This is a genomic window from Streptosporangium sp. NPDC048047, assembly GCF_040653115.1.
GTDB lineage: Bacteria > Actinomycetota > Actinomycetes > Streptosporangiales > Streptosporangiaceae > Streptosporangium.
Map to the genome: position 1 here is coordinate 128,131 of NZ_JBEZNH010000001.1, position 50,198 is coordinate 178,328.

General features: G+C 73.1%; 46 protein-coding genes (1 of these 46 running past the window's edge). 26 read left to right on the top strand and 20 right to left on the bottom strand.

What is annotated here, in order from left to right; all coding sequences use genetic code 11:
- The 6 genes from miaA to AB0D67_RS00615 all read left to right on the top strand — a co-directional run.
- A protein-coding gene (gene miaA / locus AB0D67_RS00590) for a tRNA (adenosine(37)-N6)-dimethylallyltransferase MiaA (protein ID WP_362928283.1) crosses the window boundary here: on the top strand, positions 1-306 show its 3' end. 615 nt of this gene lie to the left of the window's left edge; 306 of the gene's 921 nt are visible here — the last part of the coding sequence; its start codon lies off the left edge, out of view; the stop codon is at positions 304-306.
- 213 nt (positions 307-519) lie between these two features.
- Positions 520-1,329, top strand: coding sequence for a diaminopimelate epimerase (gene dapF, locus AB0D67_RS00595; RefSeq protein WP_362928285.1), 810 nt, complete (start codon positions 520-522; stop codon positions 1,327-1,329).
- 194 nt (positions 1,330-1,523) lie between these two features.
- Positions 1,524-3,803, top strand: coding sequence for a tetratricopeptide repeat protein (locus AB0D67_RS00600; protein WP_362928287.1), 2,280 nt, complete (start codon positions 1,524-1,526; stop codon positions 3,801-3,803).
- Positions 3,804-3,952: 149 nt separating this feature from the next.
- Entirely contained in the window at positions 3,953-4,711 is a 759-nt protein-coding gene (locus tag AB0D67_RS00605; protein WP_362928288.1) for an SDR family oxidoreductase, read from the top strand.
- 198 nt (positions 4,712-4,909) lie between these two features.
- Positions 4,910-5,272 (top strand): phosphomannose isomerase type II C-terminal cupin domain, encoded by a 363-nt coding sequence (locus tag AB0D67_RS00610; protein WP_362928290.1) that lies wholly within the window; start codon positions 4,910-4,912, stop codon positions 5,270-5,272.
- A 171-nt stretch (positions 5,273-5,443) separates the two neighbouring features.
- Complete coding sequence (locus AB0D67_RS00615; protein ID WP_362928292.1) at positions 5,444-6,118, top strand: HNH endonuclease family protein; 675 nt, start codon at positions 5,444-5,446, stop codon at positions 6,116-6,118.
- Here the strand turns inward: AB0D67_RS00615 and AB0D67_RS00620 are convergent, their stop codons facing one another.
- The 3 genes from AB0D67_RS00620 to AB0D67_RS00630 form a co-directional block, all read right to left on the bottom strand.
- On the bottom strand, positions 6,119-6,490 hold the full coding sequence (locus tag AB0D67_RS00620) for a PepSY domain-containing protein (protein ID WP_362928294.1): 372 nt from the start codon (positions 6,488-6,490) through the stop codon (positions 6,119-6,121).
- Positions 6,491-6,708: 218 nt separating this feature from the next.
- Positions 6,709-7,968 carry a HAMP domain-containing sensor histidine kinase gene (locus AB0D67_RS00625; protein WP_362928296.1) on the bottom strand — a complete coding sequence of 420 codons (1,260 nt, stop codon included), beginning with the start codon at positions 7,966-7,968 and terminating at the stop codon, positions 6,709-6,711.
- Positions 7,965-8,645, bottom strand: coding sequence for a response regulator transcription factor (locus tag AB0D67_RS00630; RefSeq protein ID WP_362928298.1), 681 nt, complete (start codon positions 8,643-8,645; stop codon positions 7,965-7,967). Before AB0D67_RS00630 ends, AB0D67_RS00625 begins: the two co-directional genes overlap by 4 nt.
- 93 nt (positions 8,646-8,738) lie before the next feature.
- Here AB0D67_RS00630 and AB0D67_RS00635 point away from each other — a divergent pair, with 93 nt between their 5' ends.
- A complete protein-coding gene (locus AB0D67_RS00635) occupies positions 8,739-9,326 on the top strand; it encodes a hypothetical protein (protein WP_362928300.1) in 588 nt (195 codons plus the stop codon).
- Positions 9,327-9,494: 168 nt separating this feature from the next.
- On the opposite strand, the gene AB0D67_RS00640 is transcribed toward AB0D67_RS00635, so the two are convergent.
- From AB0D67_RS00640 to aceB, 5 genes are read right to left on the bottom strand one after another with little or no spacing between them, the layout of a single operon-like run.
- A complete protein-coding gene (locus AB0D67_RS00640; protein ID WP_362928302.1) occupies positions 9,495-10,235 on the bottom strand; it encodes an IclR family transcriptional regulator in 741 nt (246 codons plus the stop codon).
- A gap of 29 nt (positions 10,236-10,264) precedes the next feature.
- The gene (locus AB0D67_RS00645) at positions 10,265-11,503 is read right to left on the bottom strand and encodes a heterodisulfide reductase-related iron-sulfur binding cluster (RefSeq protein WP_362928304.1); all 1,239 of its coding nucleotides are present in this window, start codon (positions 11,501-11,503) and stop codon (positions 10,265-10,267) included.
- A 1-nt stretch (position 11,504) separates the two neighbouring features.
- Positions 11,505-12,884, bottom strand: coding sequence for an FAD-binding oxidoreductase (locus AB0D67_RS00650; protein WP_362928306.1), 1,380 nt, complete (start codon positions 12,882-12,884; stop codon positions 11,505-11,507).
- Entirely contained in the window at positions 12,884-14,341 is a 1,458-nt protein-coding gene (locus AB0D67_RS00655) for an FAD-linked oxidase C-terminal domain-containing protein (protein WP_362928308.1), read from the bottom strand. Before AB0D67_RS00655 ends, AB0D67_RS00650 begins: the two co-directional genes overlap by 1 nt.
- A 39-nt stretch (positions 14,342-14,380) precedes the next feature.
- Positions 14,381-15,967, bottom strand: coding sequence for a malate synthase A (aceB, locus tag AB0D67_RS00660; RefSeq protein WP_362928310.1), 1,587 nt, complete (start codon positions 15,965-15,967; stop codon positions 14,381-14,383).
- 240 nt (positions 15,968-16,207) lie between these two features.
- Here aceB and AB0D67_RS00665 point away from each other — a divergent pair, with 240 nt between their 5' ends.
- Together AB0D67_RS00665 and hflX are read left to right on the top strand one after the other, a co-directional pair.
- A complete protein-coding gene (locus tag AB0D67_RS00665) occupies positions 16,208-17,011 on the top strand; it encodes a DUF4097 family beta strand repeat-containing protein (protein WP_362928312.1) in 804 nt (267 codons plus the stop codon).
- Between the two features lie 264 nt (positions 17,012-17,275).
- A complete protein-coding gene (hflX, locus tag AB0D67_RS00670; RefSeq protein ID WP_362928314.1) occupies positions 17,276-18,733 on the top strand; it encodes a GTPase HflX in 1,458 nt (485 codons plus the stop codon).
- Positions 18,734-18,935: 202 nt separating this feature from the next.
- Here the strand turns inward: hflX and AB0D67_RS00675 are convergent, their stop codons facing one another.
- Genes AB0D67_RS00675 through AB0D67_RS00700 form a run of 6 tightly spaced genes read right to left on the bottom strand, consistent with a single transcriptional unit; the run spans position 18,936 to position 24,857 of the window.
- Entirely contained in the window at positions 18,936-20,516 is a 1,581-nt protein-coding gene (locus AB0D67_RS00675) for a fused response regulator/phosphatase (protein WP_362928737.1), read from the bottom strand.
- Entirely contained in the window at positions 20,509-22,200 is a 1,692-nt protein-coding gene (locus AB0D67_RS00680) for an ATP-binding protein (protein WP_362928316.1), read from the bottom strand. Before AB0D67_RS00680 ends, AB0D67_RS00675 begins: the two co-directional genes overlap by 8 nt.
- Complete coding sequence (locus AB0D67_RS00685; RefSeq protein ID WP_362928318.1) at positions 22,197-23,207, bottom strand: ATP-binding protein; 1,011 nt, start codon at positions 23,205-23,207, stop codon at positions 22,197-22,199. Before AB0D67_RS00685 ends, AB0D67_RS00680 begins: the two co-directional genes overlap by 4 nt.
- Complete coding sequence (locus AB0D67_RS00690; RefSeq protein WP_362928320.1) at positions 23,195-23,596, bottom strand: anti-sigma regulatory factor; 402 nt, start codon at positions 23,594-23,596, stop codon at positions 23,195-23,197. Before AB0D67_RS00690 ends, AB0D67_RS00685 begins: the two co-directional genes overlap by 13 nt.
- Positions 23,593-23,976, bottom strand: coding sequence for an STAS domain-containing protein (locus AB0D67_RS00695; protein ID WP_362928322.1), 384 nt, complete (start codon positions 23,974-23,976; stop codon positions 23,593-23,595). The genes AB0D67_RS00690 and AB0D67_RS00695 overlap by 4 nt, the downstream gene beginning before the upstream one ends.
- A complete protein-coding gene (locus AB0D67_RS00700) occupies positions 23,973-24,857 on the bottom strand; it encodes an STAS domain-containing protein (RefSeq protein ID WP_362928324.1) in 885 nt (294 codons plus the stop codon). Before AB0D67_RS00700 ends, AB0D67_RS00695 begins: the two co-directional genes overlap by 4 nt.
- An 879-nt stretch (positions 24,858-25,736) precedes the next feature.
- Between AB0D67_RS00700 and hutI the strand changes: the two genes are divergently transcribed.
- From hutI to holA, 5 genes are all read left to right on the top strand, one after another.
- Entirely contained in the window at positions 25,737-26,945 is a 1,209-nt protein-coding gene (gene hutI / locus AB0D67_RS00705; protein WP_362928326.1) for an imidazolonepropionase, read from the top strand.
- 226 nt (positions 26,946-27,171) lie between these two features.
- Positions 27,172-28,020: a DegV family protein gene (locus AB0D67_RS00710; RefSeq protein WP_362928328.1), complete on the top strand. Its 849-nt coding sequence runs from the start codon at positions 27,172-27,174 to the stop codon at positions 28,018-28,020.
- A 210-nt stretch (positions 28,021-28,230) separates the two neighbouring features.
- Positions 28,231-29,331: a ComEA family DNA-binding protein gene (locus AB0D67_RS00715; protein ID WP_362928330.1), complete on the top strand. Its 1,101-nt coding sequence runs from the start codon at positions 28,231-28,233 to the stop codon at positions 29,329-29,331.
- A gap of 35 nt (positions 29,332-29,366) precedes the next feature.
- Complete coding sequence (locus AB0D67_RS00720) at positions 29,367-31,823, top strand: ComEC/Rec2 family competence protein (protein WP_362928332.1); 2,457 nt, start codon at positions 29,367-29,369, stop codon at positions 31,821-31,823.
- Positions 31,824-32,248: 425 nt separating this feature from the next.
- Positions 32,249-33,220, top strand: a complete 972-nt coding sequence (gene holA, locus AB0D67_RS00725) for a DNA polymerase III subunit delta (protein ID WP_362928334.1) — start codon at positions 32,249-32,251, stop codon at positions 33,218-33,220.
- Between the two features lie 220 nt (positions 33,221-33,440).
- On the opposite strand, the gene rpsT is transcribed toward holA, so the two are convergent.
- Both rpsT and AB0D67_RS00735 read right to left on the bottom strand, forming a co-directional pair.
- Complete coding sequence (rpsT, locus tag AB0D67_RS00730) at positions 33,441-33,713, bottom strand: 30S ribosomal protein S20 (RefSeq protein WP_362928336.1); 273 nt, start codon at positions 33,711-33,713, stop codon at positions 33,441-33,443.
- Positions 33,714-33,861: 148 nt separating this feature from the next.
- Positions 33,862-34,860, bottom strand: coding sequence for a hypothetical protein (locus tag AB0D67_RS00735; protein ID WP_362928338.1), 999 nt, complete (start codon positions 34,858-34,860; stop codon positions 33,862-33,864).
- A gap of 30 nt (positions 34,861-34,890) precedes the next feature.
- Between AB0D67_RS00735 and lepA the strand changes: the two genes are divergently transcribed.
- Together lepA and hemW are read left to right on the top strand one after the other, a co-directional pair.
- Positions 34,891-36,771 carry a translation elongation factor 4 gene (gene lepA / locus AB0D67_RS00740; RefSeq protein ID WP_362928340.1) on the top strand — a complete coding sequence of 627 codons (1,881 nt, stop codon included), beginning with the start codon at positions 34,891-34,893 and terminating at the stop codon, positions 36,769-36,771.
- A gap of 184 nt (positions 36,772-36,955) precedes the next feature.
- Positions 36,956-38,167, top strand: coding sequence for a radical SAM family heme chaperone HemW (hemW, locus tag AB0D67_RS00745; RefSeq protein ID WP_362928343.1), 1,212 nt, complete (start codon positions 36,956-36,958; stop codon positions 38,165-38,167).
- A 153-nt stretch (positions 38,168-38,320) separates the two neighbouring features.
- Here hemW and AB0D67_RS00750 read toward each other — a convergent pair whose 3' ends face one another.
- Positions 38,321-39,136: a DUF3097 domain-containing protein gene (locus tag AB0D67_RS00750; protein WP_362928345.1), complete on the bottom strand. Its 816-nt coding sequence runs from the start codon at positions 39,134-39,136 to the stop codon at positions 38,321-38,323.
- Positions 39,137-39,296: 160 nt separating this feature from the next.
- Here AB0D67_RS00750 and hrcA point away from each other — a divergent pair, with 160 nt between their 5' ends.
- The 3 genes from hrcA to AB0D67_RS00765 all read left to right on the top strand — a co-directional run bounded on the left by hrcA (position 39,297) and on the right by AB0D67_RS00765 (position 42,362).
- Complete coding sequence (gene hrcA / locus AB0D67_RS00755; protein ID WP_362928739.1) at positions 39,297-40,310, top strand: heat-inducible transcriptional repressor HrcA; 1,014 nt, start codon at positions 39,297-39,299, stop codon at positions 40,308-40,310.
- Between the two features lie 12 nt (positions 40,311-40,322).
- Positions 40,323-41,465 (top strand): molecular chaperone DnaJ, encoded by a 1,143-nt coding sequence (gene dnaJ / locus AB0D67_RS00760; RefSeq protein ID WP_362928347.1) that lies wholly within the window; start codon positions 40,323-40,325, stop codon positions 41,463-41,465.
- 165 nt (positions 41,466-41,630) lie between these two features.
- The gene (locus tag AB0D67_RS00765) at positions 41,631-42,362 is read left to right on the top strand and encodes a 16S rRNA (uracil(1498)-N(3))-methyltransferase (RefSeq protein ID WP_362928349.1); all 732 of its coding nucleotides are present in this window, start codon (positions 41,631-41,633) and stop codon (positions 42,360-42,362) included.
- Between the two features lie 129 nt (positions 42,363-42,491).
- Here the strand turns inward: AB0D67_RS00765 and AB0D67_RS00770 are convergent, their stop codons facing one another.
- Complete coding sequence (locus AB0D67_RS00770; RefSeq protein WP_362928351.1) at positions 42,492-43,133, bottom strand: hypothetical protein; 642 nt, start codon at positions 43,131-43,133, stop codon at positions 42,492-42,494.
- Positions 43,130-43,735 carry a SigE family RNA polymerase sigma factor gene (locus tag AB0D67_RS00775; RefSeq protein WP_362928353.1) on the bottom strand — a complete coding sequence of 202 codons (606 nt, stop codon included), beginning with the start codon at positions 43,733-43,735 and terminating at the stop codon, positions 43,130-43,132. Before AB0D67_RS00775 ends, AB0D67_RS00770 begins: the two co-directional genes overlap by 4 nt.
- 160 nt (positions 43,736-43,895) lie before the next feature.
- On the opposite strand from AB0D67_RS00775, the gene AB0D67_RS00780 reads away from it, so the two are divergent.
- From AB0D67_RS00780 to era, 7 genes are all read left to right on the top strand, one after another.
- Positions 43,896-44,246, top strand: a complete 351-nt coding sequence (locus AB0D67_RS00780; RefSeq protein ID WP_362928741.1) for a histidine triad nucleotide-binding protein — start codon at positions 43,896-43,898, stop codon at positions 44,244-44,246.
- Between the two features lie 92 nt (positions 44,247-44,338).
- Positions 44,339-45,400: a PhoH family protein gene (locus AB0D67_RS00785; RefSeq protein WP_362928355.1), complete on the top strand. Its 1,062-nt coding sequence runs from the start codon at positions 44,339-44,341 to the stop codon at positions 45,398-45,400.
- Positions 45,401-45,419: 19 nt separating this feature from the next.
- Positions 45,420-45,902 carry an rRNA maturation RNase YbeY gene (gene ybeY, locus AB0D67_RS00790; protein ID WP_362928357.1) on the top strand — a complete coding sequence of 161 codons (483 nt, stop codon included), beginning with the start codon at positions 45,420-45,422 and terminating at the stop codon, positions 45,900-45,902.
- Positions 45,899-47,215, top strand: coding sequence for a hemolysin family protein (locus tag AB0D67_RS00795; protein WP_362928359.1), 1,317 nt, complete (start codon positions 45,899-45,901; stop codon positions 47,213-47,215). The genes ybeY and AB0D67_RS00795 overlap by 4 nt, the downstream gene beginning before the upstream one ends.
- Positions 47,216-47,331: 116 nt before the next feature.
- Complete coding sequence (locus AB0D67_RS00800) at positions 47,332-48,003, top strand: hypothetical protein (protein WP_362928361.1); 672 nt, start codon at positions 47,332-47,334, stop codon at positions 48,001-48,003.
- A gap of 25 nt (positions 48,004-48,028) precedes the next feature.
- A complete protein-coding gene (locus AB0D67_RS00805; protein ID WP_362928363.1) occupies positions 48,029-48,361 on the top strand; it encodes a cytidine deaminase in 333 nt (110 codons plus the stop codon).
- 17 nt (positions 48,362-48,378) lie between these two features.
- On the top strand, positions 48,379-49,299 hold the full coding sequence (gene era, locus AB0D67_RS00810) for a GTPase Era (protein WP_362928365.1): 921 nt from the start codon (positions 48,379-48,381) through the stop codon (positions 49,297-49,299).
- 109 nt (positions 49,300-49,408) lie between these two features.
- Here the strand turns inward: era and AB0D67_RS00815 are convergent.
- The coding region (locus AB0D67_RS00815; RefSeq protein WP_362928367.1) for an urease accessory protein UreD at positions 49,409-50,198 on the bottom strand (790 nt) is incomplete at its 5' end.

A 50,198-nucleotide genomic window follows, 5' to 3' on the forward strand; every position in this document is an offset into this window, starting at 1 on the left:
CTGCGCGTGGAGCGCATGTGGGAGGCCGGGCTGGTGGACGAGGTGCGGTCGCTGCTGCGACGCGGCCTGGCCGAGGGCCGTACGGCGAGCCGCGCGCTGGGCTACGCCCAGGTGCTGCGCCTCCTCGCCGGCGAGTGGACCGAGGAGGAGGCGAAGGCCGAGACGGTCCGGGCGACCCGCAGGTTCGTCCGCCGCCAGGAGTCGTGGTTCCGCCGCGACCCGCGGGTGGTGTGGCTCCCGCAGGAGGATCCCGGCCTGCTCGACCGCGCGCTGGCCGTGGTGGAGGGCGCTCCGCCCACGAGGTGACCGGCCGCCGTGGAGGTGCCGCGGAGGCGGCGCGCGACGGCCACCGGAGGGCGCCGCGTCCGCGAGATGACCCCGGGCACGCCCGCGGCCGGCCGGGCCCGGCCCGGGGCGCACCCGTGAGGCGACCTCCGGGCGTGTCCGCGACGGACCGGGCCCGTTGCGGGGCGCGCCCGCGATTCTCTCCCCGATCCGCGGCGTGCCTACAGTTGGGGCATGCGATTCGTGAAGGGCCACGGCACCGAGAACGACTTTGTGATCCTCCCCGATCCAGACGGCGAGCTTGAGCTGTCGGCGGCGAGGGTGGCGGCGCTGTGCGACCGGCGCGCCGGGATCGGCGCCGACGGCGTGCTGCGCGTGACGCGGACGAAGCTCGTCCCCGAGGTGGCCGGCCAGGCCGGCGAGGCCGAGTGGTTCATGGACTACCGCAACGCCGACGGCGGCATCGCGGAGATGTGCGGCAACGGGACACGCGTCTTCGCCCGCTACCTGGTCGAGTCGGGCCTGATGGACGAGGGCGAGTTCGGCGTGGCGACCCGTGGCGGGGTCAGGCGGGTACGGCTGGCCCGCGGCGGCGGCGACGTGAGCGTGGACATGGGGGCGCCCCGGGTGCTGGGCGAGAGCCGGGCGGTCGTGGGGGGCCGCGAGTACGAGGGCGTCCGCGTCGACATGGGCAACCCGCACCTGGCCTGCGTGATCGGCGACCCGGTGGCCGGGCTCGACCTGACCCGGCAGCCCGCGTTCGACCCGGAGGCGTTCCCGCACGGGGTGAACGTCGAGCTGCTCAACGCGGTGGGTCCGCACCGGATCGTGATGCGGGTCCACGAGAGGGGGGTGGGCGAGACACGGTCGTGCGGGACAGGCACCGTGGCCTCGGCGGTGGCGGCCGCGCGGCTGGCGGGGGAGAGCACCGGCACCTGGGAGGTGGAGGTCCCCGGCGGCACCCTCACCGTCACCCTCGACGAGCACACCAGCCACCTCGCGGGACCCGCGGTGCTGGTCGCCTCGGGCGAGATCCTCATCTGACGGCGGACCGGGCGGCGGATCAGGCGATGGACCGGCTGGCGGACCGGGCGATGGACCGGGCGGCGGGCCGGGCGATGGACCGGCTGGCGGACCGGCCGGCGAAAGGGACACGAGCGGACCGGCCGGGGCATCGGACCTGGCGAGATGGTCAAGTCGTTTGGGGCACGGTCGCCGACCTGGCAGACTGACGTCCCATGGACGTGGACATCTGGTCCTGGGTCGGCGACACCCAGCGGCAACTGCACGAAGCCGGGAACACCGGTCTGGCAATGGCGATCGGCGACGTGCCCGCCCAGGCACTGGAGGGCCGGTACGCGCAGCTCGACGTGCTCGCGCCGGCCATCGCCCAGCAGGCGGGAACGATGGGGCTGCCCTGGCTCGAGTTCTACGCCCGTTACTGGCACCTGATCGGCAGGGTCGGCGACCGCGCCCAGGGCGCGGTCGCCCTCGCCGACGCCGAGGCGCTGGCCGAGTTCGCCCGGCGCGAGGACGTCCGCGACTGCCCGTCGGCCCCCGGGGCCGTCCTCGCGCTGGCCATCGCGCAGGCGAACACCGACGGCCCCGGCTACGCCGCCGAGCGGCTCTCCTCCCTGGGCGCCCTCGACGTCGCGCCCGCCTCCCCGGCCTTCGCCGCCGTGGCCGAGCAGCACGTCGCCGCCCTGATCGACGCCGGCCGTCCGGTGGAGGCCGTCGCCCACGCCGAGGCCGCCGTGGCGGCGCTGCGCGAGGCCGGCCGCGAGGCGAGCTGGGAGCTGGGGGCCGCCTCGGCCCGCGCGCTGCTGGCCGCGGGGCGCCCGGAGGACGCGCTGACCGCGCTGGACGCCGCGGCCGACTTCAAGCCCGACGACCCGGTGGCCAAGGCGCACCGCGAGGGCGTGCTGCGGGCGTTCACGCTCGCCACCCTCGGCAGGACGCCGGAGGCCGTCGAGGCGCTGCCCGACCTCGACGTCGTGGCCGACCACCCGCGGGTGTGGGTGGAGTGGGCGCGGGCCATCCGCCTCCTCTCCGGCTCGGAGCAGATCACCAACAGCTGGCAGCTCGGCCGGGTCCTCAAGCAGTGGATCGACTACTTCGCCATGATGGGCGGCCACCGCGCCCGGGTCGAGCTCGCGATCATCGCCGGTCACCTGGCCGTCGCCCGGCAGGGCGTCTGGCAGACCCGGCTGCTGGCCGACCTCGCCGAGTCCGCGGCCGGCGAGCTGCGCGAGTCCGGTGACGTCGCCGGACGGGTCGCCGAGCTGCGTGCCGCGGGCGACGCGGCCACCGCGCTCCCGGCCCCCGGCCCCGAGGCCGAGCTGGTCGCCTACTTCGACGCGGCCGACGGCTTCAACGCCGACCCCGAGCGCTGGGTGGGCTGGCTGGCCCCGCTGGCCGGGCGCGACCTGGAGGCCACCCGGCGGCAGACCACCACGATGGGCTTCCTCGGTTATCCCGGCCAGGGCGCCGACACCTACTGGACCCTGCTGGTCGACTCCGGTGACGCCGCGACGGCCGACCCGGAGGACATCGGCTACATCACCGGCCTGCTGGTCGAGGCCCGCCAGGACGAGCGGCTGGAGCAGCTGGCCGAGCTGCTGCCCGCCGCGCAGCGCCACCTGGCCCTGGGCCGCCTGCACCGGGCGCGGGAGCGCTGGGAGCAGGCCGCCGCGGAGGCCGAGGCGGCGGTGACCGCCGGTGGCGCGGGCATGGAGGCGAGGCGGCTGTGGGCCGGCGCCGTACAGCAGGCCGGTGACAACGCCAAGGGCGCCGCGATCCTGAAGGAGGTCATCGACTCCGAGGAGACCGAGGCCGAGGACGTCTGGCGGATGATCACCATGGCGACGGCCGCCGAGGACTGGGAGACGGTACGGCTGGGCGCAGCCAAGGTCGGCATGCCGCTGCAGTCGGCCGAAGGGCCGATCGAGGAGGAGCTGGGCCTGGTGCGGGTCATCCTCCCCGCGCCCGACGGCAGCCAGCGGGCGGTCATCAGCCTGCGCACCGGCCCGGCCACGGCCCGCCTGGCCATCCCGCAGCCTCCCGGCATGGACTACAACGCCGGTGACCTCGTCGTCTTCGACCCGCAGCTGCTGGAGCCGATCCCGGAGAAGCCGGAGGAGCAGGAGAGCTTCATCCCGCCGTTCGCCGCGGTCAGCATGCTCCGTCCCGGCGGCTACACGAGCTGGTTCTTCGACGGCGCGGCGCCGAGCGAGGCCGACTGGGCCGAGTTCAACGAGGTCCTGGCCGAGCGCGGCTGGCCGATGTGGGTCTACAGCGACGAGAACTACACCGTGACCAACCCGGCCGACGGCGAGCGGATCCCCGGGGTCTTCGGCTGGATCGCGGTCCCGCCGAACGTGACCCCGACCGAGGTGGACGCCCTCCTCGACGACGCCACCGAGCGCTGGGTCCACCCGCTGGCCTGGCTGGACCTGGCCAGGTCGATCGACGTCGAGGTGGAGCGGCACGAGCGCATCGTCAAGGAGTACGGCCTGTAGAAGCCCGAGGCGCGGGATCCGAGGCCCGGAGCCGCGGACCCGGTGCGCCGGGCGCACATCGACCGCCCGTGAGGGAAGCCCCCTCACGGGCGGTCGGCGTTCACCTCTAGAATCTCGTTCGGTAATTACCGCGAGTGAGGGGGAACCGGATGCTGGACCGATTCCGGCTGGACGGCAAGGTCGCCATCGTCACCGGAGCCTCCTCGGGGCTCGGTGTGGCGTTCGCCCGTGGCCTGGCCGAGGCGGGCGCGGACATCGTGATCGGCGCGCGGCGCACGGAGCGCCTGGACGGCACCCGCGCGCTGGTCGAGGAGACCGGCAGGCGGTGCGTCGCCGTACAGACCGACGTGACCAGCCCTGACGACTGCCGCAGGCTGGTGGAGACCGCCGTCGCCGAGCTGGGTGCGGTGGACGTCCTGATCAACAACGCGGGCGTCGCCACGGCCGTGCCGGCGCTCAGGGAGACCCCCGAGCAGTTCCGTCAGGTCGTGGACGTCAACCTGCACGGCACCTACTGGATGGCTCAGGCGTGTGCCCAGGTCATGCGCCCCGGCTCCTCGATCGTCAACATCGGCAGCATCCTGGGGGAGACGACGGCCGGGCTGCCGCAGGCGGCCTACAGCGCGTCCAAGGCGGGTGTCATCGGCCTCACCCGGGACCTGGCCCAGCAGTGGACGGGCCGCCGGGGCATCCGGGTGAACTGCCTGGAGCCGGGGTTCTTCGCCTCGGAGATGACCGAGCAGTACGCCCCGGAGTACATGGCCCGGCAGTTGGAGACGCGGGTGCTGATGGGCCGCGCGGGCGACCCGGCCGAGCTCGTCGCCGCCGCGCTCTTCCTCGCCTCCGACGCCGGCTCCTACGTGACGGGCGCCGTGATCCCGGTGGATGGCGGGATCCTCGTCACCTGACCGGCGCGGGGGGAGAGAGGCGGCCGTGCGCGCCGGGGCGGGCGCCTGTCCGGCCGCGGCGGCCCGGTACGGGGGCGGCCGTGCACGCCGGGGCCGCCCGCCGTACCCGTGGCGCATGTGCGCTCGTCACGAAGGCATGCGAGAGTGCCTCTTACCCGAGTCACCCGACACGCTTGGGTGGGAGTGGATGGAGGAGAGTTGCAGCAGATCGATCGGCTCGGTGCGGTTGTACGGGATGAGCGCCCCTGGGGTGGTTTCGAGCGGTACACGCTCAACGAGCAGTCCACGGTGAAGATCATCGAAGTGGCGCCCGGCCAGCGGCTCAGCCTGCAGCGGCACGAACACCGCGACGAGCTCTGGGTCGCCCTCGACCCCGGCGCGGTGTTCGAGATCGACGGCGAGCGGATCGAGCCGGCGGTCGGCGACCGCGTGCTGATCAGGGCGGGCCAGACCCACCGCCTCGGCTCCTCGGGGCCGGCCGTCCGGATCCTGGAGATTGCCTTCGGCCACTTCGACGAGGCCGACATCGAGCGGCTGGAGGACTCCTACGGCCGCGCCTGAGCCGCCGGGAAGGCCGGGGAGACCCGGGGAGATCAAGGGACGAAGTATGACGAAGCGGGAGATGTCCTCCCGCTTCGGGCTCACCACCGGGTTGAGGTTTTGATCACCACCTGTCGGTGGTGGGGTACTTTGCCAGTTCATGGGTAACGAAGCGGTGTGAGAGGTGGCATAGTGCGATCGGCGACGGTGCGGGGTGCGGTCGCCGCGATGACGGCGTTCACGCTGGCCGGCTGCGGCGGCCTGACAGGGGCGGCCCCCGGCGGCGCACAGGACGCGGCCGTAGGGAAGTCCGCGGCCCAGGCGCTCAAGGATCTCGACAGGCTGCAGGTCAAGGGCCGGGCCCCGATGACCGGCTTCGACCGCGACGAGTTCGGCCCCGCCTGGGCGGACGTCGACCACAACGGCTGCGACACCCGCAACGACATCCTCAAGCGCGACCTGAAGGACGAGAGGTTCAAGGCGGGCACCCACGACTGCATCGTGGTGAGCGGCGTCCTGGACGACCCCTACAGCGGTAAGACGATCAAGTTCGAGCGGGGCCAGAGGACCAGCTCGGCGGTGCAGATCGACCACGTGGTCGCCCTCGCCGACGCCTGGCAGAAGGGCGCTCAGCAGTGGCCGGAGAGCAAGCGCAAGGAACTGGCCAACGACCCGCTGAACCTGCTGGCCGTGGACGGCCCGCTGAACGGCCAGAAGGGCGCGGGCGACGCGGCGACCTGGTTGCCGCCGCGCCGCGCCTACCGGTGCGCCTACGTCTCCCGTCAGGTCCAGGTGAAGGTCAAGTACGACCTGTGGGTGACGTCCGGGGAGAAGGACGCCATGCGGACCGTCCTGAAGTCCTGCTGATCAGTCGTCGAGCTTCCGCTTGACCCGGGTGACCTTCCCGGAGGCGGCCGACACGTGGACCTCGTACTCCCAGTGGCCCTTGCGCAGCTCGACCTTCCAGACCCGGCGTCCGTGCTCCCACTCCCGCTCGACCTCGGTCACCCGGGCGCCGGGCACCCGCTTCCGGGCGATCCGGATCGCCTCGCGGTAGGAGATGCCCGCGGTGGCGGCGGTCGCCGTGACGGCCGTCGAGGCGGTCGTCGAGGCGGCGGAGAGGGGGGCGCCGGCCGCGGGCCGGGCGGCGGCGAGGACGGTGCCGCCCTCGCCGAACAGGAGGGCTGCGGTGGTCGCGGTGGCGGCGGTCGCGAGGGCGACCTTGATGATCTGTCTCATGTGTCCAGATTCGCCGCGATCACGATAGCGCCGCGCTAAGCCCGCCCTAAAACAAGCCGAGCCCCGGGGCGCTCCGTGAAGCGAGCCGCGCCCTGGAGGACCACACGAAACGAGCCGCGTTTCCGGGACGCTCCGCGGAACGAGCCGTGCCCCGGAGGACCACACGAAACGAGCCGCGTTTCCGGGCCGCTCCGAAAAGTGGGCCGCGCCCTGGGGCACTACGCCCCGCCCAGCAGGAGGACGACGCTCGCGCCGCCCGTCGCGGAGGCGCCCAGGGACAGCGAGCCGCCCGACGACTCGGCCGTGCGGCGGGCGATGTCGAGGCCGAGACCGGTCGATCCGGCGCCGCTCCTGCCGCGTTCCGCGGGCGCGGCGGTCCCGGTCCCGAAGCCGGGCCCGTCGTCGGACACGGTCAGCAGCGCCCCGCCGTCCGCCGTCGCCAGCCGTACGGCGAGAGCCGCCCCCTCGGGCGTGTGCGCGAACACGTTGCCCAGCAGCGCGTCCACGCAGGCGGCCAGCTCGTCGGCGGGGACCGCGACGGGGAGCGGCCCCGGGGCCAGGTCGAGGTCGAGCCGACGGGCCTGGTCCTCGGCCAGCACCGACCAGAACGCGACCCGGGCCGAGACGACCGCCGTCGCGTCGCAGCCGGCCCGGTCCCGCGTCCGCCGTCTGGCCTCGACGATCACCGAGGTGACGGCCCGCTCCAGGGCGTCCACCCGGGCCTCGATCCGCCTCGCCTCACCGGGGTCGGCCAGCGACTCCGCCTCCAGCCGCAGCCCGGTCAGCGGGGTGCGCAGCCGGTGGGACAGGTCGGCCGCGTTCTCCCGCTCCTCGGCGAGCAGGCCGGTGATGCGCTCGGCGAGGTGGTTCAGCGCCAGTCCGACCGCCCGCACCTCCGGCGGGCCGCCGGGCACGGTCCTGGCCGCCAGGTCGCCGCGGGCCAGCCGGTGCGACACCCCGGCCAGGGCCGAGACCGGCCCGGTCACCGCGCGGGCCAGCCGGTCGGCGACCAGCACGCCGAGCCCGGCCAGGGCCACGCCGAGAGCCGCCAGCCCGGCCCACACCCGCGCCACCCCCTCGGTCAGGTCGGCGTCGCTCAGGTGGACCCGCACCACGGCCGTGCCGCCCGGCACGCCCTGGACCGCCACCAGGACCTCCCTACCGCCCGGCACCGCCGCCGTGACGCTGCGGCCCCGGGCGGCCAGCTCGACGGCGGGGGAGCGCCGGGCGGGGGCGCCGACCACCCGTCCGTCCGGGAGGAAGACCGTCACCGGGTGCGCCGCCCGCTCGGTGCCGAGCCGCAGGGTCTCGGCGTCCGCCGAGCCGACCGTCACGGCCACCGAGTCGGCCTCGCTCCCGGCGGCGCTCATCGCCCGGCCCTCGGCCGCCGTGCGGACCAGCAGCGCCAGCGGGACGAGCAGGGCGATCAGGACGAGGGAGGTGGTCGCCGCGACCAGCAGGGCCAGCCAGCGCCTCATGCCGGGGCGGCCAGCCGTACGCCGACGCCGCGCACGGTGTGCAGGTATCGGGGGGCCGCGGAGGTCTCGCCCAGCTTGCGGCGGAGCCAGGAGAGGTGGACGTCCACCGTCTTGTCGGCCCCGCCGTAGGGGATCTGCCAGACGTGGGTGAGCAGCTCCCGCTTGGTGACCACCTCGCCGGGCCGGGAGGCCAGGTAGTGCAGCAGCTCGAACTCCTTGGGGCTGAGGTCCAGCGGCGCGCCGTCCAGGCTCGCCTCTCTGGTGCGGGCGTCCACCCGCAGACCGCCGACGGTCACCGCGCCGTCGGCGCGGTCCGCTCCGGCGCGCCTGAGCACCGCGCGGATCCGGGCGTCGAGCTGGGCGGCGGTGAACGGCTTCACCACGTAGTCGTCGGCTCCGGCGTCCAGCAGCCGGACCATCTCCGCCTCGCCGTCCCTGGCGGTCGCCACGATCACCGGGATCCGGCTGACCGCCCGGAGCATGCGCAGCAGGTCGAGGCCGTCGAGGTCGGGCAGGCCCAGGTCGAGCACGACCAGGTCGGGGCGCTCCTCGACGGCCAGGCGGAGGCCGTCGAGGGCCGCGGCGGCCGACGCCACCGCGTGGCCCCGGTCGTGCAGGGCGCGGGTGAGCGAGACGCGGATCACGGCGTCGTCTTCGATGAGCAGCACATTGGACATTTGCCGCAACGGTAGCCCGGTTGCGACCCTCGGCATAAGCACGTTATCGACCCCTTAACCACGCCTTAGCGATCGTGCTGGGAGAGTGGACCCGTGAGCAGGCGCATTCCCCTCGCCGCCGCCGCGGGCTGGCTGATCACCGCCGTCATCGCGACCGGGGCGGGTGTCACGGTGATCGGTGTCCTCGGCGAGCCGCTGGCCGACTCCGCCGGACGTCCGCTGTCCGCGCGGGAGGTCCGCGAGGCCCTCGCCCGCGCGACCCCGGCCGCCGTGCCCTCGGACGCCATGCCCCCGGCCGCGGATCCCGCCCCCTCGGGCGGCCCGACCGCCGCCGGGCCCGGGTCCGCCGCCCCGGCCGCGTCTCCGACCGCCGGGCCGACGACCCTCAGACCGACGACCGCCGGGCCCGCGGACGCGGGGACGCCACCCACCCCCGCCGCCGGGGCGTCGCCCGGCCGCAGCCGACTGATCGCCACGGCCGGCGGGAACGTGATCGCCCGCTGCGACGGAGGGCTGGTGACCCTGCGGTCGTGGAGCCCGGCGCAGGGCTTCCACGTCGACAAGGCGGACCGGGGGCCGGACCGCCGGGCCCGCGTCGAGTTCGAGTCGGAGGCCGGCGAGGTGAAGGTCGAGGTCCGCTGCTCGGCCTCGGACACCCCGGTCCACACCCTCGACGACTGATCCCGCGCCCTCCAGTGGTGCCGCGTTCGTCACCGCGCCCGGCCCTCCTCGCAGCCCGGCGCGCGGGCGCCGCCGCCCGCTTTCTCCGCGAGCCGGGTACGGGGCCGATCCGGGCCGGCCGCGGACCCGCCGGCCGCGGACCCGCCGGCCGGAAGCCGAGCCGGGCGGTCAGAAGCCGAGTTCGGCGCGGAACGCCTCGGCGATCTCCCGCATGCCCCCGGCCAGTTCCTCCCGGTCCAGGGCGTCGATCCGTTCGGCCGGGCCGGACACCGACATCGCGGCCACGACCCGTGAGCCGTCGCGCACCCCGACGGCCAGGCAGTGGACGCCGAGCTCCTCCTCGCCCAGGTCCGTCGCGTAGCCGCGCTCACGCACCCGCCCCAGCTCGGCGAGCATGCCGGGAAGGTCGGTGATCGTGTTGGCGGTCCGCCGCGGCATGCCGGTCCGTTCCACGATGGAGGCCACCTCGGTGTCCGGCCGCGCGGCCATCAGGACCTTGCCCACGGCGGTGCTGTGCGGCAGCACCCGCCTGCCGACCTCGGCGAACATCCGCAGCCGCCGCGGCGAGGGCACCTGGGCGACGTAGACCACGAAGTCGCCCTCCAGCACCGCGAGGTTGGCCGTCTCGCCGGACAGCTCGACCATCTTCGCCAGGTACGGCTGCGCCCAGGCGCCGACCATGCGCTCGGCCACCCCGCTGAGCCGCAGCAGCGCGCCACCCAGCGCGTACCGGCGGCCCTCGTCCTGGCGCACGTACCCGCGGTCGACCAGCGCGCGCAGCAGCCGGTGGATCGTCCCGTACGGCAGGCCCGTCCCGGCGGCGATCTCCGACAGCGTGGCCTCGCCGCCCCGCTCGGCCAGCGCCTCCAGCACGTCCAGAGCCCGGTCGACCGACTGCACGCCGCTCATGCGCTTCTCCTGTCCGATCCGTCCTGCGCTCAGGGCACCTTCGCCAGGCCCCGCAGGGAGGCGTCCAGGACCTGCGCGGTGTGCGCGACCGGCAGCTCCGGGCCGCCCCGGCGACGCAGGGCCGCGGTGACCTGCATGGTGCAGCCCGGGTTGGCCGAGACCAGCAGGTCGGCGCCGGTGTCCAGCACCCGCGCCGCCTTGCGGTCGCCCAGCTCGCGCGCGGCCTCGGGCTGCAGCAGGTTGTAGGTGCCCGCCGAGCCGCAGCACACGGCGGACTCGGCGACCTCCCGCACCGTGAGACCCGGGATGGCCGCCAGCAGCGCGCGCGGCTGCGACCGTATCCCCTGGGCGTGCGCCAGGTGGCAGGCGTCATGGTAGGCCACCGAGAGCCGCAGCGGGTGCCGCGGGGCCACCGGGCCGAGGGCGGCGAGATACTCGGCCAGGTCGACGGTCCGGATGGCGGCCGCCCGTTCGGCCCACTCGCCGCCGAGGATCTCGGCGTACTGCTTCATCGTCGAGCCGCAGCCCGCCGCGTTGACCACCACCGTGTCCACGCCGGCCCGTTCGAAGGCGGCGATCGTCCGGCGGGCGAGCCGTACGGCCTGCTCCTCGCGTCCCGCGTGCAGCGACAGCGCCCCGCAGCAGCCCTGCGACGGCGGGATGACCACGTCGCAGCCCTCCATCGCGAGCACCCGGGCGGTGGCCGCGTTGACCTGCGGGAAGAACTCGCCCTGCACGCACCCGGTGAGCATCCCGACCGTGGCCCTGCGCCGGCCGACGGCCCGGACCCGGCGCGGCAGCCGTACCCGGTCCGGCACGTCGGGGGCGAGGCCGGCCATGGCCGCCAGGGACGGGTTGATCCGCTCCAGACGCGGCGCGATCCGGCGGCGCGCCCCCGCGGACAGGCGCAGCGGCAGCCGCAGCGCCCGCAGCCGCCGGGGGTAGGGGAAGAGCCGGAAGACGATCTCCCGGAGCGCCCGGTCGGCGGGCTCCCTGACGTGCTCGCGCTCCACCACGGCGCGGGTCTGTTCGATGAGGCGGTCGTAGCGCACCCCGGAGGGGCAGGCGGTCACGCAGGCCATGCAGCCCAGGCACGCGTCGAAGTGCCCGGCCATCTCCGGGGTCATCGGGGTGCCCTCGACGTGCTGGCCCATCAGGTGGATCCGGCCGCGGGGGGAGTCCATCTCCTCGCCCCACAGCACGTACGTCGGGCAGGTCGGCAGGCAGAACCCGCAGTGCACGCAGTCGGCGATCAGCTCGGGGTCCATGTCAGATCCCTCCTGGGAGGCGGCCGGGGGACATCCTGCGGTCGGGGTCGAGGCGCTCCCTGACGCGCCGCATCAGCGGCAGCGCGCTCACCGGCCCCCAGGGGTCGACGGCGGTCATCAGCGCGGGCGGCGCGGCGACGACGGTCAGCCTGCCGCCGAGTCCGGCCATGCCGTCCCTGACCGACGTCACGAACCCCGCGAACTCCGGCGCGGTGACGCCGGAGGGCAGGCCGGCCCGCAGGACGCCCGACGCGACCGATCCGCGCACCCGGGCGGGCACGCCGCCCGCCGCCGCGGCCCGCAGCGCGCCGGCGGCCCGGCCGGGCGGGAACCGCAGCTCCAGCAGCGTCTCCTCGCCGGGCGGCGCACCCCACCACCCCGGGGCCTCACCGGCGATCCGCGCCGGGCCGTGACCGTCCAGCAGGTCCCGTACGGCGCGTGCCCGCTCCTCGGCGGCGCTCCCCTCGACCAGGACGGCGAGGGAGGGCTCCCGGCCGGGGCCGGGCAGGTCGGCCTCGATCGCGCTCGGCTCGGCGGGGGAGGCGGCCAGCAGCCCGACCAGCGCGTCCAGCCTGGCCGTCGCGTCCGGACCGGCGGCCGACGAGCCGGAGACGGGCGGTTCCGCGACGACCCAGCGGCGGGCGGGCGGCACGGGGCCGAGGCGGAAGACGGCCTCGGTGATGACGCCGAGCGTGCCGTGGGAGCCGGTGAACAGCTTGCCCAGGTCGTATCCGGCGACGTTCTTGACGACCTTGCCGCCCGACTTGGCGACCGTGCCGTCGGCCAGCACGACGGTGACGCCGATCAGCAGGTCGCGGGCGGTGCCGTAGCGGAACCGCAGCGGGCCCGCCTCGGCGGTGGCGAGCGTGCCGCCGACCGTGGCGCCGCCGTCGGGGACGTCGAGGCAGAGCCGCTGGCCCCGTTCGGCGAGGACGGCGGCCAGCGTCTCCATGGTCGTGCCGGCCGTGACCCGGACGATCAGGTCGCCCGCGGCGTGTTCCGGTGTCCCGCCGAGGCGGCGGGTGCCGATCGCGAGGTCGCAGCGTTCGGGTGGCAGGCCCCGGTTCGGCTTGGTGCCCCCGCCGGCCGGGACCACGGCGAGGTCGTGCACGGCCGCGTGGCGCAGCAGGGCGGCGACCTGCTCGGTGCTCTCCGGCAGCGCCGTCCAGCGGGGACGGACGCCGGACACGGCGTCGCCGGGCCCGGCCTCCCGGACCGCCGCCCCCGTCCCGTACGGCGCCGCCCGGTCCGGGGCCGCCTGCCGGGACGCTGTCTGTTGTGGCGCCGCCTGCTGGGACGCCGCCTGCTGGGACGCCGTCTGCCGAGACGCCGCCTGCTGGGGCGTGGTCCGCTGTGGCGCGTCCTCGCGCCGGTCGTCCATCAGAACTGCTCCGCCCGTCCTGACTCGACCAGCGGGTGCGCGCCCCTGCGGACCCCGGGGACCTCGCCGCACAGGCGGGGGGTGGGGAAGACCTTGCCCGGGTTCGACAGGCTCCGGGGGTCGAAGGCGCAGCGCACCCGCTGCATGGTGTCGAGATCATCTTCTGAGAACATCTTCGGCATATATCGGGATTTGTCCACACCCACGCCGTGTTCACCGGTGATGGACCCGCCGTGCTCAACGCACAGGTCCAGGATCCGCCCCGACACCAGCTCGGCCCGCTCGGCCTCCCCGGGCCGGGCGTCGTCGAACAGCACCAGCGGGTGCAGATTGCCGTCCCCGGCGTGGAAGACGTTGGCCACCCGGATGCCGTGCTCCCGCGACAGCCGGTCGATGCTCGCCAGCACCCCGGGCAGCGCGGTCCGCGGCACCACCCCGTCCTGCACGATGTAGGCGGGGCTGATCCGGCCCACCGCGGCGAAGGCCGACCTGCGGCCCTTCCAGATCGCCTCGCGCTCCTCCGGGCCTTCGGCGGTCCGCAGCTCGAACGCGCCGGTCTCCCGGCAGATCCGGGTCACCTCCTCGTACTGGCGGGCCACCTCCGCGGCGGGCCCGTCGAGCTCGACGATGAGCACCGCCCCGGCGCCCTCGGGGTAGGCGCAGGCCACCGCGGCCTCGGCCGCCTCGATCGCCAGGGCGTCCATCATCTCGATGGCGGCGGGCACGATGCCGCCGCCGATGATCGCCGACACCGCCCGGCCGCCCCGCTCGATGCCGTCGAAGGCGGCCAGCAACGTCGTCACGGCCTCCGGCGCCCGCGTCAGCCGTACGGTGACCTTGGTGGCGATGCCGAGCGTGCCCTCCGAGCCGACGAACACCCCCAGCAGGTCGTAGCCGGGGTCGTCGTCCGACAGCTCGACGATCTCGCCGTCGGGGGTGACGACCTCCAGGCCGAGCACGTGGTTGACCGTGAAGCCGTACTTCAGGCAGTGCGCGCCGCCGGAGTTCTCCGCCACGTTGCCGCCGATCGAGCAGACCTGCCGGCTGGAGGGGTCGGGCGCGTAGTAGTAGCCCAGGTCGCGCACGGCCTCGGTGATCGCGAGGTTGGTGACCCCCGGCTCCACCACGGCCCGCCGCGCGGCCACGTCGACCGACAGGACGCGCCGCATCCTGGAGGTGACGATCAGCACCCCGTCGGTGCGGGGCAGCGCCCCGCCCGACAGGCCCGTGCCGGCGCCCCTGGCCACGAACGGCACGCCGTGGTCGCCGCAGAGCCGTACCACGGCCGCGACCTGCTCGGCCGTCTCCGGCAGCACGACGACGCCGGGGACGGCCCGGTGGTGGGTCAGCCCGTCGCACTCGTAGGTGCGCAGCCGTACCGGATCGGTGATCACCGACCCGCGGCCGAGGACCTCCTCCAGCCGCCGGGTCAGCTCCGCGAGCGGTTCCGCCGCCATCGCTCCTCCCTCCCGGATCTCCCGTGCGGTCACGCCGCCTCAGGGCATCCGCGCGTAGGCGGGCAGGGTCAGGAACTCGGCGAAGTCGTCGTCCAGGGCGACCTCCTTGAACAGGGCGGTGGCCTGGGCGTAGCCGGCCTCGTCGTAGCCCGGCTCGGCCTTGATCCGGCCGAGCTCCTCGTCGATGATCCGCTCGACGAGCTCCCTGGTGACCACGGCCCCGGTGTCGGCCAGCTCGATGTCGTTGTGGATCCACTGCCAGATCTGCGACCGGGAGATCTCCGCCGTGGCGGCGTCCTCCATCAGGTTGTGGATCGCCACCGCGCCCTGCCCGCCCATCCAGGCCGCCAGGTAGCGCAGCGCCACGTCCACGTTGTTGCGCAGCCCGGCCTCGGTGATCTCGCCCGGCGTCTTGGAGACCGACAGCAGGTCCTCGGCCGTCACCCGGACGTCCTCGCGCAGCCGGTCGAGCTGGTTGGGCCGGTCGCCGAGCACGCCGTCGAACACCTCGCGGCAGATCGGCACCAGGTCGGGGTGAGCCACCCAGGACCCGTCGAAGCCGTCGCCCGACTCGCGGGTCTTGTCGGCCCTGACCTTCTCCAGCGCGACCCGGTTCACCTCGGGGTCCCGGCGGGAGGGGATGAAGGCCGCCATGCCGCCGATCGCGTGCGCGCCCCGCTTGTGGCAGGTGCGGACCAGCAGCTCGGTGTAGGCGCGCATGAACGGCGCGGTCATGGTCACCGCGTTCCGCTCGGGCAGCAAGAACTCCCGGCCCCGGGTGCGGAACTTCTTGATCACGCTGAACAGGTAGTCCCAGCGGCCCGCGTTGAGACCGGCGGAGTGCTCGCGCAGCTCGTAGAGGATCTCCTCCATCTCGAACGCCGCGGGGTAGGTCTCGATGAGGACGGTCGCCCGGATCGTGCCGCGCGCGATGTCCAGCAGCTCCTGGGCCCGGACGAACACGTCGTTCCAGAGGCGGGCCTCCAGGTGCGACTCCATCTTCGGCAGGTAGAAGTAGGGGCCCCTGCCCTTGGCGAGCTGCCGCCGGGCGCAGTGGAAGAAGTAGAGGCCGAAGTCGACGAGCGAGCCGGAGGCCGGGGAGCCGTCGACGACGACGTGCTTCTCGTCCAGGTGCCAGCCGCGCGGGCGGACCACGACGGTGGCCAGCTCCTCGTCCGGACCGAGGGCGTAGCTCTTGCCGCCGGAGGAGAAGTCGATGGCCCGGTCAAGCGCGTCGCGCAGGTTGAGCTGACCGTTGACGGTGTTCTCCCAGGTGGGGGCGTTGGCGTCCTCGAAGTCGGCCAGCCACACCTTCGCCCCGGAGTTCAGCGCGTTGATCGTCATCTTCCGGTCCACCGGACCGGTGATCTCCACGCGGCGGTCCACCAGGCCGGGCGCGGGCGGGGCGACCGTCCACTCCGACTCGCGCACGTGCGCGGTCTCGGGCAGGAAGTCCAGGGTGCCGCCCGCCGACAGCTCCGCCTGCCGCTCCTGGCGGGCACGCAGCAGGTCGAGGCGGCGGGGGCCGAACTCGCGCTGGAGGGCGGCCACGAAGGCCAGCGCCTCCGGTGTGAGGATCTCGTCGAACCTGTCCGCCATGGGGCCGGTGATCTCAACGCCGTCCATGCGCTTCCTTTCCGTATTATTTTCCGTATCGTGGAAAATCTATTCTGAGATGTGGAATAGACGCTACTGGGCGGGTCCCGACCGGTCAATGGTGGGGTTTTCCTCAGGGTGGGCTCGGGGGAGTCCCGGATGCCCCGGCTCGCCGGGCCGTGTGAGAGTTGAGCTCGGCTCCCCCACCACGGGGAGCGGCCGGGCGGGCGAAGCGCTTCCGCGAGCCGAGGTGTGCCGAGAAAGGGACTCATGAAGAAGAACCTGGTCGTCGCCGGGGCGGCCCTGGGCGCCGTCGCGCTGCTCTCCGGCTGCGGGGCCGGCATCGGCTTCGGCCCGTCCAATCAGGACGTCGTCTCCTACGACGTCGCCGGTTCCCTGAAGTCCCTGGACGTCACCACGAACTCGGGGGACATCGTGGTCAACGCCTCCGACCGGCAGGGCGTCCACGTCACCGAGACGCTCCGCTGGCGCGGCAAGAAGCGTCCCGAGACCGAGCATCCGGTCAGCGGCGGCACGCTGACCCTGCGCCAGAACTGCGCCCGCGACTGCGAGGTCCACTACAGGGTCGAGATCCCGAAGGGGCTGGACGTCACGACCGACACCGGCTCGGGCACCATCACCCTGCGTGGCCTGAAGGGGGCGAAGGCGACCGCGAAGACCGGCTCCGGCGACATCGAGGCCGGCTCCTCGGAGGTCGGGGAGCTCGCCGCCGAGACCGGCTCGGGCGCCGTCACCCTGCGTGGCCTGAAGGGCGAGGACGTTCGGGCCGAGAGCGGGTCCGGCGACATCGACGCCCGCTCCCTGACCGCCCGGACGTTCACCGCCGAGAGCGGCTCGGGGGCGGTCGAGGCGGGGTTCGCCGACGCGCCGGACCAGGTCACCGTCAAGGCCGACTCGGGCGACGTCACCCTGCGGCTGCCACGGAACACCTACGCGCTGACCCTCGACACCGGTTCCGGCGACAAGACCGTCCAGGTCGGAAACGACTCGGCCTCCCCCAGGAAGGTCGAGGCGCGCACCGGCTCGGGGAACATCGACGTCCTGCCCTCCTGAGACGGCCCGTACGGCGGGCGGCGGCGCGGGTCCCCGCTCATGGCGCGGATCCCGGCTCACGGCGCGGATCCCGGCTGGCGGCGGCGCGGGTTCGGCTCACGGCGGCGGCTCACGGCGGCGGCCCCCGGCGAAACGGCCGGTCCGCCGCGAGTCCCTACCGCGGAACAGCCGATAACCGGGTGAGAATGGCGGTGTCCGCGTGGCACCATCGAGGGAAGATACCCGGAGGGTTCAGGCGTTGTTCCCTGTGAGATGAGGACGCGTATGAACCATGCATCTGAATGGAGCAACGACATAGACACTCGTGAGTCGCTGGACATCGACCTGTTCGACGAGCCGATCGACACCGGTGAGCTGGACCTGGCCGACCGCCAGGCACTGCGCCGGGTCGTGGGGCTCTCCACCGAGCTTGAGGACGTCACCGAGGTCGAATACCGCCGGCTGCGACTCGAGCGGGTCGTCCTGGTCGGCGTCTGGACCTCCGGTACGGCGGCGGATGCCGAGAACTCGCTCCTGGAGCTGAAGCTGCTCGCCGAGACCGCGGGTTCGGAGGTGCTGGAAGGTCTGATCCAGCGCCGCCAGAAGCCCGACACGGCGACCTACATCGGCTCGGGGAAGGCGCAGGAGCTCGCCGACATCGTCTCGGCCACCGGCGCCGACACCGTCATCTGCGACGGTGAGCTGAGCCCCGGCCAGCTCCGTCAGCTCGAGGACGTCGTCAAGGTCAAGGTCATCGACCGGACCATGCTGATCCTGGACATCTTCGCCCAGCATGCCAAGAGCCGCGAGGGCAAGGCCCAGGTCGAGCTGGCCCAGCTCAACTACCTGCTGCCGCGGCTGCGAGGCTGGGGTGGCAACCTGTCCCGCCAGGTCGGCGGTCGCGCCGCGGCCGGCGTCGGCATCGGCGGCCGCGGTCCCGGTGAGACGAAGATCGAACTGGACCGCCGCCGGATCCGCGAGCGGATGGCCAAGCTGCGCCGGCAGATCGCCGAGATGACCACCGCGCGCGAGACCAAGCGGGCACGCCGGGTGCAGCGCGAGGTCCCCGCCGTGGCGATCGCCGGCTACACCAACGCCGGCAAGTCGTCGCTGCTGAACCGGCTGACCGGCGCCGGCGTGCTGGTCGAGGACGCGCTGTTCGCCACGCTGGACCCGACCGTCCGCCGGGCGCACACGCCCGACGGCCGTCTGTTCACGCTGGCCGACACCGTCGGATTCGTCCGGCACCTGCCGCACCAGCTCGTCGAGGCGTTCCGCTCCACGCTGGAGGAGGTCGGCGACGCCGACCTGATCCTGCACGTGGTGGACGGCTCGCACCCCGATCCGGAGTCCCAGCTCGCCGCCGTGCGAACCGTGTTCTCCGACATCGAGGGCGCCCGGGACATCCCGGAGATCGTGGTCGTCAACAAGGCCGACGCCGCCGACCCGGTGGTGCTGGCCCAGCTGACCGCGCGGGAGAAGCACACCGTCGTGGTCTCGGCCCGCACCGGCGCCGGGATCGACGAGCTGATGGCCGTCATCGAGCGCGAGCTGCCCCGCTTCGACCAGGAGGTCAGGATGCTGGTGCCGTACCAGCGCGGCGACCTGATCTCCCGCGCCCACACGGAGGGCGAGGTCATCGACGTGGAGCACACCGAGGACGGCACGATCCTGCACGCCAGGGTCCTGCCCGGCCTCTTCGCGGAACTGGAGCGGACCGCCAAGCCGGTCGAGACCGTCTGACCCGCCGTTCCCCCGGGGCCGGTCCGCATCCGCGGGCCGGCCCCGATCCGTGTCCGCGGCTCTCAGCGGCGGTCTTCACTCCGGGCCTGGCCCTCCGTCGGGAGCCGGATCCGCGTGGCGCCCGCGCCGTACCGGGGTGGCCTTCGCACAGAGCCGGATCCGCGTGGCGCCCGCCGTCTCGGCCGACCCCGCGCCCGCCGTCTCAGCCGGCCTTCGTACGGCGGAACGCCACGAGGGCGACGTCGTCCTCGCGGGCGCCGAACTGCCGGATGAGCCGGTCGCAGAAGAGCTCCAGGTCCTCGTCGGAGGCCTCGGCCATGGACCGCACGATCTCCAGGCTCTCGTCGAGCAGCTTGTCGCGGTCCTCGATGAGCCCGTCGGTGAACATCAGCACGGACTCCCCCTCGGTCAGGGTGACCCGGTCGACGCGGTAGGTCTCGTCCGCCACCCCCAGCAGCAGGTTGCCCAGGCCGTGGTAGCGGGACTCGCCGCCGATCAGCAGCGGCGGGATGTGCCCCGCGTTGGCGATCTCCATCTCGCCGGTCGCCGGATCGATCAGGATCAGGCACACCGTCGCCGTCATGCGCGGGTGGTAGCACCGCAGCACGCTGTTCAGCAACGCCATGGAGGCGCCCAGGTCAACGGCCCCGAGCATGGAGGCCCGCAGCGCGTGGCGGAGCTCCGCCATGACCGTCGCGGCCAGCAGGGAGTGCCCCTGCACGTCGCCGATGGCCAGCATCACCCGGTCGCCCAGCCGCAGCACCTCGTAGAAGTCGCCGCCGACCTCGACGTTGTCGACGGCCGGCTGGTAGCGCCAGCTGATCTCCAGCCCCGGGGTGTCCGGGATCCGCGCCGGCAGCAGGCTTCGTTGCAGCGTCAGGGCGATCGCGTGCTCCTCGGCATAGGCGCGCAGGGCGTCCGCGGTGAGGGCCAGGGCCTGGCCGAGCTGGCGCAGGATGTTGGCCTCGTCCGGGTCCAGCGGCCGGATCGCCTCCACCCCCAGGCAGACCGGCGGGCGGCCGACCTTGGTCCGGCAGAACACGGCCGTGACCTCGCCGCTGATCCCGGCGTCGGGCATCAGATCCAGCCAGTCCTGCGCCGGGGCCGTGAACACCTGGGTCCCCGCGGCTTTGCCCAGCGACAGCGCGCCGATCCGGAGCAGCAGGTCGGGGGCGGCGGGCAGGGCGATCGCGTCGGCGGACGGCGACTTCGCGACGAACCTGCGGGTCCGGCCGTCCGGCGGGATCGCCAGCGCCCCGGCGTACCGGCCGAGGATCCGTGAGGCGCCCTCGACGGCCGTGCTCAGCAGGGCCTCGAAGCTGTCGGCGGAGTTCATCTCCAGGGTGACCTCGGTGAGGGTCGCCAGCCGGTTCGCCATCCGCTCGGCCCGCTGCCGGGCACGGTAGTAGCGCAGCGTCGCCTCGACCGTGGCGGCGAACTCGTCCGGCTCCACCGGCTCGGCGAGGTAGGCGTCGGCGCCGCGTTCCAGCCCCTGGGTCCGGTCGGCGGGGGTGATCGCCGCCCCGGAGATCTGGATGACCGGGATCGAGGACGTCGCCTCGTCGGCCTTGATCCGCTCGCAGACCTCGTAGCCGCTCATGTCGGGCAGCCGGACGTCCAGGATCACCAGGTCGGGGCGGAGGTCCCGGACCTTGCCCAGCGCCTCCACGCCGCCGGTGGCCTGCAGGACCTCGTGCCCGGAGCGGCGCAGCCAGCTGGACAGGATGTAGAGCTTGGTCGGGGTGTCGTCCACGACCAGCACGGTCGCCGGTCCGTCAGGCATGGTCACGCCCCAGAGCCTCTCGTACGGTCTCCAGCAGGTCTTCCTTCCGCAGTCCCTGTTTGGGCAGCACCCTGCTGACACCCTGAGGGTAGTGATGGGAGGTCGCGTGGGTCACGACGATCACCGGCACGTCGCGGAGCCGCTCGTCGGAGGCCATCCGCTCGATCAGCGCCGCGCCGTCGAGACGGGGCATGAGCAGGTCCACCAGCGCGAGGTCGGGCCGTTCGCGCGCCATCGTCTCCAGCGCGACCTCCCCGTCCGAGGCCTCGTCGATGTGGGCGGCGAATCCGGCGAGCATGCGCCGCACGGTGGCCCGGAACTCCTCGTTGTCGTCGGCGACGAGCACCCGCCCGACCACCGGCTCCCCGTCCTGCCGGTGCGGCAGCCGTACGGTGACCCGGGTGCCCTCGCCGAGGGCGCTGTCCAGCTGGAGCGTGCCACCCATCGCCTCGGTCAGGCGGCGGGCGTACGGCAGGCCGAGGCCGGTGCCCTTCACCTGCACCTGGATCGGTCCCGGGACCTGGAAGAACTCCTCGAAGACCCGGTCCAGGTGCTCCTCGGGGATGCCGACGCCGGTGTCGGTCACCGTGAAGACCATCTCCTGGGTGGGCGCGTCGGTCCGCACGTCGAGCCTGACCTCGCCCTCCTGGGTGAACTTCAGCGCGTTGGACAGCAGGTTCCGCAGGATCCGGGTGAGCATCGTCTCGTCCACCAGCATCTCCGACGCCTCGCCGGGGACGTCCACCGAGAGCGCGACCCGGTCGTTCCCGCTCGTGGGACGCAGCGTCATCCGCAGCCGCTCGGTCAACGCGACGAGATCCACCTGGGACGGCTGCGGTTCGAGCCGCCCGGCCTCCGCCTTGGCCATGTCGAGCAGCTCGCTGACCATCGTCAGCAGCGTCTCGGAGGAGGAGCCGATGAGCTGGACCTGGTGGAGCTGCTCCTCGCCCAGCGGCTCGCCGCCGGGGCCCACCAGGAGCCGGACGAGACCGATGATGGAGTTCAGCGGGGTGCGCAGCTCGTGGCTGACCGTGGCCCAGAACCTGTTCTTGGCGTCGCTCGCCGCCCGGAGCTGCCGGGACTTCTCGTCGAGCTCGGCGTACAGCGCGACCACTCCGCGGTTGGTCTCCTCCAGCTCCTCGGAGAGCTGGTTGTACAGGGCGACCACTCCCTGGTTGGTCTCCTGGAGCTCGGCGTTGAGCTGCAGGACCTCCTGGAGGGTCTCGGCGAGCTCGCGGTTCTGCTGGCGCAGCTCGTCGACGGCGGTCGCCGGCGTCAGCCTGGTGAGCCGCGCGCGGATCTCCGCCACCGAACGGTCGGGCCGTCCCCCGGGAAGCCGTTTCACCATCTTCACCCGCCCCTCGGCGCGGTCGAACTCGATCTCGTCGAGGAGACGCCCCGCCAGCGTCACGCCGTCCGCCGACCGGAAGCCGGTCGCCGCGGGGAGGTCGATGGTCACGACCAGGGTCTCGCCGTCCAGCAGGAACGCGGCGGACGCCTCGTGGCCCTCGCTCAGCACCTCCCGGCTGATCTCGCTCAGCGCGGTGGCGACCCGGATCTGGTCCTGGGAGGCCAGGCCGACCGCCTCCGCCGCCTCGCGGCCGAGTTTCCGCATGACGAAGAGGTCGGAGTCGTTGCGGACACGGATCCGGATCAGTTCCTCGCCGGCCGTCCGGCCCGTCATGGGCCGGTCCTCAGCGCGACCACGCAGGCGTCGTCCCTGCGGGTCCCGGCGTCGCGCAGCAGGGTGGCCGCGACGACGGAGGGGGAGCGGGTGACGAGTCCCGGGTAGGAGGTGATGTCCCACCGGTCCGACAGACCGTCGGAGTGGAGCACGACCACGCCTTCCGGCGGAATGTCGTACTCGTACTGGCGCAGGGTGCGAGCCTGGTGCCCGGCGATGCCCGGCACCGAGATCATCCCCTGGCGGCGGTCCTGGGTGGTGATCCAGGCGGAGACGTTGCCGAGCCCGGCGAAGGTGATCCTGCCCGCGGCCCGGTCGACGTGGGCCACCGCCGCGGCGCCGCCCCTGGTCTGCCGCATGCCGCCGTGCAGTCGTTCGAGGATGGTGACGGGGGGCCGGTCCGCGTCCTTCAGGAACAACCGCACCGCCTCCTGCGACGCCTTGGCCGCGAGATCGCCGTGCCCGAGCCCGTCGCAGAGCATCACGGTCGTCGTGGCGCCGGTCTCGACGATCGCGAACGCGTCACCGCAGACCGTCTCCTCGCCGATGGGGCGAGTGATCCCGCTGACCCGGGCCTCGGGCCGCGGGGCGTCACGGGTGGTGAAGTACATGCCGACCACGGTGCCCCGGCCGGGCGTGGAGTGAACCTCGTATCCGCTGGCCATGCGGGCGATGCCGCCGAGGCCGATGCCGAGGGTGCCCGTCGTCGAGTATCCGTCGCGCAGGGCGCGGGAGACGTCGCGCATGCCCGGGCCCCGGTCGAGGGCGACGACCTCGATCGCCTCGGGCATCTCCGGGTGCGGCCGGATCAGCATGACCCCCTCGACCGCGTGCTTGACCAGGTTGGACGCGGCCTCGCTCACCGCGACCGCGACCCGCCCGGCGTCCTCCTCGCCGAACCCCCGCGCCTCGGCGAGCGTGACCGCGACCCGCCGCATGGCGCCGATCGCGCTGGCGTCCTCGGCCCGCAGCCAGGTGTCGTTCTGGGAACGGATCACCTTGCCCATTTGGTCACCGTCACCAGCGTTCCCTCGCCGGGAGCCGACTTGAGCTCGAACTCGTCCATCAGCCGGCGTGAGCCGCTGAGTCCGAGTCCGAGCCCTCCGCCGGTGGTCCACCCGTCGGTGAGCGCCTGGTCGAGGTCGGGGATGCCGGGGCCCTCGTCGCTGAAGGCGAGCCGCAGTCCCTGGCGCAGGCCGTTGTGCACGACCTCGATCCGAACCTGCCCGCCCCCCGCGTAGACCAGGGCGTTGCGTGCCAGTTCACTGGCCGCGGTCACGACCTTCGTCTGGTCGACGAGAGAGAGGCCGACCTCCACGGCGGCGGTCCTGACGCGCTGACGGATCAGCACGATGTCGCTGTTGCCGTGGATGGGCAGCTCGGCGGGGGTCGTCACCGTGCTGCCGAGGCGATCTGGGAGCCGTCGAGGTGGTTCAGCAATGCGACACCCTTTTCGAGGTTGAGAGCGGTGCGCACACCGCCCAGCGAAAGACCCAGCTCCACGAGGGTGATCGCCACGGCGGGCCGCATGCCCACGACGACCGTCTCGGCGTCGAGCATGCGGGAGATGGCCGCGATGGTCGCCAGCATGCGGCCGATGAAAGAGTCGACGATCTCCACCGCGGTGATGTCGATGATCACGCCGCGGGCGCCGGTCTCCACCACCTTGTTCGCCAGATCCTCCTGGAGCACGAGGACGCTCTGGTCCTGGAGGTCGATCTGGATGGAGACGATCAGGATGTCGCCGAGTTTGAGGACGGGGACGCGATCCATCATTCCTCCACGCTCCGCAGGGCGACGCGGGACCCGCGGTTCCTGACGATCTCGACGCCGCTCTCACGCAGCGCGTGGGCGAGGGCGTCGGCGAGGGTGGCCTTGGTCACGATGTCGCCGAACTCGATGCCGAGAGTGACGATGGTGTGGGCGATCTGCGGGCGGATGCCAGAGATCACGCACTCGGCGCCCATCAGCCGGGCCGCAACCACCGTCTTGAGGAGGTGCTGGGCGACCTGGGTGTCCACCGCGGGCACGCCGGTGATGTCGATGACCGCGTGCTCGGAGCCGGTGTCCACCAGCGTCTGCAGCAGCTTCTCCATCACGACCTGGGTCCTGGCCGAGTCGAGTGTGCCGACCAGCGGCACGGCGACGATGCCCTCCCAGAGCTTGACCACGGGGGTGGAGAGCTCAAGAAGCTGTTCGGCCTGGTCGAGAATTATCTTCTCCCGGGTCGAGCTGTAGGTCTCCATGGTGTAGAGGCCCAGGTCGTCGACGATCCGGGAGAACCAGAGGAAGCCCCGCAGCGTCTCGGAGGAGTCGTCCGCGCCGGCGCTCTCGTAGACCGCCTCCTTCAGCCCGAACACCACGGTCGCGGTCTCGGTCGGGGTGAAGCCCTGGCGGGCGCGGCTGCGGGAGAGCTCGGCGAGCAGCCCGCGCAGATCGCTGGAGTCACCCGGGTCGCCGGAGTCACCGAACGCCCGGACGAGGGCGCTGTAGAGTTCACGGAGCTGACCGCTGAGGTTTCCGCGGTCGACGTGCCCGCTGGAGGAAGCTCCCGCTATCTCGAGCCAACGCCTGAAGATCTGGTCTTCGTTCGTGGCCAGAAGTGTTTCGATGCGATGCCGTCCGGCGTCCGCGGAGACCGACAAGGTAGCTCCCATGCTTACATCTGAAGGGTGGTTCCACGAAAGATTACATGGTGGGCCCCACTTCGATGGCATTTTTGCTGGTAGGGGGGCTTGGTGGAGGGGGCGGGCGCGCGGGGACGGGGCCGTTCGCGCGGGCTTTCCGCCACGTCTCCGCCGGGTCTCCGGCATGCGGGCCGTACGCGCCGGGTGGCTTGGCGGCGGGGCCGTACGCATCGGGGTGGTCCGACGGCGTGCGGGCCGTACGCGGCGGCCGGCTCAACGGTGCGCGGGCCGTACGCGCCGGGCGGTCTCGCGTTCGACGGCGTGACCGTTTCCGGTCACGCGCCGTGGATTCTCACCGCCGTGGATGCTCAGACTAGATATTCCGGCGGCGGGATTTCAATGGCCCGGCTTGCGGTCAGGGGCATCGGTGGAATGGACTGATGGTTTGAAGAAATCGTACAAAACTCTCCAAAAGTGACGTTTTCCTGCCAAGGGCAGGGTCGCCATGATAGAAATTTCAGCGGGACGGCATGCCCGGAGGTGTTCCGGAGTCCCCTGTTGCGGATGAGAAAAAAGTGGCCTGAGCTGCGAGGGGGAGGTCCACTCCGAGCGCGGCCCCCCGGGCGGCCGGGCGGCGGTGGCCGGGGTGAAGTGGCGTTCTTCCCAATTAGCCTGTACAGCAAGCTCACTTGTGAAATAACGTAACTGAACTGAAATCGCCTGATCATGATCCCGGCGCTACTGTCGCCCCACCAACGAGCAAGCGGATAAGAGCAGGAGACCCCCGATGGCGTCCGGATGCACAGCGGTCCCGGCGGGCACGGCGTCCGGCATCGGCCGGGGCGGCCCGGCACGGCCGCGAGAGGTCTCCTCCCCGACGCCTCCCCCCGCGCACAAGGCGGTGATGCGATGACGGTCCGCCTTCTGACCAACATCGGCCGGCTCTGGACCGGCAACGACGTCTGCAGCAACGGCGCGATCCTCGTGCACAACGACCGGATCGCCTGGGTCGGCCGCGCGGCCGACCTGCCGCAGAGCGTCCCCGGGGTGGTGGACGACATCGTCGACGTCGACCACGTGGAGAACCTCGGCGGCGCGTTGGTCACCCCCGGCCTGATCGACGCCCACACCCATCCGGTCTACGCGGGCAACCGCTACGCCGAGATGGCGATGCGCTCCAGCGGCTCGTCGATGTCGGCGATCACCGCCGCCGGCGGCGGTGTCGGCTCCACCGTCACCGTCACCCGCGGCACCGACCCGTGGACCATGTGCAACGGCGTCCGCGAGCGCCTGCGCGAGTGGCTGCTCAGCGGCACCACCACCGTCGAGGCCAAGACCGGCTACCACCTCACCCGCGACGGCGAGCTGGCCGACGTGCGGCTCCTGCGCGAGCTGGAGAAGGAGCCGATGATGCCGCGCGTGCACGTCACGTTCATGGCCGCGCACGTCGTCCCCCCGGAGTACTTCGGCCGCCAGCGCGACTACGTCGAGGCCGTGGGCTCCTGGTGCGCCGACGCCGCGGCGGCCGGGGCCGACAGCGTCGACGTCTACTGCGACGAGGGCCACTTCACCACCGACGAGGCCCGCTGGGTGCTCGCCTCCGGCCGCAACGTCGGCCTGCTGCCCCGCATCCACGCCGGCGCCCACAGCCGCCGCGGCGCCGTGCAGCTCGCCGCGGAGATGGGCTGCGCGTCGGCCGACCTGCTCCACCACACCTCCGACGACGACATCGCGCTGATGTCCAGATACGGCGTTCCCGCCGTGCTCTGCCCGGGCACGGCCCTCCAGCACGGCAGCCTGCCCCCGGTGCGCCGGATGCTGGGCCAGGGGGTCACGGTCGCGCTCGGCAGCGACCACAACCCCGGCCACTGCGGCATCACCTCGATGTCCCTGGTCATCAGCCTCGCCGTGGCGGCCTTCGGCATGAGCGTCGGTGACGCGCTCCGCGCGGCCACCCTCGGCGGCGCCACCGTCCTCGGCGCCCCCGACCGGGGCGTCCTGGCCCCCGGCCGGCTGGCCGACATCGTCCAGTGGGACGCCGACCACGAGGGCGCCTTCGCCTGGGCCTTCGGTCTCAAACCCCGCCGCGTCTGGCGCGGAGGCGTCCCGGTCCAGTGATCGTCCCGGTCGTTCGACCGGGACGGTCCGGTGACCGTCCCGGTCCGGGTGTCCGCGGCGGTCCGGAGCCTCCTGGCGTTTCGGAGATCCGTACGGTCGGGTGATCGTCCCGATCCGGTGCCCTTCGCGATCCGGTGACCGGGAGGGTCCGGTGATCGGGGCGTCGTCGCCCGGGTCCGGCGACGGCGCCCCGCGTCCGGCCGATCCCGCCCGGTAATCTCGGCATATGCCGCCCTCGGTCGCCATCGTCACCGACTCCACCGCCTACCTCCCCGAGGAGTCGGTCTCACGCCTGGGGATCACCGTGGTGCCGCTGCAGGTCGTCGTCGGCGGCAGGGGGCTCGACGACGTGGCCCAGATCGACGGTGCGGGGATGAACGACGCGCTCGGCGAGTGGGCTCCGGTCACGACCTCCAGGCCCGCGCCCCAGCGCTTCGCGGACGCCTACGAGGCCGCCGCGGCACGGGGTGCGACCGGGATCGTCTCCATCCACCTGTCGGGGGAGATGTCCGGCACGGTCGAGGCGGCCCGCGCCGGGGCCGAGGACTCACTCGTGCCCGTCGAGGTCATCGACAGCGCGTCGATCGCCATGGGTCTCGGCTTCCCCGTCCTCGCCGCCGCGGAGGCCGCCGCGCAGGGCGCCACCCGGACCGAGGCGGCCGACGCCGCCCGCCGTCGCATGAAGGAGACCCGCAGCTTCTTCTACGTCGACACCCTCGAACACCTGCGCAGGGGAGGCCGGATCGGCGCGGCGGCCACGCTGCTCGGCTCCGCGCTGCGGACCAAGCCGCTGCTGCACATCGCCGACGGCGTGATCGTCCCCCTGGAGAAGGTCCGCACCGCCTCCCGGGCCATCGCCCGCCTGGAGGATCTCGCCGTCCAGGCCGCGGGGAACGGCCCGGTGGACATCGCGGTCCAGCACCTCGCCGCGGAGGATCGCGCCCGGGCCATGGCCGCGAGGCTGCCCCAGCGCGTCCCCGGGCTCGTCTCGGTGACCGTGGTGGAGGTCGGCGCGGTGATCGGAGCCCACGTGGGCCCCGGCATGCTCGGCCTCACGGTCTCCCCGCACCGCTGAGCCTCTTCACCGGATCACCGGGTCCCTCGCCGCCCGCCCTTCCCTACCGGCCTCTTCCGGCTTTCTCCGGCGTCGGATCCCGGGGCCGCGTCTCCTCGCGCCACCGGAATCGGGCGATGCCTTTCCAGAGACCGTCCCGGGAGGGCAGGTTATCCCCAGAACGGGATTCGGCGCGGATACGGCAGGTGAGCCCGCCGTAGCGTCCCAGGCGTGCGGATCAGCGACCACGACACCGAGCGATTCCGGGCCGAGTCACGGCTGCGGGCGCTGACGGCGCCCGGCGCCGCCGGCCCGCCCCCACCCGGCGACCCCTTCCCACCCGCCGGCCCGCTTTCACCCGGCGACCCCTTTACCCCCACCGGCCCGCTCCAGCCCCGCGGCCCGTTCGCGCCTCCCGCCGGTTCATTCCAGCCGGGTGACCCGTTCCGGCCCGGCGGCTCATTCCCGCCACCCGGCGGCCGGCCCCCGTCCGCCGGAGGCCCCTCCCCGCTCGCAGGCGGCCTGCCCTCGCCGGGCGACCTTCCGCCCGGCGGTCCCGCCGCGCGCCCGCGTTCCGCACCCGTCCCCCCTTCCGTCCCCTTCTCCTTCGAGGCTCTCCGTACGGCCGTCGCCGCGCGGGCCCCCGCGTCCGCGCCGAGCGGCCCCGGTCTGCGCCTGCTTCTCCTCGTCGCCCTGGCCGCGGTCGTCGCGGGCGGTCTCTACGCCTGGCGGTCCCAGCCCGAGCCCGAGCCGCTCACCCCGCCCGTCCCCGCCCTCGCCCCCGTCCCTGGCGCTCCGCTCGCGGCTCCGGCGCCCTCGCCTTCCTCCGCGCCGCCTGATCTCGGGCGGCAGGGTCCGGAGCCGCCGGCGCCGGGCGTCGCGGGAACCGGCCGGGTCCCTGGAGCCGTCCCCGAGGTCGTGGTCCACGTCACCGGCAAGGTCCGTCGTCCGGGTGTGATCACTCTGCCCGCCGGGTCCCGGGTCACCGACGCGGTCCGGGCCGCCGGGGGAGTCCGCCGGGGAGCCGGCACCGGTCACCTCAACCTCGCCCGGAGGCTCGTCGACGGCGAGCAGATCGACGTGGGCGCGCCGGGGACCGCCGCCGCGCCGGCGGCCGGGGCCGACCCCGCTCCCGCGGAGGCCGTCATCGACCTCAACACCGCCACCCCGCAACAGCTCGAACAACTGCCGGGGGTCGGCGAGGTGCTGGCCCGCCGCATCGTCGAATACCGCGACGGCCACGGCGGATTCCGCACCGTGGAGCAACTCCGTGAGGTCAGCGGCATCGGCGACCGGAAGTACGCCGAGATGAAGGACCGGGTGCGGGTTTGACCCGAATCCCCGACCGGAGGGAGTGGACACGGGACATGGCACGGATCCTCGGACCGAAGGGCCGGACACCAGGTGCGGCGCGGATCCTCGACGGGGCACGGACCCTCGCCGGGAGAGACCGGGCGCGGAATGCGACGCGCGTCCTTCTCGACCGGGCCCCGCGGCTCGCCCTGCCCACGCTCGCCCTGCCCGCGCTCGCCTCGTGGGCTACCGCCCTCGTCCTTCTGGGCTGCCCGGCCCCGGTGGGAGCCGTCACCGCCGCGCTCGCCGCCGCGGCGGCTCTCGGCATCGCCATGGGCGCACGCGTCACGAGAACGCGCGCCGCCTGGCGGAACACGGCTCTCGCGGTGCTGGGCTGCGTCGCCGCGGTCGCCGGGACGGTGGCGTTCCGGGTCCACGCCGTCGGCACGGGCCCGGTGGCCGAACTCGTCAGGAGCGGAGCCCCGGCGGGGATCGAGGCGGTGCTGACGGGGGATCCCCGGGAACTGCCCCGGCGCGCGGGCCCTTACCAGCGGGAAGGCTTCACGGTGCCCGCGAGGGTCGAGGTGATCGAGACGGCGCACGGCAGGGTGGCGTTGCGCGCACCGGTGATGCTGCTCACCACGGGCGGGGAGTGGCGACCGCTGCTTCCCAGCCAGCGGGTCGCGATCCGGGGCCGGTTCGTCCACGCTGACTCCGCCGAGTTGCTCGCCGCCGTGGTGCTCGTGCGCGGGCCTCCGCGAGTGCTGGGCGCGCCCTCCTGGGAGCAGCGGGCGGCCGGGACACTCCGTTCCGGTCTGCGGGAGGCCGCCGCGGTGCTGCCACCCGACCAGCGCGGCCTGCTGCCCGGCCTGGTGGCCGGTGACGTATCCGGGATGGACCGGCAGGTCACCGCCGACTTCAAGGCCGCCGGGCTCAGCCACCTCACCGCGGTCTCCGGAGCCAACCTGGCGATCGTGGCCGGGGCGGCGATCGCCCTGGCCCGTGTCGCGGGGCTCCCTCTGCCGGTCAGGGCGGTGCTCGCGGCGATGGCCATGATCTCCTTCACCGTGGTGGCCCGGCCGTCGCCCAGCGTCCTGCGGGCTCTCGTCATGGGCCTCGTCGCGGCGGCGGCGCTCGGCACCGGCCGGTCCCGCGACGGGGCGGCGGCGCTGTCGGCGACGGTCCTCGGGCTGGTCCTCTTCGACCCCGTCCTCGCCCGCTCCTACGGCTTCGCGCTGTCGGTATGCGCCACGGGCGGCATCCTGCTCCTGGCGCCGCGCTGGCGTGACCGGCTCGCCACCCGGCTGCCCCGCTGGGCGGCGGAGGCGGTCGCCGTGCCCGCGGCGGCGCAGGCCGCCGTCACCCCCGTGCTGGTCCTGATGGCCGGGCAGCTCGAACCGGTGGCGATCCCGGCGAACCTCCTCGCCGGGCCCGCCGTCGCACCCGCCACGCTGATCGGATTCCTCACGGCGCTGGTCGCCCCCGTGCAGATGGACCTCGCCCGGTTGCTGGTCCGCCCGGCGGGCCTGGCCACCGGGTGGATCATCACGGTGGCCGGGCGGGCCGCCGGGTTCCCGCTGGCGGTGATCCCGTGGCCGGGTGGCGTGCCCGGCCTGGCGGCGCTGGCCGTCGCCGTGCCCGTCGCCGTCCTGGCGCTGCGGCGCCGGCGGCCGCGCTGGATCGTCCTCGCCCTGGCCGCCGGCGCGGTCGCCGCGACGACCGTGGCGGGGCCGGTCGTGTCCCGCTGGCCGCCCGAGCGCTGGCTGCTGGTCGCCTGTGACGTCGGCCAGGGCGACGCCCTCCTGGTGGCCGCCGGTCCCGGACGGGCCGTGGTGGTCGACGCGGGGCCCGATCCGGTGTCCACCGGCCGATGCCTGCGCGACATGGGGATCCGCCAGGTGCCGCTGGTCATCCTCACCCATCCGCACCTCGACCACGTCGGCGGCCTGGACGGGGTCGTCCGGGGGCGCGAGGTGGGAGCGGTGGTCGTCACCCCGTACGGGGGATCCGGGCCCGGGCGGCTCCGGCTGAGCGGCGACCTCGCCCGCCGGCGGATCCCCGAGTGGGCGGCACGGCCGGGCATGAGCTGGACCTTCGGCCCCTCCCGTCTCACGGTCATCGGCCCCCCGGAGGGCGTCGTCGCCGGCGGCGGAGAGGAGACGGCAGTGAACAACGCCAGTGTCGTGGTCCATGTGAGCTGGGCGGCGGGGTCGGCGCTTCTCAGCGGGGACGCGGAGACGGAGGCCCAGACGGAGCTGCTGCGACGGGGCCTGCCCCGGGCCGAAATCCTCAAGGTGCCCCATCACGGGTCCGCCAGGGGCGATCCCGGTTTCCTCACGGCCACCGGCGCGCGGGCCGCGCTGATCAGCGTCGGGGCGGGCAACGACTACGGCCATCCCGCCCCCGCGACCCTGGCCCGGCTCAACCATCTGGGCATGCGGGTCTACCGCACCGACCTGTCGGGAGATCTCGCCGTGGTGGCCGGAAAGGACGGCCTGGCGATCGTCGTCAGGGGCCGCGGCCCCTCGTGAGGGGCCATGCGGTTGAAGGCCTCAGGCCGGAGCCGGAGCAGCAGCCAGGGCCGCAGCCGGGGCCACAGCCACAGCCGGAGCCGGGGTCCGGGTCAGAACCGGGGCCGGAGCGGGAGGCGCCGGCGGGCGGCGGAACTCGGTGTCCACGTCGGCGGCGTAGACCGAACGGCCGCAGCGCGCGCAGCGGTACACCACGGGCCCCTCGTCGAGGGGCGATCCGCAACGAGGGCAGGTGTGACGGCAGACGGCGGAGCGCATCATGAGGTTCATGGAAACTCCTTGAGCGTGGAGACCCCGGGCTTCAGCCGTGGGGAGGATCTCATCTCCTTCGGCTGTTCCACAGCGTGCCCGAGGACGACTGCATCCGGATTGCGAACGGCTTGCTGATTGCGATTCGGTCACCCGCACGTGGCATGCTGCTGGGCATGGCGGCGAACGACCCGGCACGGGTGACACTGGTGGTCGGCGACGAGGAGTTGCTGGCCGATCGCGCGGTCGGCGAGGTGGTCGCGGCGTGCCGCGCCGCCGACCCGGGCGCGGAGGTCCACGACCTGGTCGGTTCGAAGGTCGAGCCGGGGGAGCTGACCCGGCTGTCCTCGCCGTCGCTGTTCGGCGGTGGAGCCGTGGTGGTGATCCGTTCCGCCCAGGACCTCGTCAAGGACGTCGCCGCCGAGGTCGTCTCCTACAGTGCCCGCCCGGCTGAGGACACCGTGCTGGTGCTCTCGCACGCCGGCGGGGCCAAGGGCAAGGCGCTGGCCGACGGCGTCAAGAAGGCCGGCGCTCACGTGGTGACCGTCGCCAAGCTGACCAAGCCGGCCGAGCGGCTGGCGTTCATCAGGACCGAGATGAAACGGGCCGGCCGGTCCATCGGCGCGGACGCGGCCGCGGCGCTGCTCGACGCGGTCGGCAACGACCTCAGGGAGCTGGCCGCGGCCTGCAACCAGCTCGCCTTCGACACCCCCGGCAAGACCATCGACGAGGCCGCCGTCGCCCGCTACCACCGGGGGCAGGCGGAGGTCAGCGGGTTCACCGTCGCGGACTCGGCCGTCGAGGGCAGGCTGGGGGACGCGCTGGAGCAGCTTCGCTGGGCGATCGCCACCGGCACGGCCCCGGTCCTGCTGGTCAGCGCGCTCGCGGGGGGCCTGCGATCGCTGGCCAAGGTGGGCGGCGCCCCGCGCAACCTGCGGGGCGGACAGCTCGCCGGCCATCTCGGCATGCCGCCGTGGAAGATCGACCGGACCAGGAAGCAGCTGAACGGCTGGGGCCCGGAGGGCCTCGCCCACGCGCTGCAGGCCGTCGCCGCGGCCGACGCGCAGGTCAAGGGCGGCGGGGCCGACCCGGCCTACGCGCTGGAGCACCTGATCCAGGTCGTTGTCGCCAGCCGTACCGGCCGTTAGCCGCCTCGACGGGCGGTACGGGTCCGAGGCGTACGCCCGGCCGACGGCGCGGCGGAAGGCGAGCCGTACCGGCGTGCGGTGAGCATCGGAGGCCGGCATGACCCGGCGAGCGCCGAGGGGCTCGGGAGGATGCGGCGAGGGCCGGAAACGCCGGAGCGCCGCGTCCCCGAGGGGACGCGGCGCTCCGGAAGACCCGGGTCGAGCTCCGGAAGAACCGGGACTACTTGGAGGCCGACAGGGCGGCGACGCGCTGGGCGATCGCCGACTTGCGGTTGGCGGCCTGGTTCTTGTGGATGACGCCCTTGCTGGCGGCCTTGTCCAGCTGACGGGAGGCGGCGCGCTGCAGCGCGATGGCCTCGTCGACATTGCCCTGCTCGGCGGCCTCGCGGAACTTGCGGACCGCCGTCTTCAGGGACGACTTGACAGCCTTGTTACGCAGCCGGGCCTTCTCGTTCTGCCGGTTGCGCTTGATCTGGGACTTGATGTTCGCCACGAAGAAGCCTCGGTGAAAGTTGTCGGAGTGGGGCGCGCGGGCAGAGAGGGCGCGCCACACGCAGTTGAACAGACTACCAACCGGCTGGACGATCGCTCAAATCGACAGCCGGGTCGGAAGGATGCCTGACAAGCTTACCCTTCTCCCCTCACGGTCGGAACCAGAACCGCCGGTACTCCTCCCAGTCCTGCTCCGTGGCGGCGAAGTCCACGTACAGCGCCAGCCCGAACCGCTCGCGGTGCCCGCCGTGGGCGGTCAGCGCCAGCCGCGCGCCCCTCGCGGCCGTCGCGACGCTCTCGGCCCCGTCGGACCACGAAACGCCGTGGTCGTGGTAGGCGGGCGCGCCGATGAGCAGGGTCTTGTCCGCGGGCACGAGGTCCAGGGCGAAGACGGCCTGCCGTACGACGTGGCCGCCGTAGAGCAGCTCGGAGGGGAGGAAGGAGTCGTAGGTCATGATCGCGACCTGGTCGACGCGGGCCGCGACCTGCCGGAAGTAGTCCGGCGACCAGTACTTGTCGTGGCCGATGACGCCCCGGACCACCGGCCGGGTCAGCGGGAACGGCTCGATCTGCGGGGTGGAGGTGGACAGCGGGCCGCCGCCGAGGACCGGGCGGGTGCGCTCCAGCAGGTCCAGGAAGTCGGCGTCGCCGTCGCCGACCGGCTCGAAGTTGTAGTGGACGCCGTCGAAGCCCAGCGTCATGACGGAGCGCGCGCTCTCCACCAACCGGTCCCGGACGGCCCGGTCGTCGAGGTCCAGGAAGCCGTCCACCTTCTGCCCGAGCCACGCCGACACCCGCACGTCCGGCAGCTCGGCGTGCCACCGCTTCACGAAGTCGCGCGCCCCGGGACTGCGGTCGGGCAGCGAGCCGTCGGCGTTGAACGGCCCGGAGTGGACGTACACGTCCCTGATCCCGGTCCGGCGCAGCCGGTCGGCCAGGCGTCTGAGGTCCGCCGCGCTCTTGCGGCCGTCCACCCAGGCGTGGCCCAGCCACAGGGCGTCGTGGCCGCTCGCCTTCGCCCAGGACGCCGGGGTCCCGGTAAACTGCAGGGTGAGGGTGGCCGCGGCCACCCCCGGGAGCACAAGGAGGACGGCCGCCACCACCGCGAGAAACCGCAGGCCGCGCCGTGCTCTGGTCCGGGCAATCACCCGGACATGTCACCATGGAAGACGGCTGGGATGCCAGCCGTAGATCTCTTCAATACTGCGAAACGGACACCGGTGCGCATTCAGCCTGGCCAGACCGATCCCGCGGTGATCCGCAACTTCTGCATCATCGCGCACATCGACCACGGCAAGTCCACCCTTGCCGACCGCATGCTGCAGATCACCGGCGTGGTCGACGACCGCTCCATGCGCGCCCAGTACCTCGACCGGATGGACATCGAGCGCGAGCGCGGCATCACCATCAAGTCGCAGGCGGTCCGGCTGCCGTGGAAGGTCGGCGACACCGAGCACGTCCTCAACATGATCGACACCCCGGGGCACGTCGACTTCACCTACGAGGTCTCCCGGTCGCTGCAGGCGTGCGAGGGCGCGATCCTGCTGGTCGACGCGGCGCAGGGCATCGAGGCGCAGACGCTGGCCAACCTCTACCTGGCGATGAACGCCGACCTGACGATCATCCCGGTGCTCAACAAGATCGACCTTCCCGCCGCCCAGCCGGAGAAGTACGCCGCCGAGCTGGCCCACCTCATCGGCTGTGAGCCGGAGGAGGTGCTGAAGGTCTCCGGCAAGACCGGCGTGGGCGTCCGGGAACTGCTGGACCACGTGGTCGCGAACGTTCCCGCCCCGGTCGGCGTCGCCGACGCCCCCGCCCGCGCGCTGATCTTCGACTCGGTCTACGACACCTACCGTGGCGTGGTCACCTACGTCCGCGTCATGGACGGCCACCTGGGCAAGCGCGAGCGCATCCAGATGATGTCCACCGGAGTCTCGCACGAGACGCTGGAGATCGGCGTCATCTCACCGGAGCCGAAGATCGCGGACAAGGGCCTGGGCGTCGGCGAGGTGGGCTACCTCATCACCGGCGTGAAGGACGTCCGCCAGTCGCGGGTCGGTGACACGGTGACGTCGTCCGTCCGCGCCGCCACGGAGGCGCTCGGCGGCTACGACCATCCCAAGCCGATGGTCTTCTCCGGCCTGTACCCGATCGACGGCGACGACTACCCCGAGCTGCGCGAGGCCCTGGACAAGCTCCAGCTCAACGACGCGGCCCTGGTCTACGAGCCGGAGACCTCCGCGGCCCTGGGCTTCGGCTTCCGCTGCGGCTTCCTCGGCCTGCTCCACATGGAGATCGTCCGCGAGCGCCTGGAGCGGGAGTTCAACCTCTCGCTCATCTCCACCGCGCCCAACGTGGTCTACCGGGTGATCATGGAGGACGGCAAGGAGGTCGACGTCACCAACCCCTCGGAGTTCCCCACCGGCAAGGTGGACAAGGTCTTCGAGCCGGTGACGAAGGCGACCGTGCTGGTCCCGTCGGAGTTCATCGGCGCCATCATGGAGCTCTGCCAGAACCGCCGGGGCGCCCTGCAGGGCATGGACTACCTGTCCGAGGACCGCGTCGAGATCCGCTACACCATGCCGCTCGGCGAGATCATCTTCGACTTCTTCGACCAGCTCAAGTCCCGCACCCGCGGCTACGCCTCGCTCGACTACGAGCCGCACGGCGAGCAGGAGGCCGAGCTGGTGAAGGTCGACATCCTCCTCCAGGGCGAGGCCGTCGACGCCTTCAGCGCCATCGTCCACAAGGACAAGGCGTACGGCTACGGCGTGGAGATGGCCAAGAAGCTGCGCGAGCTTATCCCGAGGCAGCAGTTCGAGGTGCCGATCCAGGCCGCGATCGGCGCCCGGGTCATCGCCCGCGAGAACATCCGCGCCATCCGCAAGGACGTCCTCGCCAAGTGCTACGGCGGCGACATCTCCCGTAAGCGCAAGCTGCTGGAGAAGCAGAAGGAAGGCAAGAAGCGGATGAAGATGGTCGGCCGGGTGGAGGTCCCCCAGGAGGCCTTCGTCGCCGCGCTGTCCACCGAGTCCTCCGTCGACAAGGCCAAGAAGTAGGGACGGCGCCGCCCGCCGGCGGGGGAGCGGACCCCGAGGTCGGGGAGCGGCGGACGGGATCCCGGCGACCGCCGCGCACATCGGGGCCCCTGGCGGGGTCCCGGTGCCCGGCGCGTACGGCGGGACACTCGGGCGGCGGGCGGCGCCGTACCGGGCACCCGCCCCGGGGCGGCAGACTTGACCCGTGCCATCCACACTTCCCGACGGCGACCCCGTACCGGCCTCGGGCCGGCTCCCCGGCAGCGCGCTGCGCGGGCTCGGTGAGCGGCCGTTCGGCTTCTACGTCCACGTGCCGTTCTGCGTGACCCGCTGCGGCTACTGCGACTTCAACACCTACACCGCCTCCGAGCTGGGTCCCGGCGCCTCGCACGCCGACTACGCCGCGACCGCCGTCGCGGAGGTGCGGCGGGCGCGGGCCGCCCTCGGCGACGCCGACCTGCCGGTCGAGACGGTGTTCTTCGGCGGTGGCACCCCCACCCTGCTGCCCGCGGCAGACCTGGTCCGCATCCTCGGCGCCATCGACGAGGAGTTCGGGCTCGCCCCCGGCGCCGAGGTGACCACCGAGGCCAACCCGGAGTCGGTGGACCGCGCCTACCTCGCCGGACTGCGCGACGGAGGGTTCAACCGGGTGAGCTTCGGCATGCAGAGCGCCCGCGAGCACGTGCTGCGGGTGCTGGAGCGCCGCCACACCCCGGGCCGGGCGGCGCACGCCGTACGGGAGGCGAGGGAGGCCGGGTTCGGCCACGTCAACCTCGACCTGATCTACGGCACGCCCGGTGAGAGCGACGACGACTGGCGGGCCTCGCTGGCCGCGGCGATCGAGGCGGGGCCCGACCACGTGTCGGCCTACTCGCTGATCGTGGAGGACGGCACCCGCCTGGCGGCCAGGATCAGGCGCGGTGAGCTGCCGATGCCCGACGACGACGTGGCGGCCGACCGCTACCTCATCGCCGACGCCATGCTCGCCGAGGCGGGTTTCGAGTGGTACGAGGTGTCCAACTGGGCGACCTCGGAGGCCGCGCGCTGCCGGCACAACCTGCTCTACTGGACCGGCGGCGACTGGTGGGGCGTCGGCCCCGGCGCGCACAGCCACGTGGGCGGCACCCGCTGGTGGAACGTCAAGCACCCGGCCGCCTACGCCCGCCGCCTGGCCGAGGGCGTCTCACCCGCCCACGCCCGCGAGGTGCTGTCGGACGAGGACCGGGCGGTCGAGCGGCTGATGCTGGAGCTGCGGCTCGCCCGGGGCTTCCCCCTGGCGGAGATCGGGCGGCCGCCGGTGGCCGCCCGGGCGCTGGCCGACGGGCTGCTGGAGGTCGAGCCGTTCAAGACAGGCCGGGCGGTGCTGACGCTGCGCGGCCGGCTGCTGGCCGACGCCCTGGTCCGCGACCTCACCTGACCGCACCTGACCTCACCGGGCCCGGTCTCGGCCGTCATCCCGCGGACCTCGCCGGCCGCACTGGGCACCGGTCCCGATCGTCCTTCCGCGGACCTCGCCGGCCGCGCCCGGCCCGGCGGGGACGGCGGCGGGCTCGGCCGGTCACGGCCGGTCTCAGACGTCCTCCGGCGGGGCGGTCACGAAGTCGATGAGCCGTTCGACCGGGCCGAGGAGCTCCGGCTCCAGGTCGGCGTAGGTGGTGACCGAGCCGAGGATGCGCCGCCAGGCGTCGGCCGGGGCGAGGTCCCAGCCCAGGGCGGCGACGACCCCCTCCTTCCACGGCACGCCGCGCGGCACCCGCGGCCAGGCGCCGATGCCCAGCACCGACGGCTTGACCGCCTGCCAGACGTCCACGAACGGGTGCCCGGCCACCAGCACGTACGGCGAGGCCACCCGGTCGGCGATCCGGCTCTCCTTGGACCCGGCGACCAGGTGGTCGACCAGCACGCCCAGGCGGCGCTCCGGGCCCGGCTCGAACTCCTCGACGATCTCCGGCAGGTGGTCGACCCCTTCGAGGTACTCCACCACCACGCCCTCGACGCGCAGGTCGTGACCCCAGACCTTCTCCACCAGCGCGGCGTCGTGCACGCCCTCGACGTAGATCCGGCTCTCCCTGGCCACCCGGGCCCGCAGGCCCTCCACGGCGATGGAGCCGGAGGCGCTGCGCCGCGGGGCGCGGGGCGCGGCGGCCGGCCGTACCAGGGTCACGACCCGGCCCTCCAGCAGGAACGCGGCCGGCTCCAGCGGGAACACGCGCCGCCGCCCGAAGCGGTCCTCCAGGGTGACGGACTCCTTGTCGCAGGCCACCACGGCGCCGCAGAATCCGCCGTCGGCGTCCTCCACGACCAGGTCGATCTCGGCGGGGACCTGCGGGATCCTCCCCCTGCCCGGACGCCGCCAGTTCCCCGCCAGCACGTCGCGCTCGTACACGCCGACCGCACCTCCTCACGCCTCACCGATCCAGAGGACGCTAGCAAAGGGCCGTCGCCTTATCGCACCCCGTCGGCAAGAGCCGTACACTTGGCACTCGGGAACACAGAGTGCCAGACTCCGCGTTCCCGGTTCGGCGCAGGGCAAGGAGGTGAGCACGTTGGTCGATGACCGCAGGCTTGCGGTGCTTCGGGCCATCGTCGAGGACTACGTGTCCACCAACGAGCCGGTGGGGTCGAAGGCACTCGCCGAGCGGCACAACCTCGGGGTCTCGCCCGCCACCATCCGCAACGACATGGCGGTGCTGGAGGAGCAGGGATACATCGCCCAGCCGCACACCAGCGCGGGGCGGGTGCCCACCGACAAGGGCTACCGGCTGTTCGTGGACCGGCTCTCCCAGGTCAAGCCGCTGTCGGGCGCGGAGCGGAGAGCGATCGAGAGCTTCCTCGCCGGCGCGGTGGACATCGACGACGTCGTGACCCGCACGGTGCGGCTGCTGGCGCAGCTCACCCGCCAGGTCGCCGTGGTGCAGTACCCCACGCTGACGCACTCCACGGTCAGGCACGTCGAGCTGGTCCCGCTGAACGAGCGGCGGCTGATGTTCGTCCTCATCACCAACACCGGCCGGGTCGAGCAGCGCGTCGTCGAGCTGCCCGAGGGGGTCGACGAGACCCGCGTCGCGCACCTGCGCGCGACGCTCAACGCCTCGCTCGACGGCTGCGGGCTGGCCAAGGTCCCGGACAAGGTCGCCGACCTGCCCTCGGGGCTTCCGATCGAGGACCGCCCGTTCGCCACCACGATCCTGTCGGTGCTGCTGGAGTCGCTGGTCGAACGGCATGATGAGAAGATCGTCTTCGCCGGGGCCGCCAACCTCGCGGGAGCCGACTTCAGCGTCGGTCTCCGCGACGTCCTGGAGGCCCTGGAGGAGCAGGTCGTGCTGATGCGCCTGCTCGGAGAAACCTCGGACCTGTCGGCGCTGACGGTGCGGATCGGCTCGGAGAACCCCTACACCGGTCTCCAGGGCACGTCCATCGTCGCCGCCGGGTACGGTTCGGGGGACAAGCAACTGGCCCGGCTCGGCGTGCTGGGCCCGACGCGAATGGACTACCCGGTCACGATGGGCGCGGTGCGCGCGGTGGCACGCTACGTCAGCCAGATCCTGGCTGCATCCTAAGAGGTCAACTAAGTGGCTAAGAGCGACTACTACGGCACCCTCGGGGTACGCCGTGACGCCAGTGCGGAGGAGATCAAGAAGGCCTACCGCAGGCTGGCGCGCGAGTTGCACCCCGATGTGAACCCCGATCCTGAGACACAGGAGAGGTTCAAGGAGATCACGCAGGCCTACGAGGTCCTGTCCGATCCCAGCAAGCGGCAGATGTACGACATGGGTGCCGATCCGTTCGCTCCCGGCGGGGGCGCGGGCGCCGGGGGCTTCGGCGCGGGCTTCCCGTTCAGCGACATCATGGACGCCTTCTTCGGCGCGGCGGCCGGCGGCGGCGGGCGCGGGCCGCGCTCGCGCGCCCGCCGGGGCCGCAACGCCACCATCCGGGTGGAGCTGGACCTGCGCGAGGCGGCCTTCGGCACCACCCGCGAGCTGGTCGTCGACACCGCCGTGCTCTGCGAGGTCTGCTCGGGTGCGGGCGCCGCGCCCGGCACCCACCCCGACACCTGCGACATGTGCCACGGCCGCGGTGAGGTCTCCCAGGTCACCCGGTCCTTCCTCGGCCAGGTCATGACGTCCCGGCCCTGCCCCCAGTGCGGCGGGTTCGGTTCGATCATCCGCAACCCCTGCCAGGAGTGCTCCGGTGACGGCCGGGTCCGCACCCGGCGGACCATCAAGGTCCGCATCCCCGCGGGCGTCGAGGACGGCACCCACATCCAGCTCGCCGGCGAGGGCGAGGTCGGCCCCGGCGGCGGCCCGCCCGGCGACCTGTTCCTGGAGATCGTCGAGCGGCCGCACGAGGTCTTCGAGCGTCGGGGCGACGACCTGCACTGCACCGTGCAGATCCCGATGACGGCCGCCGCGCTCGGCACCGTCCTGGTCATGGAGACCCTCGACGGCGCCGAGGAGCTGGACATCCGGCCCGGCAGCCAGTCCGGCCAGACGATCCCGCTCTACGGCCGCGGCGTCCAGCGGCTCAACGAGACCGGTCGCGGCGACCTGCTGGTCCACATCAACGTCGAGACCCCCGTCAAGCTCGACCCCGCACAGGAGGAGCTGCTGCGCGAGCTCGCCAGGCTGCGCGGCGAGGAGCGCCCGCCCGGCAAGTTCGCGCCGGGCCAGCAGGGCTTCTTCTCCCGCCTGCGGGACGCCTTCAATGGCCGCTGACCCGGCGGTCCCCGACGCCCTCCGGGGGGTCGCGGACGGGGCCTCCCGGGTCCGCCGCGGCGTCCTGCCGGGGGTCGCGGGCGGCGCCCGCCCGGCCCGCCACGGCGTCCTCCGGGGGGTCGCGGGCGGTGCCCGCCGGACCCGCCGCGGCGTCTCCGCCGCCGCATGACGGCGCCGGTCTTCCTGGCCGACACGGCCGATCTGGGCCGGGAGGGGTTCACGCTCGCCGGCCCGGAGGGCAGGCACGCGGCGGCCGTACGGCGGCTGCGTGCCGGGGAACGGCTCGACGTGACCGACGGCGCGGGCGTCGTGGCGGAGTGCGTGGTGGACGACGCCGGCAAGGACTCCCTGCGGGTGCGGGTGCTGCGCCGCTACGAGGTGCCCGCGCCGCGTCCCCGCCTGGTCGTCGTCCAGGGCCTGCCCAAGGGCGACCGGGGCGAGCTGGCCGTGGAGATGATGACCGAGGCCGGGGTGGACGTGATCGTGCCCTGGGCCGCGGCCCGCTCCGTCACCCAGTGGAAGGGGGAGCGGGCGGCGAAGTCGCTGGCCCGCTGGCGTTCCACGGCCCGTGAGGCGGCCAAGCAGTCACGCCGCTTCCACCTGCCCGAGGTGACCGGCCTCGCGAGGACCGCCGAGGTCGCGGACCTGCTGTCGGCGGCGGCGCTGGGCGTCGTGCTGCACGAGGAGGCCGCCTCCCCGCTGTCCGGGCTTCCGCTGCCCGCCGACGGGGACATCGTGGTGGTGGTCGGCCCCGAGGGCGGGGTCTCCGAGGAGGAGATCACCGCCTTCCGCGCCGCCGGAGCCGCCCCGGCGCTGCTCGGGCCGACGGTGCTGCGCACCTCGACGGCCGGGGTCGCGGCCGCGGCGGTGCTCCAGGCGCGTACCGGCCGCTGGTAGGCGCACGGCGGTACGGCCGTGCCCCGCCCGCGGTGGCCCTCCCCGCCCGGCCGCATGGCCGGGCCGTCCAGGCATGCGGCGGACCGGTCGCGCGCCCTCCCGTCCGGCCGCGCGGCGGACCGGCGCCGGTCAGTGGCTCACCGGGGTGGGCATGCCCTCGCTCGGAGTCGGGGGCTGCTGCTCGTCCGGCTGGGAGCAGCCGGCGGGCGGGCACGGGCTCTCCGTCTCACCGGTGGGCTCGGGCGCCGCGGTCGGCGTGGGCGGGCACTCCTCGGTGACGTCGCCCGGCGCCGTGGGGCAGCCGTCCGACGGAGTGGGCTTCGGCGTGGGGGTCGCCCTGGGCGTGGGGGTCGCCTTCGTGTTCGGCGCCGCGCTCCTGGAGCGCTCGGTCGTCGGCTCAGGCGGGGGCGGGGGGCTGGACGTCCTGGGGACGGCCGGGACCCGGTTGTCGTTGTTCGACGGCGGGCGCGAGGTGGCCGACATGTCGGGCGCGGTGGACTGGGTGAAGTTCACCTCACCGCTGTAGACCTCCTGGATCACCTGTTCGCGCAGCTGGGGGACCATCATCACGACGGTCGCCGCGACAAGGACCGCTCCAGTGACGGAGGCGCCGACGCGCCACCACACCAGCCCGCGGAGTCCGCGCAGCCCGCGCCGCTCGATCCGGGCCCGGATGATCTCCAGCCCGTCGGGGGAGGGAACGACCGAGTTCGCCTCCGCGTTGAGGGCACGGCGCAGCAGCTCGCCGTACTCATCGGGGGACTCGGTCATGACAGTTGCTCCAGTGTGGTTCGTAGGGCGGCCATGCCACGAGCCGTGTGGCTCTTGACCGCGCCTTTGCTGATTCCCATCGCGTGGGCGATCTGTGCTTCGGACAGATCACCGTAGTAGCGCAGGACCAGTGCTTCGCGCTGCCGGGCGGGCAGGGCGCGTAGCGCCTCGATGACGGCGGAGCGCTCGAACTCGCCGATCGCGCCGTTCTCGGCGCTCGGCGCGTCCGGCATGCCCTTGGGGGCGTACTTCTCCACGACCGCCCGGTGCCGCAGCACGGAGCGAGATCGGTTGACGACCGATTGGCGCAGGTAGGCGAGTGCCTTGTCGGTGTCGCGCAGGCGGCGCCAGGCGCCGTGGATGGCGACGAACGCGTCCTGTACGACCTCCTCCGCGGTTGCCACATCGCGGACGAGCAGGACAGCGAGACGCACGAGCGACCGGTAGTGCGCGCTGTAGAGCGCGGTAACGGCCGCATCGGCGTCCCAGCCGACGGGCACCGCCCCGAGCGACCTGTCGGCCACGAGGGTCTCGGTGGTCACATCAGTGGGACGCTCGGCCTTCCCAGAGGGTTTACGCTCTTCCGGTTCATTAGGGGGCATGACCCAGTCGTGTCCTCGGCCCGGCGGCCATGTCGTGCGAATCGCAATGGTCTGTAGTTGTTGAAGTTTTGCACACCCACCATATCCGTATGGATCTTTCTTCGCTGGGCATGGACCATCACCGATTGGCAACGCCCGGACCGGATAGGGTGCCCGCATGGTGAGTGAAGCCGACTGCCTGTTCTGCAGGATCGTGGCCAAGGAGATCCCCGCGCGGATCGTGCACGAGACCGGCCGCACGCTGGCCTTCCGTGACGTCGACCCGAAGGCGCCGACCCACGTGCTCGTGGTGCCGAAGGAGCACTACCCCACCGCCGCGGCCCTGGCCGCCGCCGACGACGGGCTCACCGACGAGGTGATCAGGGCCGCCCACGAGGTCGCCGAGCAGGAGGGGATCGCCGAGTCCGGCTACCGGCTGGTCTTCAACACCGGCCCCGGCGCCGGTCAGACCGTCTTCCACGTGCACGGACACGTGCTCGGCGGGCGCGGCCTGAACTGGCCTCCCGGCTGATAACCGGGAGGCGTCACGGGTCCCGTCGCGGATACCATGGCGTAGAAGTCACACTCCGATATCTGGAGGCGAACAGGCCGAAAGGCCCGCCTATGTCCGAGACAAACGATTCCAACAGAACGTCGCCGCGGTCGAAGACCCCCGGGCGCACCCAGGCGAAGGTGGTGATTCCGGACGACCACTCGATGGTCAGCCTGCTGGGCTCGGGCGACGAGCTGTTGCGGGTCATCGAGGGCGCCTTCCGGGCCGACATCCACGTCCGGGGCAACGAGATCACCATCACCGGCAGCCCTGAGGAGAGCGGCACCGTCGTGCGCCTCTTCGAGGAGCTGACCGAGCTCGTCCGCAGCGGCGCCGAGCTCACGGCGGACGCGGTGGAGCGCAGCATCGCGATGCTGCGGATGACCTCCGAGCGCCCCGCGGAGGTGCTCTCCCTCGACATCATCTCCTCCCGGGGCCGGACCATCCGCCCGAAGACGGTGAACCAGAAGCGGTACGTCGACGCGATCGACAAGCACACCATCGTCTTCGGCATCGGCCCGGCGGGTACCGGCAAGACCTACCTCGCGATGGCCAAGGCCGTTCGGGCCCTGCAGGAGAAGAAGGTCAACCGGATCATCCTCACCCGCCCGGCGGTCGAGGCGGGGGAGCGGCTGGGCTTCCTGCCCGGCACGCTGTACGAGAAGATCGACCCCTACCTGCGCCCGCTGTACGACGCGCTGCACGACATGCTCGACCCCGAGTCGATCCCCCGGCTGATGGCGGCCGGCACGATCGAGGTCGCCCCGCTGGCCTACATGCGCGGCCGTACGCTCAACGACGCCTACATCATCCTGGACGAGGCGCAGAACACCTCGCCCGAGCAGATGAAGATGTTCCTGACCCGCCTGGGCTTCAACTCCAAGATCGTCGTCACCGGCGACGTCACGCAGGTCGACCTGCCCGGTGGCACCCAGAGCGGACTGCGGGTGGTGCAGGACATCCTCGACGGCATCCCCGACATCCATTTCAGCAGGCTGACCAGCGCCGACGTGGTCCGGCACAGGCTGGTGAGCGATATCGTCGACGCCTACGGCCGCTATGACGAGTCGCAGCGGCAGAGCGAGCCGCAGTCGATCAAGGGCGTGGCCAAGCGCCCCCGAGGAAGATCGTGAAAACAGTGGAGAACGACCGGTGAGCATCGAGGTCAACAACGAGTCCGGCGTCGAGGTCGACGAGGGCCTCATCGTCTCGCTGGCCGGCCATGTGCTGGAGCGGATGGACATCAACCCGCTCGCCGAGCTGTCGATCCTCGTCGTCGACGAAGAGGCCATGGCCGTGCTGCACGAGCAGTGGATGGGGGAGCCCGGCCCGACGGACGTGCTGTCCTTCCCGATGGACGAGCTGCGGCCCGGCGGCGGCAGCGGCGCCCGGCAGGAGGGCGACGCCCCCGCCGACCCCGCCCTCCTCGGTGACGTGGTCCTGTGCCCGCAGGTCGCCGCCAGGCAGGGGGCCGAGGCGGGGCACGGCGCCGAGGCCGAGCTCGAGCTGCTGTGCACCCACGGCATCCTCCACCTGCTCGGCTATGATCACGCCGAGCCGGAGGAGCACAAGGAGATGTTCGGCCTCCAGGCCGAGCTGCTCGAATCGTGGCGGGAGGTGCGCGCCCAGCGGTGAACGGTGCCAATGGGTGGTTGTTCTCGGCCGTCGTCCTGGTCGTGGTCGCCGGTCTGATCGCCAGCGCGGAGACGGCGCTGACACGGATCTCACGGGTCCGGGCCGAGGAGTTCGTCCGCGAGGGGCGCCGGGGCGCCCCCCGGCTGCAGGAGATCGTCGCCGATCCGCCCCGATATCTCAACCTGCTGCTCCTGATCCGGCTGAGCTGCGAGATGATCGCCACGGTGATCGTCACGCTGCTGTGCATCGACTGGTTCGGCGACCAGGGCTGGGCCTACACCGCCGCCGCGGCGATCATGATCGTCGTCAGCTACGTCATCGTCGGCGTCTCCCCGCGCACGCTGGGCCGCCAGCACGCCGAGCCGATCGCGCTGGCCGGCGCCCCCCTGGTGTACGGCCTCACCCGGATCTTCGGCCCGCTGCCCAAGCTGCTCATCCTGCTGGGCAACGCCCTGACGCCCGGCAAGGGCTTCCGTGAGGGGCCGTTCACCTCCGAGGCCGAGCTGCGCGACCTGGTCGACCTGGCCGAGGAGCGCAGGGTCATCGAGCCGGACGAGCGGGAGATGATCCACTCGGTCTTCGAGCTCGGCGACACCATCGTCCGCGAGGTCATGGTGCCCCGTACCGACATGGTGTTCATCGAGCGCGGCAAGACCCTCCACCAGGGCCTGTCGCTCGCGCTGCGCAGCGGCTTCTCCCGCATCCCGGTGGTCGGCGAGAACGAGGACGACGTCATCGGCATCGCCTACCTCAAGGACATCGTGCGCCGGGTCCAGGAGACGGGCGAGGCGGGCCGCGCCGAGCAGGTCGAGACGATCATGCGTCCGGCCGCCTACGTCCCCGAGAGCAAGCCGATCGACCAGCTCCTGCGGGAGATGCAGGCCCGCCGGATCCACCAGGCCATCGTGATCGACGAGTACGGCGGGACGGCCGGCCTGGTGACGATCGAGGACATCCTGGAGGAGATCGTCGGAGAGATCACCGACGAGTACGACCAGGAGGTCCCGCGCGTCGAGTCCCTGCGGGACGGTGCGGTCCGGGTGACCGCCCGGCTCCCCGTGGGAGACCTGGAGGACCTCTTCGACGCCGAGCTGGAGGTCGACGACGTGGAGACCGTCGGCGGCCTGCTGGCCCACGCGCTGGGCCGCGTGCCGATCGCCGGTTCCGAGGCCGTCGTGAAGGGGCTCAGACTGACGGCCGAGAGCCTCGCCGGACGGCGCAACCGGATCGGCACGGTCCTCGTCCGGCGGGTCCCCCCGGAGGAGGCCGACCCGGCCGAGACCGCATCGGAGCACGACCAGAGCAAGGCCTGAGAGCAGGCCGGGTCGGCGGCGTCCTGGGTGTTTGCCGATGATTGCCGCTTTTGCCGAGTGGGAAGGAAGCAGGTCGGCGGGGGCGGGGGCCCGCGCCCGACATCGGGGGAACGGACATGTGGCGGGGGACTCGGACCCCGGGGGTCCGGGCCGCCGCCGCGGTCGCCGTATGTGGGCTGCTGGCGATGGTCCCGGTCGCGTGCGGCACCGGGCCGGCGCGCTACACCCGGGCGGACGCGAGGGCGGAGCAGGTGCGGTTGCGCAGCCTGCTGCCCGTCCAGGAGGACATGCCGGACGGGTTCTCGGCCCGGCCGCGGGACGGCTGGCGGCCCCCGTTCCGCCCGGAGAACCCCGAGTGCCGGACCGTCCTGAACATGGCCGGGGGCGGCTCTCCGCGCCGCGCCGCCGGGCCCCGGGTCACCGTGACCTACCAGGGCGACGACGTGGGCGAGCTGGCCGGGGTCGCCCTGGTGTCCTACGCCGGCGCGGGCGCCGCCCTCCGCTTCGCCGAGATCTCCGACGCCCTGGACGACTGCCCGGTGGCGACCGGTCCCCTGGCCGGCCGCGGCACCTCGCTGCGGGTCTCCCCCCTGGAGGTGGACGTGCCCGGCGACGTGCGGGCCGGGCGGCTGCGCGGCAGGCTGAACGGCTACCCCTACGAGCTGCACGTGGTCTTCGCCCGCGTCGGCAACACCGTCGTCTCGCTGGTGCACAGCGGGATGGCCGGGATCGACGAGGAGAGCACCCGGCGGCTCGCCCGGCTCATGGTCGGCCGCCTGTCCGCCTGATCCGGCGGCTGAATACCCTTGTGCCGTGAGCGAAGCGAACCTCGACCCCGAGGACAACAAGATCATCGTGCTGGCCCGTTCCGCCCGTGCCCGCAACGGCACCGCCGAGGGCGCCGCGGTGCGCGACGAGACGGGCCGGACCTACGTGGCGACCGACGTGGCGCTGCCCTCGCTGACGCTGTCGGCGCTGCAGGTCGCCGTGGCCATGGCCGTCTCCAGCGGCGCGGAGTCCCTGGAGGCCGCGGCGCTGGTCACCGCGGGCGAGGGCCCCTCCCCGGCGGACGAGCGGGCCGTGCGCGACATGGGCGGCGAGCGGCTGCTGGTGGCCGGGCCGGACGGGACACCGCGTCAGAACTGAGCCGACGATCGGGGACAATGGGTGACGTGAGTTCTTCAGCAGCTGATTTCCGCGCCGGTTTCGCCTGTTTCGTCGGACGGCCCAACGTCGGCAAATCAACGCTGATGAACGCGTTGGTCGGCACCAAGGTGGCCATCACCTCCTCCAAGCCCCAGACGACCCGCCGCGTCATCCGGGGCATCGTGCACCGCCCGGACGCCCAGCTCATCATCGTCGACACCCCCGGTCTGCACCGTCCCCGCACCCTCCTGGGCGAACGGCTCGACAGCCTGGTGCTGTCCACGCTCACCGAGGTGGACGTGATCGGCTTCTGCGTGCCTGCCAACGAGCCCATCGGCAAGGGCGACCGGTTCATCGCCGAGAAGCTCACCGCAGTGAAGAAGACCCCGGTCGTCGCCGTCGTCACCAAGTGCGACCTGGCGACCCGCGAGCAGATCGCCGCGCAGCTGCTGGCCGTGTCGCAGCTCGCCGAGTTCGAGGAGATCGTCCCGGTCTCGGCGGAGAGCGGGGAGCGGCTCGACGTGCTGCGCGACGTGCTGGCCGGCAGGCTCCCGGCCAGCCCGCCGCTGTACGAGGGCGGGCAGCTCACCGACGAGCCCGAGCAGGTGCTGGTGGGCGAGCTGATCCGGGAGGCGGCCCTGGAGGGCGTCCGCGACGAGCTGCCGCACTCCATCGCGGTCGTCGTCGACGAGATGTTGCCCCGCGAGGGCCGCGACGACCTGCTCGACATCTACGCCCACATGTTCGTCGAACGGCCCTCGCAGAAGGCCATCGTGATCGGGCACAAGGGAAGCCGCCTCAAGGAGGTCGGCAGCCGGGCCCGCGGCCAGATCGAGGCGCTGCTCGGCACCCGGGTCTACCTCGACCTGCGCATCAGCGTCGCCAAGGACTGGCAGCGCGACCCCAAGCAGCTTCGCCGGCTCGGCTTCTACGACTGACGGCGCGGGGCGGGGCGGCCGCCCGCGGGGCCCCGCCGTCCCACGCGGGTACGGCGGAGCCGCGTGCCCGTCCTCCCGTGTCGCGGCTCGGCGAGCCGCGCGCCTGCCGTCACGTCCCGGTGCCGGGCAGGCGCGACAGGCCCTCGTCCAGACGCCGTCGCAGCTCGACGGCGTCGGCGGCCAGCGCGGAGACCAGCGTGCCCGGCCCGGCCAGCGGGAGCATCGCCCAGCCGTCCCCGACCGACGAGGCGGGCGCCCGCCCGGTGACCAGGACGCTGCCGACGCAGCGGGCGTCACCGTAGACCGCGGGGGAGCCGTCGGTCACCGGGTCGCCCACGACGAGTTCCTGACGCAGCAGCGGACCCGCGGGGGTCACCGCGTCGAAGCGGGCGTGACAGCGGCCGGGCCGCTCGCCGTACCGGCCGAAGACGATCTCCTCGCGCCAGGACACCCGGGCGCCCTCCTCCAGCGTCAGCCGTACCGCCGAGCGGTGCAGGCAGCCGGCGGCCAGCACGGTCGGCTCGGGTGCGAACCGCAGCGACGCCCCGGCGCCGACCCTGGCGGTGACGGTCAGCGCCGACTCCCCCGTACCTGGCAGGACGAGCGTGCTCGCGACCGACAGGACCTCCAGCTCGCTGCCCGGACCCACCTCGATGTCGAGGGCCAGGTCGTCGCCGCCGAGCGGACCCGCCGCGGTCGAGACCAGGTGCACCCGGCCCGGCCCGGTACGGCGCAGCGTGAGCGGCGGATCGGACCGCATGGCGACCAGGACGGTCCGGCCGTCCGGACCGCGCTCGGTGACCAGCGCGGCCCTGGCCCGCATCGAGCGTCGTGGCGCGGAAGGAGCGGGGGAGGGACGGCCCCCGTCCGTGCGGCGAGGATCGGCGGGAAGGGCGGAG

Excerpts from the sequence above, each read along its gene's own strand:
- dapF (WP_362928285.1), top strand. The coding sequence starts at position 520 with ATGCGATTCGTGAAGGGCCACGGCACCGAGAACGACTTTGTGATCCTC.
- AB0D67_RS00600 (WP_362928287.1), top strand. The coding sequence starts at position 1,524 with ATGGACGTGGACATCTGGTCCTGGGTCGGCGACACCCAGCGGCAACTG.
- AB0D67_RS00605 (WP_362928288.1), top strand. The coding sequence starts at position 3,953 with ATGCTGGACCGATTCCGGCTGGACGGCAAGGTCGCCATCGTCACCGGA.
- AB0D67_RS00620 (WP_362928294.1), bottom strand. The coding sequence starts at position 6,490 with ATGAGACAGATCATCAAGGTCGCCCTCGCGACCGCCGCCACCGCGACC.
- AB0D67_RS00625 (WP_362928296.1), bottom strand. The coding sequence starts at position 7,968 with ATGAGGCGCTGGCTGGCCCTGCTGGTCGCGGCGACCACCTCCCTCGTC.
- AB0D67_RS00630 (WP_362928298.1), bottom strand. The coding sequence starts at position 8,645 with ATGTCCAATGTGCTGCTCATCGAAGACGACGCCGTGATCCGCGTCTCG.
- AB0D67_RS00640 (WP_362928302.1), bottom strand. The coding sequence starts at position 10,235 with ATGAGCGGCGTGCAGTCGGTCGACCGGGCTCTGGACGTGCTGGAGGCG.
- AB0D67_RS00645 (WP_362928304.1), bottom strand. The coding sequence starts at position 11,503 with ATGGACCCCGAGCTGATCGCCGACTGCGTGCACTGCGGGTTCTGCCTG.
- AB0D67_RS00650 (WP_362928306.1), bottom strand. The coding sequence starts at position 12,884 with ATGGACGACCGGCGCGAGGACGCGCCACAGCGGACCACGCCCCAGCAG.
- AB0D67_RS00655 (WP_362928308.1), bottom strand. The coding sequence starts at position 14,341 with ATGGCGGCGGAACCGCTCGCGGAGCTGACCCGGCGGCTGGAGGAGGTC.
- aceB (WP_362928310.1), bottom strand. The coding sequence starts at position 15,967 with ATGGACGGCGTTGAGATCACCGGCCCCATGGCGGACAGGTTCGACGAG.
- AB0D67_RS00665 (WP_362928312.1), top strand. The coding sequence starts at position 16,208 with ATGAAGAAGAACCTGGTCGTCGCCGGGGCGGCCCTGGGCGCCGTCGCG.
- hflX (WP_362928314.1), top strand. The coding sequence starts at position 17,276 with ATGAACCATGCATCTGAATGGAGCAACGACATAGACACTCGTGAGTCG.
- AB0D67_RS00675 (WP_362928737.1), bottom strand. The coding sequence starts at position 20,516 with ATGCCTGACGGACCGGCGACCGTGCTGGTCGTGGACGACACCCCGACC.
- AB0D67_RS00680 (WP_362928316.1), bottom strand. The coding sequence starts at position 22,200 with ATGACGGGCCGGACGGCCGGCGAGGAACTGATCCGGATCCGTGTCCGC.
- AB0D67_RS00685 (WP_362928318.1), bottom strand. The coding sequence starts at position 23,207 with ATGGGCAAGGTGATCCGTTCCCAGAACGACACCTGGCTGCGGGCCGAG.
- AB0D67_RS00695 (WP_362928322.1), bottom strand. The coding sequence starts at position 23,976 with ATGATGGATCGCGTCCCCGTCCTCAAACTCGGCGACATCCTGATCGTC.
- AB0D67_RS00700 (WP_362928324.1), bottom strand. The coding sequence starts at position 24,857 with ATGGGAGCTACCTTGTCGGTCTCCGCGGACGCCGGACGGCATCGCATC.
- hutI (WP_362928326.1), top strand. The coding sequence starts at position 25,737 with ATGACGGTCCGCCTTCTGACCAACATCGGCCGGCTCTGGACCGGCAAC.
- AB0D67_RS00710 (WP_362928328.1), top strand. The coding sequence starts at position 27,172 with ATGCCGCCCTCGGTCGCCATCGTCACCGACTCCACCGCCTACCTCCCC.
- AB0D67_RS00720 (WP_362928332.1), top strand. The coding sequence starts at position 29,367 with ATGGCACGGATCCTCGGACCGAAGGGCCGGACACCAGGTGCGGCGCGG.
- holA (WP_362928334.1), top strand. The coding sequence starts at position 32,249 with ATGGCGGCGAACGACCCGGCACGGGTGACACTGGTGGTCGGCGACGAG.
- lepA (WP_362928340.1), top strand. The coding sequence starts at position 34,891 with ATGCCAGCCGTAGATCTCTTCAATACTGCGAAACGGACACCGGTGCGC.
- AB0D67_RS00765 (WP_362928349.1), top strand. The coding sequence starts at position 41,631 with ATGACGGCGCCGGTCTTCCTGGCCGACACGGCCGATCTGGGCCGGGAG.
- AB0D67_RS00770 (WP_362928351.1), bottom strand. The coding sequence starts at position 43,133 with ATGACCGAGTCCCCCGATGAGTACGGCGAGCTGCTGCGCCGTGCCCTC.
- AB0D67_RS00775 (WP_362928353.1), bottom strand. The coding sequence starts at position 43,735 with ATGCCCCCTAATGAACCGGAAGAGCGTAAACCCTCTGGGAAGGCCGAG.
- AB0D67_RS00785 (WP_362928355.1), top strand. The coding sequence starts at position 44,339 with ATGTCCGAGACAAACGATTCCAACAGAACGTCGCCGCGGTCGAAGACC.
- AB0D67_RS00800 (WP_362928361.1), top strand. The coding sequence starts at position 47,332 with ATGTGGCGGGGGACTCGGACCCCGGGGGTCCGGGCCGCCGCCGCGGTC.
- era (WP_362928365.1), top strand. The coding sequence starts at position 48,379 with ATGGGTGACGTGAGTTCTTCAGCAGCTGATTTCCGCGCCGGTTTCGCC.